The organism is Xenorhabdus lircayensis (assembly GCF_016306625.1).
Lineage (GTDB): Bacteria > Pseudomonadota > Gammaproteobacteria > Enterobacterales > Enterobacteriaceae > Xenorhabdus > Xenorhabdus lircayensis.
Genome location: NZ_JACOII010000042.1, coordinates 1 through 57,671 on the forward strand (window position 1 = coordinate 1; position 57,671 = coordinate 57,671).

Here is a 57,671-nt window from a genome sequence, read left to right on the forward strand (position 1 = left end):
TCCGCACCGCCACCGTATTTAGGGGCGTAGTTCAATTGGTAGAGCACCGGTCTCCAAAACCGGGTGTTGGGAGTTCGAGTCTCTCCGCCCCTGCCAGTTAACAACTAAGTAATAATTCATATAGCTTTCAGATTAATAGCCCAGCTAAATTTAGCTGGGTTTTTTCTTGCTTATCATTTTTTCATATAATTTTAATCTCATTGCAGGCGTTATTCTTCTGCACATCATTATTCTCCCCTTTTTACCATAAAAGCTGTTTTCAGGTAGTTACAGGCGCTTTCTTGACAGGAATTTTTATTAACTGCTGAATAAGGGGTTGTTGGTCGCTGTTTTGCAGCCATATAGCATACAATGGTCGTTCTATTAACTCATTATCAGGTAAGGTTACGAGTTTTGGATCTTCTTCTTGCCAGTGCACAGGAAGGAAGGTGGAAGCATTTACACTATCCAATAATTCTCTGGCGATATGTGCCGATGTGGTTGTAATAATAGGTGGATGATCATTCTTTAAAATTTGTTGTTCCTGCTGATGGAAGTCAGCCCCCCACTCCAATTTAATGTAATTTTCAACGCCTTTTTCGAGATTATGCCGGGTTGTTGATAAAATAAGCTGGATATTACCTATTAACTGACTTTGGAATTCATCCATTTTTGGTGGTTCTGTGGTAATTAAGAGGTCCAATTCACGAGAATGCAATTGCTTGACTAGCGACTGGCGTGTAGAAATCAGAGATTCGATCCTCGTTTTCTGATGGAGCTGGTAAAACGTATTCAGCCAGGAAGTTAGATAACCTTCCCACAGGGATGCTGTAGCACCGATAGAGAGTTTTGTATGCTGGGCAACATAGTTGATTTCTTTCTTCGCTAATTGCCAAGTATTCATTAGTGATTCTGCATAGGGTACAAGGCGTTCTCCGGCCGCAGTTAGGCGGATATTATTGCGATGCCGTGTGAATAAATTGGTACCCAACTGATTTTCTAGTTGGCGGATTCGAAAGCTAACAGCGGATTGTGTTAGATAAAGCGATTCAGCTGCCCGACCAAAGTGACGAGTCTTACTGACTTCCAAAAAGGTTTTCAGTAATTCGGTGTCCACATGCATCTCCAATAGTTTTTGTCGTTAAGATTTAAATATTTTGTTTTACAGAATGTCAAGCCTCCCTAATACTCCGCGCCATAATTAGTATGACATTAGAGTTAGGAGTGTGTCAGATGGCTGAAAGCTTCATCACGACTAATCGTTTTTTTGATAATAAAAATTATCCACGAGGATTTTCCCGTCATGGTGATTTCACCATCAAAGAAGCCCAATTACTAGAACGTCATGGTCATGCGTTCAATGAATTGGATCTTGGTAAACGTGAACCTCAAACAGAAGAAGAAAAACTGTTTGTTGCAGTTTGCCGTGGTGAACGTGCACCTGCAACGACAGAAGAAAAGGTATGGACTAAGTATTTGGCAAAAATCAGCCGTCCAAAACGTTTTCATACTCTTTCCGGCGGAAAACCGCAGATAGATTCTACAGAGGACTATACCGATACTGATGATTAATACCATCATTGATATTAATGATCTATCAAGAGGGGCGAAATCGCTCCTCTTCTAATTTATCTAGATTGTTTCTGTAGTTGAATAAGTAACCTATCTATACATCGATAGCTGAGCGCTTCCATAATATCTGGTTTTTCTATTCTTTTTTGTTCTTTTAAGTCTGCAATTGTACGGGAAACCTTGAGTATTCTGTGCCAGGCTCGTATGGATAACCCCAATTTCAATAAAGTATTTTCCAGAAAAACTGCATCTTCCATTCTAAGTTTGCAAATATTTTCAGTTTGTTTGCTATTGAGATGAGCATTAATATGCCCATATCGCTCTATTTGTATTTTTCTGGCGGTTTGTACCCGTTTTTTGATCTCATGGCTACTTTCGCCATGTTTTGTTGACGATTGGCTTAAAATACCAGGCGGAAGCAGGGGAACTTCAATAGAGAGATCAAAACGATCTAAAAAAGGGCCTGAGAGTTTGGAAAGGTAGCGCAATATTTGTTGTGGGCTACTTCGGTTATGTAACCCCTGATGATAGCCTGTTGGGCTTGGGTTCATGGCTGCAATCAGTTGAACTTGAGCGGGGAAACAGACTTTTGCCTTTGCGCGGGATATCACTATTTCGCCGGACTCCAATGGTTCACGCAGAGCATCAAGGACACTTCGATTGAATTCAGGTAATTCATCCAGAAATAATACGCCATTATGTGCAAGGGAAATTTCCCCTGGCTTAGGTATTGAACCCCCACCAACGAGAGCCGCCATTGATGAACTGTGATGAGGGGCTCTAAATGGGCGTGTATGCCATTTTTGAGGATTAACAGGAGAACCGATTAGACTATTGATTGCAGCGACGTCCAGAGCCTCCTGATGCGTTAATGGCGGCAATAGAGTACGTAAACGGCTGGCAAGCATGGTTTTGCCTGTTCCTGGCGGGCCGAGTAGCAGAAGATTATGGCCGCCAGCTGCTGTGATCTCCAATGCTCGCTTGGCTTGCTCCTGTCCAATAATGTCCTGTATATCCAAAACACACGGTTCGGTCTGTAGTTCAATGGGAGGAGGAGAGGGTAAAATGGCTTTTTCTCCCTGCAAGAAATGGCATACTTGAAGTAAGTGATTTGCCATCAATGTTTCATTCTGGGATAAGATTGTCAGTTCAGCTTGATTCTCTGAGGAGAGAATAAGTTGCCTTCCTGCCCTTTTTGCACTCAATGCAGCGGGAATAGCTCCCATGATCCGTCGTATTTCACCAGAAAGCGCTAATTCCCCTAAAAATTCATAATTATGTAGCTTATCTGTCGTGATTTGCTCTGATGCTGCCAAGATTGCGATAGCAATAGGTAAATCATATCTTCCCCCTTCTTTGGGAAGATCTGCTGGGGCTAAATTGACGGTAATCCTTTTGGGAGGATAAGTAAAACCACTGTTGATCAGAGCACTCCTGACACGATCTCTGGCTTCTTTAACCGTTGTTTCAGGCAAGCCAACGAGAGTTAGACCGGGTAAGCCATTACTGATATGTGCTTCTATTATGACAATGGGGGAATCAATACCAATTGTTGCCCGTGTATGAATAACGGCGAGTGTCATGGTGCTCTCCTTAGCAATAAAGCTGCTATCATGAATCGATAAAAAATAATAAAAAGTCGCCTTTTGTTATTTTGAGAAAAAGCTCGTAAATATATTGATCATTGTGACTATCCCGAAAACCATTTTGTTATTTAGATTCCAATAATAACTTTATGTTATTTATGAATATTTTTTCAGTTTTAGATTATTCTGATAAAGAGAATGAATATTATACGGATAGCATTGCTTTTCAATTATCCAATTGTCTATATATAAATTTTATTAACTAATTTTGTGATTGCATTTTGTTAATGGTAACCACCATTAACAAACAATATTGGTTTTGCTCGTGTTTTTTGTTGCTCTATTGGTAGATAGATGATTAATTCGTTTTTTTATTATTTTATTTATTAATTATTTTATTAAACAGATAGATAGTGATTTTTTTGAGTGCAAAAGGAATAAATTCCAGTGAATTTATCTGCTTGCATTTCTATCTAAGTGAAAAATATAAATAAAATAATTTTGTTATGGAAAAATAAAAATAATTGTTGTCAACAACCATATAAAGTGATAACTCTTAAATATACGTCAAGCATACGAGTGAAAACGAACAGAATTATGAACACATTTGTCCTAGTGATTAGCCTAATTATTGTGAGTGTGGTGGTGATTATCCCACCGTGCGGGGTTGCACTTAGACGAAGGAAGGCTTAGAAGAAAACAGCCAGATTTCAAAAGACCCCCGCACCGAAAGGCGCGGGGGTTTTTTTTGGCACATTTTTGGATACATAGAAACGAACATAACAAAGCATCACAACAACCAATTACAAGGTAAACACAACAGGGGAGAACGGCAATGAACGGGGCACAATCGGTTGTAGAAGCGTTACGAACGCGGGGAATTGAAAAAGTTTTCGGTTATCCCGGCGGAGCTATCATGCCAGTTTATGATGCGCTGTATGACGGGGGCGTCGAACACGTATTATGCCGTCATGAACAAGGTGCTGTTATGGCAGCAATCGGTTATGCAAGGGCGAGTGGCAAGCCGGGAGTTTGTATCGCGACATCAGGGCCAGGTGCGACAAATTTAATCACTGGATTGGCTGATGCACTGTTGGATTCTGTTCCTGTTGTGGCTATCACTGGCCAAGTAAGTTCTGAATTTATCGGGACGGATGCCTTTCAGGAAATCGATATTTTGGGAATGTCCCTTTCCTGTACAAAGCACAGTTTTCTTGTTGATTCGCTGGAAAAGCTACCCCAAATCATAGCTGATGCCTTTACCATTGCTATGAGTGGTCGTCCCGGCCCTGTTCTGGTTGATTTACCGAAAGATATTCAGTTAGCTCAAGGTGCTCTTGCACCGTACCTGATGCCTGTATCCCCTAAATTCTCCCTCCCTAAGCAAGAGCTAGAGCAGGCGTGTCAACTATTAGAATCGTCTCGGAAGCCAGTTCTGTACGTGGGTGGTGGAGTTGGCATGTCTGGTGCAGTTCCTGAATTACGCCGTTTTGTTGCAGAAACAGGAATGCCCGTTGTTTCCACATTGAAAGGTTTGGGGGCTGCGGATTGTGAGCATAAATGCTATTTGGGCATGTTGGGAATGCACGGTACTAAAGCTGCCAATCTTGCGGTTCAATCCTGTGATTTGTTAATTGCTGCTGGCGCTCGTTTCGATGATCGTGTGACAGGAAAGCTGAATACCTTTGCACCTAATGCCAAAGTCATCCATTTAGATATTGATCCCGTTGAATTCAATAAATTACATCAGACTCATGTTTCATTATTGGGCGATTTAAAAACATTGTTGCCTCATTTGCAGCAAACTTTATCGATCCAAGACTGGCAACAAGAAATCAAAGAATTAAAAAACGAACATGTATGGCGTTATGACTATCAGGGCGAAAGCATTTATGCTCCGCTGCTGTTGAAACAAATTTCTGACCGTGCGTCGCCCAGCACTGTGATCACGACCGATGTTGGGCAGCATCAGATGTGGACGGCGCAGCACATGACATTCAGCCAGCCGGAGAATTTCATCACATCAAGTGGCTTGGGTTCAATGGGCTTTGGTATTCCAGCGGCGATTGGTGCTCAGATGGCACGTCCGGAAGATATGGTTATTTGCATATCCGGTGACGGTTCTTTCATGATGAATGTTCAGGAGTTGGGCACAATCAAACGCAAACAGTTACCGGTCAAAATGATCTTATTGGATAACCAGCGGTTAGGCATGGTTCGGCAGTGGCAAGAACTGTTTTTTGAAAAACGTTATAGCGAAACGATCTTAACCGATAACCCTGATTTTCTTACGTTGGCCCAAGCCTTTGGCATTCCAGGGCAGCGAATCACGGATAAAACTCAAGTGAGTGAAGCACTGGATGCTTTGTTTAGCAGCGAGGGAGCGTATTTATTACACGTATCCATTGATGAATTAGAGAATGTCTGGCCATTGGTTCCACCAGGCGCAAGCAACGACACCATGTTGGAGGAGTCATTATGATGCAGCATCAACTTGCTATTCAGGCACGATTTTGCCCTGAGATTCTGGAACGAATTCTGAGAGTTACCCGTCACCGTGGATTTCAGGTAAGCGCATTGAATATGGATCATGCAACAGATAGTGATAATGTAAGTATTGAACTCACAGTGACCAGCCAGCGTTCTGTCAATTTACTTTTTTCTCAACTGATGAAATTAGTGGATGTTGCTGGTGTCGAGATCCAACACAAAGAAGCACAATTAATAAGCGCATAGTGCGCAATTGAAGGAAAACTGAGAATGACAAAGCAAGCCGATTATATTTGGTTCAATGGGAAAATGGTGCCTTGGGCAGATGCTAAAGTTCACGTTATGTCCCACGCCCTGCATTATGGCACTTCAGTATTTGAAGGGGTTCGTTGCTATGACTCTCACAAGGGACCCGTTGTTTTTCGCCATCGTGAACATATGCAGCGCTTGCATGACTCAGCCAAGATTTACCGTTTTCCAGTAAGCCAGAGCGTTGATGAATTGATGGAAGCTTGTCGTGAAACACTTCGCAAAAATAAATTACTCAGTGCTTACATTCGTCCATTGGTGTTTGTTGGTGATGTTGGAATGGGAGTAAACCCTCCCGATGGTTATAAAACAGACGTCATTATTGCTGCTTTCCCGTGGGGAGCCTATCTCGGTGAAGAAGCTTTGGAGCAGGGCATTGATGCGATGGTTTCTTCATGGAATCGTGTAGCGGCAAATACGATCCCAACTGGCGCAAAAGCAGGAGGCAATTACCTCTCTTCCTTGCTGGTGGGAAGTGAAGCACGACGTCATGGTTATCAGGAAGGTATTGCGCTGGATGTGCATGGCTATGTTTCAGAAGGCGCGGGAGAAAACCTATTTGAAGTAAAAGATGGGATTTTGTTCACGCCTCCATTTACTTCATCTGCTCTGCCGGGGATCACCCGTGATGCCATTATCAAATTGGCGCAAGACCTTGGTCTGGAAGTTCGTGAACAGACACTTTCTCGTGAATCGCTCTACTTGGCGGATGAAGTATTTATGACAGGAACTGCCGCAGAGATCACACCTGTTCGTAGCGTAGATGGCATTCAGGTTGGTATTGGCAAATGCGGTTCTATCACCAAAAAAATCCAAAGCGCGTTTTTTGGCTTATTTGATGGTACGACAGAAGATAAATGGGGCTGGCTGGATCCAGTTAACCCTTCATAAAAAATACAAGACCCAACAGGCGGTCGTTCCCCGCCTGTTTTAATTGCTGAAGTTAATTAGATAAGACAGACATGGGAGTAAAAACAATGCCTAAATACCGTTCTGCCACGACAACACACGGCCGTAATATGGCGGGAGCCCGTGCTTTATGGCGAGCCACAGGTATGACTGATGCAGATTTTGGAAAGCCTATCATTGCGGTTGTTAATTCATTCACTCAGTTCGTGCCGGGGCATGTACATCTGCGGGATTTAGGTAAGCTGGTGGCTGAACAGATTGAGGCATCAGGGGGAGTTGCGAAAGAATTCAATACTATCGCTGTTGATGATGGTATTGCGATGGGGCATGGTGGAATGCTCTATTCACTGCCTTCGCGTGAATTGATCGCTGATTCGGTGGAATATATGGTCAATGCCCACTGTGCTGATGCCATGGTGTGTATATCCAACTGCGACAAAATCACACCAGGGATGCTGATGGCATCGTTGCGTCTGAATATTCCGGTTATTTTTGTTTCTGGTGGCCCAATGGAGGCGGGTAAAACACGCTTATCCGATCAGATCATCAAGCTGGATCTGGTTGATGCCATGATTCAGGGTGCCAATCCGAACGTCAGTGATGAACAGAGTGATCAAATCGAACGTTCGGCTTGCCCGACATGCGGTTCTTGTTCTGGGATGTTTACGGCGAATTCGATGAATTGTCTGACCGAAGCGCTGGGGCTTTCTCAGCCGGGCAACGGTTCACTGCTCGCTACACATGCGGATCGTAAAACTTTGTTCATCAACGCGGGTAAGCGCATTGTTGAATTGACCAAACGTTACTATGAAAAAAATGATGACAGCGCTTTACCACGTAATATCGCAACCAAAGCCGCATTTGAAAATGCCATGATATTGGATATTGCGATGGGGGGGTCGACTAACACCGTTCTGCATTTGTTGGCAGCAGCGCAGGAAGGTGAAATTGATTTTACTATGGCAGACATTGATCGCTTGTCTCGTCAGGTTCCTCATTTATGCAAAGTTGCTCCAAGCACCCAAAAATACCATATGGAAGACGTACACCGTGCTGGTGGCGTGATTGGCATCCTCGGTGAACTGGATCGTGCAGGGCTTTTGCATCGCGATGTGAAAAATGTTTTGGATTTGGATTTGCCACAAACCTTGGCTCAGTACGACATTATGCTGACAGAGGATAAAAGCGTTAAGAGCATGTATGCGGCGGGGCCAGCAGGGGTCCGTACTACTCAGGCCTTTTCGCAGGACTGTCGTTGGCCATCGTTGGATACCGATCGTGAGGCCGGGTGCATTCGTGAGCGCGCTCATGCTTATAGTCAGGATGGTGGTCTGGCGGTTCTGTTTGGTAACATTGCAGCGAATGGCTGTATCGTGAAAACAGCAGGCGTTGATGAAGGAAGTTTGACTTTCCGTGGCCTTGCCAAAGTTTATGAGAGTCAGGACGATGCAGTAGACGCGATTTTGGGCGGAAAAGTGGTTGCTGGCGATGTGGTCGTCATTCGTTATGAAGGGCCGAAAGGCGGCCCCGGCATGCAAGAGATGCTCTATCCCACCACCTATTTGAAATCGATGGGGCTAGGCAAAAGTTGTGCGCTGATTACGGATGGTCGTTTTTCAGGAGGTACATCAGGGCTATCCATTGGCCACGTCTCCCCAGAAGCGGCGAACGGTGGTTTGATTGGACTGATCCATGATGGCGATATCATTGATATTGATATTCCAAACCGTAAAATTCAGCTGGATGTTGCTGAAACAGAACTTGCTGAACGTACACAGGCTGAATTATCTCGCGGAGATAAGGCATGGACACCTAAGTCCCGAGATCGTCAGGTTTCTTTTGCATTGCGAGCCTATGCTTTGCTGGCGACTAGCGCTGACAAAGGTGCTGTGCGCGATAAAACCAAACTGGGGAGCTGATTGTGGCAGTTTATCCCCTGAATACTGAACCCAACGGGGCGGAATATCTCAAAGCCGCATTGAGTGCACCGGTTTATGATGTTGCTCAAGTTACTCCGTTACAGGAAATGAAAAAAATCTCTGCTCGTTTAAATAATACGATTTTGGTTAAACGGGAAGATCGCCAGTTGGTGCACAGTTTCAAATTGCGTGGCGCATACGCGATGATTGCTGGTTTGACGGAAGATCAAAAAACTAAAGGTGTGATTACGGCTTCTGCGGGTAATCATGCCCAAGGTGTTGCATTGTCAGCCAGTAAAGTTGGCGTAAAAGCCACCATCGTGATGCCGATAGCGACAGCGGATATTAAGGTCGATGCAGTACGCAGCTTTGGTGGAGAAGTCCTGTTACACGGTGCGAATTTCGATGAAGCGAAGGCAAAAGCGATCGAGATGGCAAAAGAGCACGGCTACACTTTCATCCCCCCCTTTGACCATCCTGTCGTGATTTCTGGTCAGGCAACACTGGCGATGGAACTGCTACAGCAGGATGTCCATCTTGATCGCATCTTTGTTCCGGTTGGTGGTGGCGGATTGATTGCGGGCGTCGCGGTTCTTATCAAACAACTTGTACCTGAAATGAAAATCATTGGCGTGGAAGCCGAAGATTCCGCTTGTCTGAAAGCAGCATTAGAAGCTGGACATCCGGTTGATTTACCAAGAGTAGGGTTGTTTGCGGAAGGTGTGGCAGTGAAACGCATTGGCGATGAAACATTCCGTTTATGCCAGCAATATGTCGATGATGTCATTACGGTGGATAGTGATGCCATTTGTGCCGCCATGAAAGATATCTTCGACGATGTCAGGGCGATTGCGGAACCTTCCGGTGCGCTGGCATTGGCGGGCTTGAAGAAATATGTCCAACAACATCAGATTCAGGGAGAACGGCTGGCGCATATTCTTTCTGGCGCCAATGTGAATTTTCATGGCTTACGTTATGTTTCAGAACGCTGCGAACTGGGAGAACAGCGCGAAGCCTTGTTGGCGGTTACCATTCCTGAACAAAAAGGCAGTTTCCTGCATTTTTGCCAGATCTTGGGAACACGTGTAGTAACAGAATTCAGCTATCGCTATTCGGATGCCACCGATCCAAGTAAAGCCTGCATTTTTGTCGGAATCAGATTGAGTCGTGGAAATGCTGAACGCCGTGAAATTATTGAAGAATTGAAAGCATCGGGATATCAGGTCGCTGATTTTACTGATGATGAAATGGCGAAACTGCACGTCCGTTACATGATAGGTGGCAGACCATCTAAGCCATTGCAGGAACGGTTGTTTAGTTTTGCCTTTCCTGAATCTCCGGGGGCTTTGCTGAAATTTTTGCAGACACTGGGTACTCACTGGAATATCACTCTGTTTCACTACCGTAGCCACGGCACGGATTATGGTCGTGTGCTGGCTGCTTTTGAGCTTTTAGGGCCGGAAGTACGTTTTGAGCGCCATTTGGATGCGCTGGGCTATGAATATCATGATGAAACGGATAATTCCTCGTTTAAATTATTTTTGACTTAAAAGAAATAATAAAAGATAGCACCTTAATAGGGTGCTATTTTACTGGTCTTACTCTTTATTTTTATTATTTCTGGCCGTGATTGTAGGATGGGCCAGCCATATCAAAAACAGCATCATCAGGAAAAGAAATGCGAATAACCAATAAACTTCATTGGCAGCAATAATGAACCCCTGATGAGTGATCTCGCGAGTCAACTTACTGCTAATTTGTGTATGTGACAGGCCAAGTTGCTGCATATTTTCATAGGATTGTGTCGCAATGGGATTATAAGGTGTTATGGCTTGTGTTAGTTGGACATGGTGAACTGACTCACGGTTCGACCAGATAGTCGTTGTGATGGATGTTCCCACTGATGTTGCCAGAGTACGCAGGAAATTGAACAAACTCACCGCAGAAGCAACTTTATCAGGCTTAATATTGGATAAAATGATGGCATTCAGTGGCATAATCAAACAGGCGATGGCAAGGCCTTGTATAAACTGGGGCCAGGCTACGGCGGAAAAATCTATGGTTCGTTCGAAAGTATAAGCTCGCCAGAAGAAGCACAAGGCAAAAATAATAAAACTGGACATCACCAGATAGCGCATATCGACTTTTGAACCGAGACGACCAATAAGTGGTGCAAGAATTATCGGCATGATGCCTAACGGCGCCATGGCTAATCCTGCCCAAGTTGCGGTATAACCAAACACCCTCTGTAATAATTGAGGTTGCAGAACAAGCGTCCCGATGTGAAGTAAAAAAGCCAGACTGATGCATATGGTTCCAATCGTAAAATTACGGGATTTAAATAACGATAAATCTATGATGGGCTCGTTATCGGTCAATTCCCAGATAATCAAAAAAGTGAGACAAACCACCGCTATGATAGCTAATACAGTGATTTCTAATGAGTTAAACCAATCGAGCTCTTTTCCTCGGTCAAGCAACAACTGAAAACAGCCCACACCAGCGACTAATAAAACCAATCCCACAGCGTTAATTGAGCTAGCTTCTGTTTTAGTTTCCCGATCCTTGAGCAACATCCAAGTGATAGCGATAACAGCGAGACCGAACGGAATATTAATCAGGAATATCCATCCCCAGTGATAGCTATCACTGATCCAGCCACCGAGTATAGGGCCACAGACGGGGGCAACCACGATGGTCATTGACCACATCGCCAATGCCATATTGCGTTTTGGTTGGGGATAGTTAGCCTAAGCCTGCAGAGATAAATAAAAGTGTTGCAATGATTAGAGCCAGCTTACGTTTTGCTGTTTTCTCTGTAATCACTGACGATGTAGGCATTTTCTCTCCCACCATTTTTCCTATGGGCACAACTGAAAATAGGACTATTTATGTTTGTAGTAATTTGTCTAAATACCCTGATGTTGGTTTTAAATGACCTGAACAGAGATGTAGCTTAATGGTGAGGGATTTTTTTAATTGAATAAACTGGCTATCTTAGTGCCTTATAGGGGAGAGTATCAGGAAAGGCTGCGGTGGCGTTTTTTAATTCAGAGGGGCTGAATCCACATAACATCATACCGGTTCGGCTAAAGTGAGCACTATCAGAAAATCCGCTATGGAAAGCGAGTAGCGTCAGCGAATCTGGTGAATTTATTTTTTCAAGTGCGTGATGGAACCGTTTCCACAATAAATAACCACGGAAATTGGTTCTCATCTCCTGCCGAAACAAATGTAGAAATCGGCTTTCTGAGAGATGGATGTGATCGGATATTTCACTGGAGGAGATGATCTTAACGGGTAATTCTGTAATGAGTGTTGTCGCCTTTATAATGCGGAAATCCTGATAGCAATGACAGTCACCCGTATTATTTAACCAACGAATTAGGGCAAGAATGTCTGGTGGTATGTCTGACTGTAAACAGTAGATGAAATAATCTGCTATCAAACTAGCTGATTCTGATTCGAGGTAAACAATATCTGAATTTTTGATTTGATGTGATAGTAAATGATATAGGGGATGAGCGGGATCTATCAGGAAATTGAAACAGGGTTCACGTTCAGAATGCAATCGATGTTTAATATTGCCGGCGATAATAAAACCATATACTTGTTGCGATCCCTTCTCAGTATCAATTTTTATCTGTGAAGAATCATATGAGACACTCAATTGAATACAAGGATGGCGGTGCCACTCCGTTTTCATATTATGAGAAAGTACTAAATATTGTTTGTGATACTCATATAACCTGACAGCTTCAAGATATCTATCTATTTTGCGTCGCATATAGAGTGCCCTATTTTCGAATTACAGTTCCCAAGTTATAACAATTCCCAAAATGCCTTAACCAACGGCTCATTTAAACGCTTACTCAGCGTACAGACACCTAATTCAAACGGTTCGACCAGAGAAATACTCTCCAGTAGTGAGATGCGGTTGCGTACAGGTTCAGGGCTATTTTCGACGACAACCGCAGGGATCAGTGCAATCCCACAACCTAATGCCACCATGGAAACAATCGCTTCATGGCCGGAAACCGTTGCGTAAATCATGGGATGCAGGATCTTATGCCGACGTAACCAAAGCTCGATGCGCTTACGAGAAGGCCCGTGTTCGGGCAGAATAAAAGGAATGGTATTCCAGTCGGGGTGTTCCTGTATAGCGAGGGTTCTCACGGCACAGGGCAGGGAGGGTGCAATCAGTACCAGCGGCACTTCACCTATTTTGGTAAAACTGACATTATCAGGTAGTTTCTCCGGTTTGCCCGCAATACCTAAATCAGCAGCATCGGATTGAACTCTATCAACGGCGTCAGCGGCATCCCCCGTTGTCAGTTTGATTTCCACCAAAGGATGCTCTGTCCGAAATTTATCCAAGACTTGTGGAAGGTGGCTATACGCAGCAGTGACTGAACAGAACAGACGCAATTCTCCCGTCAGTGATGGGTTTTGGTGATTTAATGAATGCTGTAGCTGCTTATATTGCAGGAGCGTTTGCTGGGCAAATTGTTGTAGTTGTTCACCAGCAGTGGTTAGTTTTACTGTTCGGTTATCTCGCAGAAAGAGCGAATGTCCCAATAATTCTTCAAGGCGCTGGATTTGACGTGAAAGTGTGGATGGACTGACGTGCATGGCCTTGGCAGTTCGTCCAAAGTGACAACTTTCCGCAAGGTGTAAAAACAATTTTAAATCACGTAGATCCATCGTTTTTGAGCCTTTTGCCTAGAGACTTTTTTCTGTGAGAAGGTCTGTTGTATAAACTGCAATATAGTCTTGTCAATATATCAATTTAAGCAATGGCTTTCATGTCATATATTGTCTCTATGCAAACGACCTCACACCAATTATATCGGAGTCACCATGGCTAATTATTTTGATACGTTGAACTTGCGCCAGCAATTGGCACAGTTAGGCAAATGTCGTTTTATGACGCGGGAAGAATTTGCTGACGAGGCAGGGTATTTAAAAGGCAAGAAAGTGGTGATCATTGGCTGTGGTGCGCAAGGGCTAAACCAAGGTCTCAACATGCGTGATTCTGGTTTGGATATTGCCTATGCTTTGCGTAAAGAAGCGATTGATGAAAAACGCGCATCATGGCGTAAAGCAACCGAAAATGGCTTCAAGGTTGGCACTTATGAAGAATTAATTCCACAGGCCGATCTGGTTATCAACCTAACGCCAGACAAACAGCACTCTGCGGTAGTTCAGGCTGTTCAACCCTTGATGAAAGAAGGGGCGGCATTGGGCTATTCCCATGGTTTCAATATCGTCGAAGTGGGCGAGCAGGTACGCAAGGACATCACTGTTGTGATGGTTGCTCCTAAATGTCCGGGAACGGAAGTTCGCGAAGAATATAAGCGTGGATTCGGTGTTCCTACCCTGATTGCTGTGCATCCGGAAAACGATGCGAAAGGCGAGGGGATGGCGCTCGCGAAAGCGTGGGCAGCCGCAACGGGTGGTCATCGCGCTGGTGTTCTGGAATCGTCTTTCGTGGCAGAAGTTAAATCGGATTTGATGGGTGAACAGACCATTCTGTGTGGCATGTTACAGGCAGGCTCCTTGTTGTGTTATGACCAACTGGTTGCCGATGGCGCCGAACCGGGCTATGCCGGAAAATTAATTCAGTTTGGCTGGGAAACTATCACTGAAGCTCTGAAACAGGGTGGTATTACGTTGATGATGGACCGCCTTTCTAATCCAGCGAAATTACGTGCTTATGCTCTTTCTGAGCAGTTGAAAGCGATCTTGGCTCCGCTGTTTCAGAAACATATGGATGACATCATTTCCGGCGAGTTTTCTTCCACAATGATGGCAGATTGGGCGGATGACGATAAAAACTTACTGACTTGGCGTGAGGAAACCGGCAATACATTATTCGAAAATTATCCAGATTACACTGGCAACATTGGTGAACAGGAATATTTTGACCATGGTGTCCTGATGATTGCAATGGTGAAGGCTGGGGTGGAACTGGCATTTGAAACGATGGTAGATTCCGGCATTATTGAAGAGTCTGCTTATTACGAATCACTGCATGAGTTGCCGCTGATTGCGAACACCATTGCCCGTAAGCGCCTGTATGAAATGAACGTGGTGATTTCTGATACCGCGGAATATGGTAATTACCTGTTCTCTCACGTTGCGGTTCCCCTGTTGAAAGAAAAATTTATGGCAACTCTGCAAGCGGGGGATTTAGGGAAATCAGTTGCAGATCGTGGCATCGACAACGCACAACTACGTGATGTTAATGAAGCGATCCGTAACCATCCGATAGAAGTTATCGGCCATACTTTGCGTAGTTATATGACTGATATGAAACGTATTGCAGTCGGCGGATAAGATGATATTTATTCTGCCCGATAAAACAACTTCGGGCAGGATATGTTAATCTCTACAGGTTAAATCTCAGTTTCAGTTCATCAATGGCTTGACGTTGGAATGCTTCGAATCTCTCTTTCGGTTGTTGTGATTGAACCATGGCCAGAACAGGATCGTTGACTTCAGTGCGAATGCCACTTAATTCCTCCATAACGGCCAAACCACAGAAAGGCACATAGGCTTCGGAATATCCGCCTTCGTGAACCATCACCAGTTTGCCATGGCATAGCTCATCTGCTGCTTGTTGCACTTTACGGGTCATTTCGCGGAAACTGTCACTGTGCAATTGCATTCGGGCTAGTGGATCGTAGGCGTTGGCGTCATAGCCGCAGGCAACGATAATCAGCTCAGGTTGGTAATGTCGTAATGCAGGGAGCACAATTTGATCCATGGCATAGAGATAACTATTATGCCCGGCTCCGGCCATCAATGGGATATTGATATTGAAACCTTCACCCTTGCCAACACCGATATCTTCTTCGCCGCTGTAACCTCCGGGATAACAGCCATCCTGATGCAGTGAAATAGTCAAAACATCATCACGCTCCCAGAAGATATGCTGTGTGCCATTACCGTGGTGAACATCCCAGTCAATGACTGCAACTCGACCAACACCAAGTTGTTCTTTGGCGTTCTCAATGGCAAGGGCGATATTGGCAAGGAAGCAAAAGCCCATCGCTTGATCGGGTAGGCAATGGTGTCCGGGAGGACGGGAAAGGCTGTAGGCATTATCCAGTTCGCCTTGTAACACGGCTTCTACCGCAGCATAGGTGAGTCCGGCGGATAATTTGGCGATTTCATAACTGCCTTGCCCCATTGGTGCTTCAGGCCCTAATATTCCCCCACCATTATCACTCATGGACTTAAAACGCTGTAAGTAATCTTCGGGGTGAACGAGCATTAACGTTGCATCATTGAGCGGTTCAGCGCTGCGCAGTTGCAATGAATGACTTAAACCAGAAACATCCATTAAACTTTTCATTCTGCGTTTGGTTTCTGGTGACTCTGCATGCCCTGCACTATTGGGTTGCTGCACCCATCCACCAACGGGAAATACGATGACATGGGACAACCCAGAATTGTGCCAGAAACAGAGTTCATCAAAGAAAAATCCTGTCTTACGTTGCATTTACATCCCCCTTTTATTGATTTTATGTCAATGGTCAATAAGCGTAATGGTTGTTATAACACCAATGAAGTTAAAAAAATGCTATGTATTTCAATTAATAGAAAATCACTATTTATATATTTAGATAAAATAACTTAAACCCTTAGTGAAAAAGATATCTACTTAATTTATTACATTGCTTAATAACCAATTTTACTTCATTTAAAAAGGCTGGTGGTGATATTGGTTACGGATATCCAGCAAGGTAATGAATAATATATGACTTGGCTATCTATCTCTCCGGCGTGTTTAGATATAAGATGAAAGATGGTAAATAACAATGGGATGAGTGTAACTATGACTACGACCATTGGTTGATGTTTATTTGTGTGAAGGGTAGCAAAAAAGATAGGCATTTATTTATGGGTTAAGAGTATTTTTAGGAATTCCATTTCCCCTATTTTTTTATTAATCCGTTAAAAAATAAAAGGCAATTGTAATACGTATTGAAACCAAAAAAATAGTTTATATAGACACTCATCTTTATCTTGTCCTGTAATAATCCATTAACGTAAACAAAACCGTCTCTCAACCTTGCTTTCTGCTACAATTCTGCTCTCTGACCTTTCATCCTGATATAACCTTCGAAATAGTATGCGATTAAATCCAAGCCAACAACAAGCGGTTGAATTTGTCACAGGGCCTTGCCTGGTTCTGGCGGGTGCAGGCTCCGGCAAGACCCGAGTAATCACCAATAAAATTGCCCACCTGATCCGCTCTTGTGGTTATCAGGCTCGCCATATTGCGGCAGTCACCTTCACCAATAAGGCGGCACGTGAGATGAAAGAACGTGTGGCGCAGACCTTAGGCCGTAAGGAAACGAGAGGGTTGATGATCTCGACTTTCCATACCTTAGGATTGGAGATCGTCAAGCGTGAATACAAGGCGTTAGGCATGAAGAGCAATTTCTCACTGTTTGATGATCAAGATCAGATGGCCTTGTTGAAAGATCTTACAGAGGATTTACTGGAAGAAGATAAGGATCTGCTGCAAAAACTGGTCTCTAGCATTTCTAACTGGAAGAATGACTTAAAGTCACCAGAGCAGGTGGTTAGGGCGGCACATTCGGCGCAGGAGCACCAGTTTGCAGAGTGTTATCGACGCTATGATTTGCATCTGAACAGTTGTAACGTTCTTGATTTTGATGATCTGATTACCAAACCAACCCTGCTGTTAATGCGTGATAAAGAAGTCAGGGAGCGCTGGCAAAATAAAATTCGTTACTTGCTGGTGGATGAATATCAGGATACTAACACCAGCCAGTATCAACTGGTAAAACTGTTGGTTGGTAACCGAGCACGTTTTACGGTGGTTGGCGATGATGATCAGTCCATCTATTCATGGCGTGGTGCTCGTCCACAAAACTTGATCCTGCTGAAAGCCGATTTTCCTCAGTTGAATGTGATCAAGCTGGAACAAAATTACCGTTCATCAGGGCGGATATTGAAAGCGGCGAATATTCTGATTGCCAACAACCTCCATGTATTTGAGAAAAAACTTTTTTCGGAGTTGGATTATGGCGATCCACTCAGGGTGATCGAAGCCAACAACGAAGATCACGAGTCTGAGCGTGTTGTGGGAGAATTGATCGCTCATCACTTTATCAATAAAACCGAATATAAAGATTACGCCATTCTGTATCGTGGTAATCACCAGTCCCGTATCTTCGAAAAAATGTTGATGCAAAACCGTATTCCTTACCGAATTTCGGGGGGGGTATCGTTCTTTTCTCGGCCTGAGATCAAGGACTTGCTCTCTTACCTGCGTGTCTTGACCAACCCTGAGGATGACAGTGCGTTTTTGCGTATCGTCAACACACCACGGCGAGAAATCGGGGCGGTGACGATCCAGAAATTGGGAGAGTGGGCCAATCAGCGTAATAAGAGTCTATATCAAGCCAGTTTTGACCTTGGTTTGGAACAGTATTTGGCTGGGCGTGGTCTGGCTGCATTGCAGCGCTTTACCCATTGGATGGATGAAATATTTCGTCAGGCGGAACGTGAACCACTACTGGCGGTGAGAGACTTACTGCGTGGTATGGATTACGAAAGCTGGCTGTATGAAACCTCACCTAGCCCCAAAGCAGCTGAAATGAGAATGAAAAACGTCAATCAACTCTTCACTTGGATGAGCGAAATGCTTGAGGGAGATGACTTGAATGAACCGATGACCCTTTCTCAAGTGGTGGCACGTTTTACTCTGCGAGATATGTTGGAGCGGGGTGAGGAAGATGAAGAGTTGGATCAAGTTCAACTTATGACGTTACATGCGTCTAAAGGTTTGGAATTTCCTTATGTTTTTCTGGTTGGTATGGAAGAAGGTTTGTTGCCGCATCAGAGCAGCATCGATGAAGACAATATTGAGGAAGAGCGCCGCCTGGCTTATGTCGGCATTACGCGTGCGCGGAGAAAACTCTTTTTCACGTTTAGCAAAGAGCGTCGTCAATATGGTGAACTTATCCGCCCCGAACCAAGCCGATTCTTGCTTGAGTTGCCACGGGATGATTTGGACTGGCCACAGGGTAAGAGGGTGATCAGTGCAGAAGAACGAATGAAACAGGGGCAGTCACGCCTTGCTGACATTAAATCGCGTTTGGGGCTTGGGCAGAAAAACACCGATAAGTAAGCCGATGAGAACCCTGTATTCGTGATGGATACAGGGTATGGGTACAAAGTAAAGGGTCAGCCTAGACGAGAATTATTTTGCTCTTCAAGGAACAACGACCATTGGATATAACTCTGCCACTTCATTTCCTGCTGCAATGCTTCAGCCCTGAGTGGGTGCTGTATCTGCCATTGGTAAGGCAAGGTAATAATGAGAGTTTCATTTTCCACCTGTAACCGTAAAGCAGGCAACGTTTCATCCCGTCGGCGGCTGGCGAAAATAATCGCGAGACGTAATAAGCGACATAACCGTTGGGCTTGCAACGATGGTAAGGCATTTTGCTGACTGAGTGATGCTAACTCCACAGGGCCGCTTTGATTTTTCAACAGGGTAGCCAGCAGACGTTTTTGGGCGGGGGTATAACCGGGCAGTTCCAAATGGTTGATCAGATAAGCGGAGTGCGCTGGACCCTGACGAAAATCAATGAACAGGCCTATTTCGTGGAGTAAACATGCACTGGTCAATAATTCTCGGCAACGGTCATCCAACGCCCATGGCTTGGCAATTTGCTGGCAAAAATATTTGGCCAATTGCCTGACACGCTGTGCCTGCTCAATATCCAGTTGAAAGCGATGCTGAATATTAAGTAGGGTTCTTGCGCGAATATCTTGTTCAACCGGTAAATTCAGCATCCCGTAAACCAGACCTTCACGTAATGCCCCCCCTGCCAGTGTCATGCTTTCGATGTTCAATGCTTGAAAAATGGCTATTAAGATTGCCAATCCACTTGGAAAAACCAGTGCCCGTTCCAGTGTCAGCCCATCGATTTCTAGCTCTTCCAGCTTACCGCGCTCAATCGCTTGATGCTTAAGTTGTTGAAGCTTAGACAGTGTGATCCGCTCATCCATGCCTTGAGCGATCATGATTTCCTGCAAAGCCTGTACCGTGCCGGAAGCGCCTACGCAAATTTGCCAGCCCTGCTCAAGCAGTGTAGGGGTGACCGAACTGAGAATATCATGGGCGGCAGATTCTGCTTTGGCAAAGTTTTCTTCTGTCAGACTGCGATCATTGAAATAGCGCTCCAGCCAAGTGACACAGCCCATTTCAAGGCTGAATAGCTGATTGGCTTTGGCTCCGGTGCCTGTTACTAGCTCTGTACTGGCACCACCAATATCCACGACAAGCCTCTTTTCAGGCCCACCAGTGGTGTGAGCAACACCTTGATAAATCAGCCGAGCCTCTTCTTCACCACTGATGATATTTACTGGGTTGCTCAATATTTCTGAGGCCTTCCCGATAAATTCAGCCGAATTTGCTGCAAGCCGCAAAGTTGCTGTAGCAACAACATGGATCTGCGTGGCAGGAATATCCTGCAAGTATTCGGAAAAGAGTCGGAGGCATTGCCATCCCCGTTCCATTGCCTGTTGTGATAAATGGTTATTTTTATCCAACCCAGTGGCCAGCCTGACCTTGCGTTTGAGGCGGGTGACTACTTGAATACTGCCGGATACTTCACGGACAACCAGCATATGGAAACTGTTTGAGCCTAAATCGATAGCGGCATAGAGCGAAGAAGAACTCAGCATAATGTTTATTCCAGCATGTATTATTTCAGCATCGAGTCACTTTAGCCTGGGTGTTTACGGTTGCGCGTTGTATTGCCACGGCGCGGCATATTGGTGCGCCGTGGATGTCCCCCCGAACGGGCGCGGTTACGACGTTTAGGTACTGGCAAATCTTTCAATAACGCATCACTGTTATATTTGCTGACAGGTACCTGATGCTGGATATATTCTTCAATAGCAGGCAAGTTCAGCGCATACTCTTCGCATGCCAAGCTGATAGAATGACCACTTTCTCCGGCACGGCCAGTTCGGCCAATCCGGTGGACATAATCTTCACAGTCATCCGGTAGATCATAGTTAAATACATGCGTCACAGATGGAATATGCAGCCCACGAGCGGCAACATCAGTGGCGACCAGTATATCCAGATTTCCCTGAGTGAACTCTTCCAGAATACGCAGACGTTTTTTCTGTGCAACATCACCGGTCAGTAGACCGACACGATGCCCATCAGCAGCCAAATGAGCCCAAATATCTTCACAGCGGTGTTTGGTATTGGCAAATATGATGCAGCGATCAGGCCATTCTTCTTCCAGCAAGGTCTGTAGCAGACGCATTTTTTCTTCATTGGAAGGATAAAACAGTTCTTCCTGAATACGGTGTCCTGTTTTTTGCAGGGGCTCCACTTCCACATACTCAGGATTATTCATCTGTTCGAAGGCCAGTTCACGCACCCGGTAAGACAGAGTGGCGGAAAACAGCAAATTCATTCTTTCTGTAGCCGCAGGGATCCGACGGAACAGCCAGCGGATGTCTTTGATAAAACCCAAGTCGTACATGCGGTCTGCTTCATCGAGCACGACAACTTGAATGGCACTGAGATTGACATGTCCCTGTTTTGTGTAATCGATCAAACGGCCTGTTGTACCAATCACGATATCGACGCCAGATTCCAGCACCTTAAGTTGCTTATCATAGCCATCGCCACCGTAGGCAAGACCCATTTTCAACCCAGTGGCTTCTGCCAGTTCTTCTGCGTCAGAGTAAATCTGGACAGCTAATTCGCGAGTGGGAGCCATGAGCAGCGCTCTTGGCTGATTGGTTTTACGCTCCTTCGCAGCGGGATTGGTCAATAAGTAATTGAAAGTAGACGTGAGAAATGCCAGCGTCTTGCCTGTTCCGGTTTGTGCTTGTCCCGCAACATCTCGGCCTTCGACAGTGAAAGGCAATGTTAGCGCCTGTATCGGCGTGCAGTTGGAGAACCCCTTTTTATCAAGGGCTTCTAGGACTTTGGGGTGCAATGCGAAGTCGGAAAACTTCTTTTCTGTCAAATGTGTTTTGCTCATAGTGTGGTAGAATATCAGCTAACTATTGCTTTAAGAAAGTGTATCCGCTGAAATAAAGACAGCTTATGCTAGTTAATGTACACTGACACTGTAAAAGATTTTACTTTTGGAGCAAAAAAATGAGTGAGAATATTACCCATCTTACTGATGCTGGTTTTGAAAACGATGTATTGAAAGCAGAAGGCCCAGTCCTCGTTGATTTTTGGGCTGAATGGTGCGGTCCTTGCAAAATGATTGCCCCTATTCTGGATGAAATTGCCGAAGAATATGCAGGAAAGCTGACTGTCGTTAAGCTAAACGTTGATGATAATACTGAAACAGCACCAAAATTCGGTATTCGTGGTATTCCAACACTGATTTTGTTTAAAGACGGTGAGAAGGTCGCGACAAAAGTGGGCGCTTTGTCAAAAACTCAGCTGAAAGAGTTTTTGGAACAACACCTCTAATTTAGAGTCAGGTCACAGTAATTACGGGCGTTTAGCGTGTAGAGTGATTTATCCCATTGACCGCTAGACGTCCGCTACGAAGCATGGTAAGTTAGCGACTACGTGCTTGTATGAAGCATTGGATAAGTGAATTCTTTATTCGATATAAAGGTTTATTGATGTAAAGAGTTGACATTAAGCATGTTGCATACTAAACAATCTGTAGTGTCTGATAAATCTGTTATTTCTGGATCACCTGAAGTATCTGATAGCATATCGCATTTGGTAAAGTTTCTGAGCCTATATACGAGGCATTCAGTATATAGCTTAGTACGCTGATAGCGTCCCGATGCTGAACATCTTTAAGCAAGGTGTTTTTATGCTAGACATTTTTATGTTGAGCCTTTTCTAGGTATAGCGTCCATTAAGACAGCGTACATGCTGAAATAGTGTCCACTGCTATAGCCTTATAATAGTGTTCACATTATAAATAGTTATAACATATTGATTGTTATGACATCTAGATAACATATAGATAGTTATAAACAGTGCTCACACCGAGATAATGCTTACGCTGAGATAGTTCCTATATTGAAATTAACCACTTTTCTTTATTATCTCAGTCGTGTTTTGACAGTTTGTCAGCTTTATTTTGAAATCAATCTGAGTACTTCAAGCCATTGCCTTGTAATATAATTTAATATGTTAGAAGGATTTATTCGTTTCTGGTACAAATAAACAGGCATCGATAACGCTGCCATACCATTCACGTTCATAGTTCGAGATATACCCCGAGTTAAAGAACCCACCATTATGAATCTTACCGAATTAAAGAATACGCCGGTATCTGAGTTGATTACTCTCGGCGAAAATATGGGGCTGGAAAATCTGGCTCGTATGCGTAAGCAAGACATCATTTTCTCTATTCTCAAACAGCATGCGAAAAGCGGAGAGGATATTTTCGGAGATGGTGTGCTGGAGATATTACAGGATGGATTTGGTTTCCTCCGCTCCGCAGACAGTTCCTACCTTGCAGGTCCCGATGATATCTACGTTTCTCCTAGTCAAATCCGCCGCTTTAACCTCCGTACCGGTGATACCATTTCAGGGAAAATCCGCCCACCAAAAGAAGGTGAACGCTATTTTGCCCTGCTGAAAGTTAATGAAGTTAACTTTGACAAACCTGAAAACGCCCGCAGTAAAATCCTGTTTGAAAACCTGACTCCACTTCATGCCAACAGCCGTTTGCGCATGGAACGTGGTAATGGTTCTACTGAGGATTTGACTGCTCGTGTTCTGGATCTGGCAGCTCCGATTGGTCGTGGTCAGCGTGGTCTGATTGTTGCTCCGCCAAAAGCGGGTAAAACCATGCTGCTGCAAAATATTGCAGCTAACATCGCTCACAACCACCCAGACTGTGTTCTGATGGTACTGCTGATCGACGAGCGTCCAGAAGAAGTGACCGAAATGCAGCGTCTGGTAAAAGGTGAAGTGATTGCTTCAACCTTTGATGAACCCGCTTCTCGTCACGTCCAAGTGGCTGAAATGGTCATCGAAAAAGCGAAGCGTCTGGTTGAACACAAGAAAGACGTTATTATCCTGCTGGATTCCATTACTCGTCTGGCTCGTGCATATAACACCGTAGTACCTGCTTCCGGTAAAGTATTGACTGGTGGTGTGGATGCGAATGCATTGCATCGTCCAAAACGTTTCTTTGGTGCTGCACGTAACGTTGAAGAAGGCGGTAGCCTGACCATCATCGCGACTGCGCTGGTTGATACCGGTTCCAAGATGGATGAGGTCATTTACGAAGAATTTAAAGGTACAGGTAATATGGAATTGCACCTGTCCCGTAAGATTGCTGAAAAACGTGTTTTCCCTGCTATTGATTACAACCGTTCTGGGACACGTAAAGAAGAGCTGCTCACTACACAGGATGAGCTACAGAAGATGTGGATCCTACGTAAAATTATTCATCCGATGGGTGAAATTGATGCGATGGAGTTCCTTATCAACAAACTGGCTATGACAAAAACAAACGAAGAATTCTTCGACTTTATGAAACGTTCATAGTTCTGCAAATAAATTGGATAGTTTCACAATAAAAAAGTAGTCATTTCGCCAAAGCGCCACGTTGTTGTGGCGTTTTTTTTATCGGTGACTTACCCTATTCGCCTGAAATGGTACATATTTTGCATGTTTTTCGAATGATTAGATGCGTGTTTTCTAGACGGACACTTTATAATTGTTCAATAAATAATTATTGATCACGCTCTACAGTTTGCATGATCCATTTGATTAATTTTTATAAGTCAGGATGCCTTGTTTTGTTAACAGGGAACTTATGGATTCGGTGTTGAATGGACATCCATAAGTCAATAAATAATAGATGCCCCATCATTATTTTTACAGAGAGTTGTTATTGTGAATATTCCCAGCATGAGTATCGAAATTTTTTACGTATTTATATTCTCATTCGCGTTTTTGTTTGTGGCTCGCAAAGTAGCAAAAAAGATCGGTTTAGTTGATAAGCCTAACTATCGTAAACGCCACCATGGTTTAGTCCCTTTGGTTGGTGGAATATCTGTTTTTTTTGGTGTTTGTTTTGCATTCGTTATTACAAAAGAGTTTATACCTCATAAATGGTTATATTTGGCTTGTGCAGGCATATTAGTTTTTATCGGTGCATTGGACGACCGTTTTGATATCAGCGTGAAGATTCGGGCAGCCATTCAGGCATTGGTAGGTATCAGCATGATGTATTTCGCTGGTCTTAAGCTTGAAAGCTTGGGGAATGCCTTCGGGTCATGGGAAATGGCACTGGGGCCATTCAGCTATGTTGTGACCTTATTCGCTGTTTGGGCCGCTATTAACGCCTTCAATATGGTGGATGGCATTGATGGCCTGTTGGGTGGGCTATCTTGTGTCTCTTTCGGTGCATTGGGGATTTTACTGTACGAAAATGGCAATACAGCACTGGCATTTTGGTGTTTTACGTTTATTGCAGGGATCTTGCCTTATATCTTCCTCAATCTTGGATTACTCGGAAAACGTTTCAAAGTATTTATGGGCGATGCGGGAAGCACCCTGATTGGCTTTACTATTATCTGGTTACTAACAGAAGCGACTCAAGGGGAAAATAGCTCTATTAGTCCTGTGACAGCATTGTGGATCATTGCGATTCCACTGATGGACATGGTTGCTATCATGTACCGTCGATTGCGCAAGGGGATGAGTCCGTTTTCTCCAGATCGTCAGCACATTCATCATTTGATCATGCGTGCGGGGTTCACTTCCCGTCAGGCATTTATCTTGATTACTTTGGCGGCAGTTTTATTAGCATCAGTTGGAATTATTGGAGAACGGTTAAGTTTTGTGCCTGAGTGGGCGATGTTGGCATTATTTTTGCTTGCATTTATGTTGTATGGTTATTGCATCAAGCGAGCATGGCGGGTAGCCCGTTTTGTTAAACGGTGTAAACGTCGTGTGCGTCGGGAAGCAAGTCATCATTAAAACATTGACTTATCAAAGAGGTTTTGTGCAGTGATAAACTCAGAAACGAAATCTAAACAGGATCAACCTGCTATAGAGCATGAGCTGGATATTCGTGCACTGTGTCATGCTCTGTGGCGTGGAAAGATATGGATTATCGCACTGGCAATGATTTTCGCTGCCGTCGCTCTGGGGGCATCTTATCTGATGCAGCAAAAGTGGAGCGCAACCGCTATTGTGGATTTACCGACGACCAATAATCTGGGTAGTTATTATTCGCAACAACAATTTTTGCGTAATTTGGATACCCACATCAATGCCTCGCCAGAGGCACAATTGCCGACTATTCCAGACGGTGCATATAAAGAATTCATGATACAGGTCTCGGCGTATGATACCCGTCGTGAATTTTGGCTACATTCTGATTATTACAAACAACGCAGGGAAGGGAATACCAAATCGGATGCTGTGTTGCTGGAAGAATTGATCAACAATACCCAGATCACACGGAGTGATGATAAAAAAGCCCCCAATGACAGTATCAAATTGACGGCAGAAACAGCAACTGATGCTAATCAACTGCTGCGCAAATATATAGCGTTTGCTAATCAACGGGCGAATACTCACCTGAACAATGAAATTAAAGGTGCATGGGCAACGCGTACCCAATCAATGAAAGCGTTGGTTAAACGTCAGGAGATGGTGGCCAAAGCGATGTACAATCGCGATTTGAATGTCTTGCAGCAGTCATTGAAAGTTGCTGAGAAACAAGGTATTCACCGCAATCAGACAAACATTCCTATCGAAGAATTGCCTGAATCCAAAATGTTTATGCTGGGTACGCCATTGCTGCAAGCCCAAATTGAAACTTTGGAAGCGACAGGACCGAATTACAGCATCGATTATGATCAAAATATGGCGATGCTGGCTACATTGAACGTTGGTCCAACTTTGCAAGACACTTTCCAGACTTACCGCTACCTCAGGACACCTGAAGAACCTGTTAACCGAGACAGCCCTCGTCGTGCTTTCATGATGATCATGTGGGGGGCCATTGGCATGTTGGTTGGTGCAGGGGTTGCTTTGGTAAGGCGTCCACGCTCCGCCAGTTCATATGAATAACTTCATGTAAATAATTCATCGTTTTTTCAGGGTAATAGCAAGCTAATAACTGTTTCCGGTAGCCTGTATTCTGCATGCGTATAGATAGATCGGAAACAGAGATGGAAATGGTGATTAACACCCTTTCGTGGAAGTATCGGCAATGATTGAAAAAATAAGAGAGCCACTGTGAAAGTGTTGACTGTGTTTGGTACTCGGCCGGAAGCCATTAAAATGGCGCCATTGGTACACGCATTGGCTAAGGATACTGCCTTTGACACAAAAGTGTGTGTCACTGCCCAGCATAGAGAGATGCTGGATCAGGTGCTGCACTTGTTTGGGATAACACCAGATTTTGATCTCAATATCATGCAAAAAGGGCAGGATCTCACGGATATTACATGCCGGATCTTGCAAGGTATGAAACCTGTATTGGAAGAATTCAAGCCGGATGTGGTGTTAGTGCATGGTGATACCACGACGACGATGGCAACCAGCCTGGCTGCATTTTATCAACATATTCCGGTAGGCCATATTGAAGCCGGGTTGAGAACGGGAGATCTTTATTCTCCGTGGCCGGAAGAAGCCAACCGTAAAATCGCGGGGCACTTGGCAATGTACCATTTTGCCCCGACGGAAAATTCACGAGATAACCTCTTAAAAGAATCCATTGCTGGAAACCGCATTTTTGTTACGGGCAATACGGTTATTGATGCTCTGCTGTCGGTACGTGACCGCATCATGAATGACGAAGCCATGTATGGCCAGCTTGCTGAACTTTATCCTTTCATTGACTCGAATAAAAAAATGATTTTGGTGACCGGCCACCGTCGTGAGAGCTTTGGCGAGGGATTTGAGCGCATTTGCGAAGCATTGGCGCAAATTGCCAAAACACATCCTGACGTTCAGGTGGTTTATCCTGTTCATTTGAACCCAAATGTCAGTGAACCCGTTAAGCGTATTCTGCATGATATTGATAATGTTATCCTTATCAAACCACAGGATTACCTGCCATTCGTCTATTTGATGAATCATGCCTACATGATCTTGACCGATTCAGGAGGCATTCAGGAAGAAGCCCCTTCTCTGGGAAAACCAGTTCTGGTCATGCGCAATACTACCGAACGACCTGAAGCTGTTGATGCAGGTACGGTGCGACTGGTGGGAACAGAAACACAGATTATCGTTGCAGAAGTGACACGTCTGTTGACGGATGACATCGCCTATCAACAAATGAGCCATGCCCATAACCCTTACGGTGATGGTCAGGCTTGCCAGAGAATTCTTGAAGCATTGAAGAGAAATCAGGTGACTCTATGAGTTTTGAAACAATTTCTGTTATTGGCCTTGGCTATATCGGCTTGCCTACCGCAGCAGCATTCGCCTCCCGCAAAAAGACGGTCATTGGTGTAGATGTCAATCAACATGCGGTAGAGACGATTAACCGTGGCGCGATTCATATCGTCGAACCTGATTTAGATAAAGTGGTGAAAGTTGCGGTTGAAGGCGGCTATTTGAAAGCGGTGACGACTCCACAACCTGCGGATGCTTTTTTGATTGCCGTACCGACTCCCTTCAAAGGAGATCATGAACCAGACATGGTTTATGTGCGTTCTGCCGCGGAGTCAATAGCGCCAGTCTTGAAAAAAGGTGATTTGATCATTTTGGAATCCACCTCGCCCGTTGGCGCGACAGAACAGATGGCAGAGTGGTTGGCTGTGGCACGCCCTGACCTCTCATTCCCACAACAGACAGGTGAAAATTCAGACATTGATATCGCCTATTGCCCTGAACGTGTTTTACCGGGTCAAGTCATGGTGGAATTGATCAAAAATGATCGCGTCGTGGGTGGCATGACAGCCAAATCATCCCGCAGGGCAAGTGAGCTGTACAACATTTTCCTTGAAGGTGAATGTGTTATCACTAATGCTAAAACGGCGGAAATGTGCAAACTCACTGAAAACAGTTTCCGTGATGTCAATATCGCCTTCGCTAACGAACTTTCCCTGATCTGTGCCGAACAGAATATCAATGTATGGGAATTGATCAGTCTGGCAAATCGCCATCCACGTGTAAATATCCTGCAACCCGGCCCAGGTGTGGGGGGGCACTGTATTGCAGTCGATCCGTGGTTTATCGTATCCCAGAATCCTGAACAATCCCGTCTGATTCATACTGCGCGTTTGGTGAATGATGGCAAGCCACTGTGGGTGGTTGATCAAGTGAAGGCCGCAGTGGCGGATTGTTTGGCAGAGAGTGGTAAACGGGCGAATGAGGTTAAAATTGCCTGTTTTGGACTGGCTTTCAAACCAAACATTGATGATTTGCGCGAAAGTCCAGCTGTTCATATTACAAAAATGGTTGCACAGTGGCATGCAGGGCAAACCTTCGCTGTTGAGCCAAACGTGCATGAACTGCCCAATTCACTGAAAAGTTTGGTGGAATTGATGGATGTGAAACAGGCATTGGAAGAGGCTGACGTTGTATTGTTGCTGGTGGATCACAGCCAGTTTAAAGCCATTAATGGTGATGCAATAAAACAAAAATGGGTTGTTGATACAAAAGGAGTTTGGCGTTGAAACGAATTCTTATCACAGGTGGCGCAGGCTTCATCGGTTCTGCGGTTGTTCGCCACATTATCAACCAGACTGAAGACAGCGTTGTCATCGTGGATAGCCTGACTTACGCCGGTAATCTTGAATCACTGTCTCTGGTTGCCAATCACCCCCGCTATGCGTTTGAGCAGGTCGATATCTGCCAGCGTGACGCCTTGGATCTTGTATTCCAACAATATCAACCGGATGCGGTCATGCATCTGGCGGCAGAAAGCCACGTTGATCGTTCCATTGATGGGCCTGCGGCTTTTATCGAAACCAATATCATGGGTACTTATACTTTGTTGGAATCGGCCCGTGCATTTTGGCAGCAGCTGGATCAGGAAAAGCAGGCGACATTCCGTTTCCATCATATCTCAACAGATGAAGTCTATGGTGACTTGCACGGCGAAGACGGTTTCTTCACTGAAACCACTCCTTACGCACCGAGCAGCCCTTACTCGGCCTCGAAGGCTTCCAGTGATCATCTGGTCAGGGCATGGCGCCGTACCTATGGATTACCGACTGTGATCACCAATTGTTCCAATAACTATGGGCCTTATCATTTCCCGGAAAAACTGATCCCATTGATGATCCTCAATGCGCTGGCAGGCAAGCCACTGCCGGTCTATGGCAAGGGAGAGCAAATCCGTGACTGGTTGTATGTGGAAGACCATGCACGAGCGTTGCATTTGGTCGTTACCAAGGCAGAATCCGGTGAAACCTATAACATCGGTGGGCATAACGAGCGCAAAAATATCGATGTTGTGGAAACGATTTGTGAGTTGCTGGAAGAGTTCCGACCTGAAAAACCTGTGGGTGTTGAGAATTACCGTGATCTGATTACTTATGTGACAGATCGCCCAGGGCATGATTTGCGTTACGCGATTGATGCGGCGAAAATCGAGCGTGAATTGAATTGGACACCACAGGAAACATTCGAATCCGGTATTCGCAAGACCGTGCAATGGTATCTGGAAAACGAGAATTGGTGGCGCAGGGTTCAAGATGGATCTTATGCAGGGGAACGTCTTGGACTGGGAAATGAATAAGCCCGTCAGGGGGAGCACATGAAAGGAATTATACTGGCAGGGGGTTCTGGCACCCGTTTGTATCCAATAACGCGTGGCGTATCAAAACAGTTATTGCCCATTTATGACAAGCCGATGATCTACTATCCTCTGTCAGTTTTAATGCTGTCGGGAATACGCGATATCCTGATTATCTCTACACCGGAAGATTTACCCGCTTTTAAACGGCTACTGGGTAATGGCGAACAATTTGGCATCCATCTGAGCTACGCAGAACAGCCTTCTCCAGACGGCTTGGCACAGGCATTTTTGCTTGGCGAAGAGTTTATTGGCAATGATGCCTGCTGTCTGGTGCTTGGCGATAATATCTTTTTTGGTCAGGCGTTTAGTCCGAAATTGCAAAGTGTGGTTGCCCGCGAAACAGGCGCTACCGTATTTGGTTATCAAGTGATGGATCCAGAACGGTTTGGCGTCGTGGAATTTGATGAACAATATCGAGTGCTTTCCATTGAAGAAAAACCCGTTCAGCCTAAATCCAACTGGGCGGTGACTGGGCTCTATTTTTACGACAACAAAGTGGTGGATTTTGCCAAACAAGTGAAACCTTCTGCCCGCGGCGAACTGGAAATCACCAGCATTAACCAGATGTATCTGGAGTGTGGCGAATTGAACGTCGAATTATTAGGGCGTGGGTTTGCGTGGTTGGATACGGGCACTCATGACAGCCTGATTGAAGCCAGCACCTTTGTTCAGACCGTCGAAAAACGGCAAGGTTTCAAAATTGCCTGTCTGGAAGAGATAGCATGGCGCAATGGCTGGCTGAGTGTTGAGCAGGTAAAAACGGCTGCTGTAGACTTGGCAAAAACGGGTTACGGCAAATATTTAATGGATTTGCTCAATGTCTATTCACGCCAACCTTGAACCACTGGTTTGGGATAGCCAGTTTTTTGGTTTGTCCACTGCTCGCCTGCATTTATTACAGGAAGCCTCTCCAGAAGCGGCAGCGCTGACGTCTGACCTACTGGACGAGTTCGCATTGGTACAAGCAAAGGTTCCTGCCCAGCAAACGGCCATCATTGATGGTCTGTCCGCCCTGGGATTTTCTCTGGTGGAAGGCGAGGCGGATTTACTGTTATCGATTGGGGCTGGAGATATCACTGGTACTCATACGGGACAAGATGCGGAACCAAAACTGATTTCTGCAAAAGCACAAGATATACCCGCATTGAAGGCGGTTGCGGCTCGTGTATTTACGTCCAGTCGCTTCCGTGCGCCGTGGTATCAGCCGGATGACAGTGGTCGATTCTATGCGACTTGGGTCGAAAAAGCGGTTTTGGGCACGTTTGACCACGAATGCCTGCTTATCAATGATGAACACGGTCAAATGATGGGTTTTGTTACCCTAAGAGATATCGGTAGCCATGAAGCACGCATTGGATTATTGGCTGCCGTACCGGGTAATCCCCATCAAGGAATTGGAAAAAAATTAATGTCGGCGGCGCAGCAGTGGTGTCTGCATCACCAGATATATCGGCTGAGAGTGGCAACACAAATCAGCAACATCTCTGCCTTGCGTCTTTATACACGTCGTGGTGCCATCATTGAAAGCACCGCATATTGGTTATACAGAGGATGAAATGATTCCATTTAACAAACCACCGGTAGTCGGCACTGAACTAGAATATATGAAACAGGCGATGGCCAGTGGTAAATTGTGTGGCGATGGCGAATTCACCAAACGTTGTGAAACATGGATGGAACAGCGTTTTAACTGTCCGAAGGTGTTGTTGACACCATCCTGTACGGCTTCACTGGAAATGGCAGCCATTTTGCTGGATATCCAGCCGGGTGATGAAGTTATCATGCCGAGCTATACCTTTGTCTCGACTTCCAATGCCTTTGTCCTGCGTGGGGCAACCATTGTGTTCGTGGATATTCGTCCTGATACCATGAACATTGATGAAACCCAAATTGAAGCTGCCATTACAGAGAAAACCCGCGCCATCGCGCCGGTACATTATGCGGGCGTGGCCTGTGAAATGGATACCATCATGGCACTGGCGGAAAAGTATAACCTGTATGTAGTGGAAGATGCGGCACAAGGCGTTATGTCTACCTATAAAGGTCGCGCACTGGGCACGATTGGGCATATTGGTTGTTTCAGCTTTCATGAAACCAAAAACTACTCAGCCGGTGGTGAAGGTGGAGCGACATTAATCAATGATAAGTCCATGATCGCCCGTGCTGAAATCATTCGTGAAAAAGGCACCAACCGCAGCCAATTTTTCCGTGGGCAAGTGGATAAATACACTTGGCGTGATATCGGCTCTAGCTATTTGATGTCTGACCTGCAAGCAGCTTACCTGTGGGGGCAACTGGAAATTGCTGAGGAAATCAACCAGCGCCGTCTGGCCCTGTGGAATAACTACAATCAAGCACTGAAACCGTTGGCAGATGTTGGACTCCTGACCTTGCCAACGGTTCCAGAAGGCTTGGAACATAACGCCCACATGTTCTATATCAAGCTAAAAGATGTGGAAGAACGCAGCTCATTCAATAGTTACATGAAAGAAAACGGTATTCTGAGCGTATTCCATTACGTGGCGTTGCATACTAGTCCCGCGGGTGAGAAATGTGGCCGTTTCCACGGTGAAGATCGTTTTACGACCCGTGAAAGCGACCGTTTAGTTCGTTTGCCAATGTTCTACAACATCACTGACGAAGAGCAGCAAGTCGTCATCAACCGTATCAAGGAATTTTTCGCCTGATATGTCACTTGCCAAAGCTTCTGTCTGGACGGCGGGTTCCACACTGATCAAAATCGGTGTGGGACTGCTGGTGATTAAACTGCTGGCGGTGTCTTTTGGCCCAACGGGTGTTGGGCAAGCAGGCAACTTTCGTCAACTTATTACTGTATTGGGCGTACTGTCTGGTGCGGGCATTTTTAACGGCGTCACCAAATACGTGGCGGAAAATTATCAGCAACCGGAAAGACTCAGGGCCGTGTTGGGCACATCGTCTTCGATTATTCTGGGTTCTTCGACTCTGCTGGCGGTCATTTTCCTCTTGTTCAGTGATGTCATCAGTATTGGCTTGTTTGGTCACAACCATTACAAAACTGTTGTGCAGGCGCTCGCATTTATTCAAATGGGAATCGCTTATGCCAACTATTTTCTGGCTATATTGAAAGGATTCAGGGATGCTCAAGGAAATGCACTGGCGATTATTCTGGGTAGCTTAGTAGGCGTAATTGCCTATGGCCTCTGTTACTGGTTGGGGGGCTATGAAGGGGCATTAGCAGGGTTGGCTTTGGTGCCCGCTTTGGTGGTCTTCCCGGCGGGGGTGATCATTTTGCATCGCAAGGTCATTACATTTTCGGCCTTGAAACCATTTTCTGTTTTGAAACCTACGTGGGATCGCGCGATTGCCAGCCATTTGGGAAAATTCACCCTTATGGCCCTGCTGACCTCTATTACGTTGCCAGTCGCTTATGTCATGATGCGAAACCTGCTGGCAGAGCGTTATAGCTGGGAAGAGGTTGGAATTTGGCTGGGAGTAAGCAGCATTTCGGATGCCTATTTACAATTTATCACTGCTTCTTTCACTGTCTATCTGTTGCCAACACTCTCCCGTTTGGAGAGTAAGCAAGAAATTACCAGCGAAATTGTGAAAGCGCTGAAATTTGTCTTACCTGCCGTAGCTGCCGCCAGTTTCTCAGTCTGGCTGTTGCGTGATTTCGTCATTTGGTTGCTATTTTCAGACAAATTTATCGCCATGCGGGGTTTATTCGCATGGCAGTTAGTGGGCGACGTGTTGAAAGTTGGCGCTTATGTTTTTGGTTATCTGGTGATAGCGAAAGCTGCACTGCGTTTTTATGTATTGACTGAAGTCAGTCAGTTCCTTCTGCTGACCGGTTTCTCCCATTGGTTGATACCGGAAAATGGGGCATTGGGGGCGGCTCAGTCATATATGGCAACTTACATTGTTTATTTCATTCTTTGTTGTAGCGTATTTATTATTTACCGCAGGCGAGCATGACAACCCTAATTCACGTTCTGGGATCGGATATCCCGCATCACAATCAAACGTTACTGCGTTTCTTTAATGACGTCTTGGCGCAGGAGATCAATTTTCCGGCCAAACCGTGTTTTATGGTGGTGTCCAAAAACCACACATGGCTATCGAATTATCCTGACTTGACGATCTTGGTTTATGACAGCAAGGCTGACCTATCACGGGCCGTGATCGAAAAAGCGCAGGCAAATAGAACAACCCGTTTCTTTTTCCACGGGCAGTTTAATGCTGCTTTGTGGTTGGCTTTATTCGTGGGCAAAATCAAGCAACATCAATTTTGGTGGCATGCGTGGGGGGCTGATTTATATGAAGAATCCCGCCAACTGAAATTCCGTTTGTTCTATCTGCTTCGTCGCTTGGCACAAAAGCGGGTGGGGCATATTTTTGCCACGCACGGCGATCTCCAATATTTTGGCCAGTCCAAGCCTTATGTGCCATCATCATTGCTCTATTTCCCAACCCGTATGGATCCTACACTGACGGTAATGGAGAAAACATGTTCACCGGAAGGGATCACCATCTTGCTGGGAAATTCAGGCGATCAATCTAACCGCCATATTGAAGCATTGCATAAGATCCACTGCCAGTTTGGTGATGAGGCGCGGGTGATTATGCCAATGGGTTATCCCGGTAATAACCAAGCCTATATCCAGCGTGCAGAGCAAACCGCATTATCCCTGTTTCCAGCGCAAAACGTCAGTATCTTGAAAGATAAACTGGCGTTCGACGAATATTTGTCATTGGTGCGCCAATGCGATTTGGGCTATTTCATTTTCAATCGCCAGCAGGGTATTGGAACACTCTGTTTGTTGATTCAATTTGGTATTCCGTTTGTTCTGAGCCGCCAAAATCCATTTTGGCATGATTTGCTGGAACAGCATGTTCCTGTTCTGTTTGATGGCGATGAACTGAATAAACACTGGGTGCAGGAAGCACAGCGCCAGATGCTGTCCCTTGATAAAAAGGCGATTGTCTTTTTTGAGCCCAATTTCATTGAGGGGTGGAAAGCCGCCCTATCGGCTGCATCTGGAGAGTATCAATGACCTTGGCACAATTCGGTGGGCTATTTGTCGTTTATGTGATCTCATTGGTTTTTATCCTGACCTTGACGTATCAAGAATTTCGGCGTGTCCGCTTTAATTTTAATGTCTTTTTCTCATTGCTGTATTTGCTGACGTTCTACTTTGGCTTCCCGTTGACCAGCATGTTGGTGTTCCAGTTTTATGTGCAGGTAGTGCCAGTGGATTCGCTGTTGCATGCGATGTTGGCATCTGGCTGTTTTTACGCCATTTACTATGTGGCTTATAAAACGCGGCTTAATTATAAAACACGAATTAGCTATAAAACACGCAGCAATCATATAGAACCTGAAACATCATTGGTTGCTTCATCGTGCAATCCCCTGTTCACCATGAATCGGGTGGAAACCAATCTGACGTGGCTGTTGCTCGCTGGCATTGCTATCGTTACGTTGGGTTCATTCTTTATGCAGAATGGTTTCTTACTGTTTAAATTACAGTCCTATAGTCAGATATTTTCCAGCCAGGTTTCCGGCGTGGCGCTCAAGCGATTCTTTTATTTTTTTATCCCTGCCATGTTGGTGGTATTTTTCCTGAAACCGACTAAAGCCCGCTGGTTGTGGTTCTTGGTGGCGACAGTAGCATTTGGTATTTTAACTTATGTGATCGTTGGAGGAACACGAGCTAACATTATCATTGCGTTTGCGCTGTTTCTGTTTATTGGTATTGTCCGTGGTTGGATCACGTTGTGGATGCTGTTTGCAGCGGGCATTATGGGAATTGTCGGTATGTTCTGGCTGGCGTTGAAGCGCTACAGCTTGGATGTAAGCGGTGCAGAAGCGTTTTATACGTTTCTGTATCTCACGAGGGATACGTTCTCGCCGTGGGAAAACTTAGCTCTGTTGCTGGATAACTACAGTAAAATAGATTTTCAGGGGCTAGCACCGATTATCCGTGATTTTTATGTCTTTATTCCTAGTTGGCTATGGCCGGAGAGACCTGGTCTGGTCTGGAATACAGCTAACTACTTTACGTGGGATGTGCTGAATAATCACTCTGGCCTTGCGATCTCACCAACATTGATTGGGTCGCTTGTGGTCATGGGCGGCGTATTTTTTATCCCTCTGGGCGCGATTGCTGTTGGTTTTATCATCAAATGGTTTGATTGGATCTATGAAGCGGGAAAACAGGAAACTAATCGCTATAAGGCAGCGATTTTGCAGGCTTTCTGTTTTGGTGCAATTTTTAACATGATTGTCCTTGCCCGTGAAGGTGTGGATTCCTTTGTTTCTCGAGTCGTATTCTTTTGTATTGTCTTTGGCCTATGTCTGGTTGTGGCGAAATTACTGTATTGGCTGTTTGAAAGCGCAGGGCTGATTCGAGAGTTTGTCGTCAGTAATTTGGCTGCATCGCAAAAAACATCTGTTATTTTGGACGTAAGGAAGAAAAATGGCGTTGAATAACATTCCCAAATACCGCATTCGTGGCCTTAATATCTGGGGGTTTCGTGGTATGTCGCATTTTCTTGATCATCTTTTTCAAGATGGGCAGGTAAAAACAGGTACGCTGGTCGCGATTAACGCAGAAAAGGTCCTCACGGCAGAAAAAGACAATGCATTGAATATGTTGCTGGATGAGGCGGAATATTTATATGCAGATGGTATTAGCATCGTGCGTGCCATTCGCCGTAAATACTCTGATGCAGATGTATCACGTATTGCGGGGGCGGATTTGTGGGAATCTGTGATGGAACGAGCGGGTCGTGAAGGTACGACAGTCTTTCTGGTAGGCGGAAAACCCGACGTTTTGGCACAGACAGAGAACAAATTGCGTACCCAGTGGAACGTCAACATCGTGGGCAGTCAGGACGGTTATTTTACACCGGAAACGCGTGATGCGGTGTTTGAGCACATTCATACCTGCGGTGCAGCGATTGTTACGGTGGCAATGGGATCGCCTAAACAGGAAATCTTCATGCGTGATTGTCGCAAGATACACCCAGATGCGCTGTATATGGGCGTCGGGGGAACTTATGACGTCTTTACCGGACATATCAAACGTGCCCCGAAAATCTGGCAAAATCTAGGTTTGGAGTGGTTGTACCGCCTGCTATCTCAGCCAAGCCGAATCCGTAGGCAGATCAAGCTATTAAGGTTCCTTGGTTATTATTACGGTGGCAAGCTCTAGCCTGACAATTTTTTTGTTATCTATCCCAATAAATTTCAAGTTGTGGTCATCTAAGCTGCAACTTGAAAGCTGAAGGTCATAAACCTGCTGCATTGGTTATGCGTTATTCATATGCAGTGCGGTAATCTGGATCAGCCATCCATTCACGATGTAACTGACGTTGTGTAGTCAATTTCATTGGTCGACTCATTTGGCAAAAACGTGAAATAACCGTCTTGTTGAATGATCAAAAAATAGTCATTATTGATGTTGTTCTCTTCAACTGCGACGCCAAACAACACAGGCGTTGACTCAATTTTATAATTTTTTATTTCACTGACTGGCAAAACGTGTTTTGATCCCAGCCTTTTTTTACAACGATTGATTATTAATTCCTGTATTTTTTCTGTTTGCAAATATAGACATCATAAAAGTGGATAGGGAGTTTTATGAATGATTCAAAACAGAGCCTGCAAAGGGGACTTGAGGCACGTCATATTGAGCTGATTGCGCTAGGTGGCACAATCGGCGTAGGGTTGTTCATGGGTTCAGCAAGTACCTTGAAATGGGCCGGTCCTTCTGTTTTGCTGGCTTACATTATTGCTGGGATTTTTGTTTTTTTCATCATGAGATCGATGGGGGAAATGCTATTTCTTGAACCCGTTACGGGCTCATTCGCTGCTTTTGGACATAAATACCTCAGCCCTTATTGGGGGTGCCTGACAGCATGGGGCTACTGGTTCATGTGGGTTTCCGTAGGGATTTCAGAGATCACCGCCATCGGCGTTTATTCCGAGTTCTGGTTCCCTGAATTGCCCCAGTGGATTTCTGCGCTGGTGGCGGTCGGGTTGGTTGCCTTAGCGAATTTGGCGGCTGTGCGGCTGTACGGTGAGTTGGAATTTTGGTTTGCCATGATCAAAGTCACTACGATTATTGTGATGATCCTGATTGGCATCGGTTTGATTTTTTTCGGTTTGGGTAATGATTGGCAACCCATTGGTTTGGATAACCTGACCTCACATGGTGGTTTTTTCTCTGGTGGTTGGAAAGGCTTTTTATTTGCCCTCTGTATTGTTGTTGCATCCTATCAGGGAGTCGAATTGGTTGGCATCACCGCTGGTGAAGCGAAAAACCCACAGGTTACCCTTAAGAAAGCGATCAACAATATTCTGTGGCGCATCCTGATTTTCTATGTCGGTGCCATTTTCATTGTCGTTACGCTGTTCCCGTGGACAGAAGTTGGCTCGTATGGCAGTCCATTTGTGATGACCTTTGCTAAGGTTGGTATTGCTTCTGCGGCCGCAGTGATTAACTTTGTCGTGCTGACTGCTGCACTTTCTGGCTGTAACAGTGGAATGTACAGCGGTGGCAGAATGCTGTATGCCTTGGCGCAAAACCGTCAGTTGCCTGCTTCACTGTTGAAATTATCGAAAAACGGTGTGCCGGTGAGATGTATAGCGATCACCATTGGCTGTTTGATTGCCGGCTCTAGCCTGAATTATCTGATCCCAAATCCACAGTCAGTATTCGTTTACGTTTATAGTGCCAGCGTATTGCCTGGTATGGTGCCGTGGTTTGTGATTCTGGTGAGTCAGTTGCGTTTTCGTAAGCATAATGAGGAAGCCTTAAAACAGCATCGGTTTAAATCGATCCTGTTCCCTTATGTCAATTATCTGACATTGATTTTCCTGTGTTTTGTATTAGTCGGGATGGCGATTAACCCAGATACGCGCTTCTCTCTGATGGTAGGGGGAACATTTTTGCTGATCGTGTCATCAATTTATTGGCTGATGAAATTTATTTGTAGGAAAAATCAAAACAATTTGTCGGATTAATTCGTAATCAATAAAGCGAGTTGCGATGAGGTTGCGGTGGAAATGTGCTGTCTTTATCAGCTAAGTGAGTGAAGCGTAATCAAACGCATCATTTCTTTTAAAAAAGCACTGGACAGTACGACATTAAATCCGTACTATCCTCCACCGCAACGGCGTTAAGCGCCCGTAGCTCAGCTGGATAGAGCGCTGCCCTCCGGAGGCAGAGGTCTCAGGTTCGAATCCTGTCGGGCGCGCCATTTAAAGCGTGCAAGAGCAGTGACAATGAGTTATCGTGGTCAACGTTTTAAGTAGCAAAAGCAGTATATAAAAAGACAGCTGTTATGGTGGCTATAGCTCAGTTGGTAGAGCCCTGGATTGTGATTCCAGTCGTCGCGAGTTCGAGTCTCGTTAGCCACCCCATCTTTTTTTATGAAACGCGAGGGTGGCGGAATTGGTAGACGCGCTAGCTTCAGGTGTTAGTGTTCTTACGGACGTGGGGGTTCAAGTCCCCCCCTTCGCACCATAAAAAAAGAGATTTAAAAGATATGTTTCGGCGAGTAGCGCAGCTTGGTAGCGCAACTGGTTTGGGACCAGTGGGTCGGAGGTTCGAATCCTCTCTCGCCGACCAAATTCTGAAAAAGCCCCGCTATTGCGGGGCTTTTTCTTTCTATTTTCCTGCCACTAAAAAACGTTTTGTTTTCCCTTTTACTTCTCTTTGATTTCTTTGTGATTCTCTTGCGTGAAATTGAATATCATGACTTTTATTAGTTTATTAACCACATGTTTTAAAAGCTATTTTTAGATTAGAATTGTATTTCAACGACAAACCATACTATTGAATGTCTCAAATTGGAGACATGTAACTCTTTGATTTTCATTGTCTATATGTAAACTGCTTGAAGTGCGTCTCAAATGAGAGACGGTATTTTTGATGATTTTTAGTGAAAGCCCGAATACCTATTATGGAAAGTCCGTAATACCTTGGATAAGGATAAATTATCCTGATGGGAAAAGTTGGCACGCAAAATGCATTATTAAAAATCGTAGATACTCATCCCACTCCTTATGACAGCATATGACTTCATAAACCTCGGGATGATGTAGAGCTGATTGTCGGTGCCTATGGTCCACGTTATAGATGAGTAAGTATCACTGTCTTTTCATCACAAACCGGACACAACGTTGAGTGAGGCACTATCCGTCTGTAGACCTGATTGTATTTATGCACCTGTCTTTTTTGATAGGTGTTTTTTTTATCTTGAAGTTTGCATGATGTCCCCAGATTAACGATCCAATAGTCTCTGAATCGTCAATCTGGGTCTAATAAGAAATGTCTTACTCTTCTGTATTACTCTCACGTTTCAGAGTCAGCATAAAACCTTGGCTGCGGGTCTGGGCGGCTTCTTCGCGTTTCTGCAATCTATCGAGTGCATCGGCAAGCCATGCGTAATCATGGGCATCTGGCCGCTGCGCAAGAGCTGCCTTAAATGCCATTTCGGCACTGGCCCATTCACCATGACGCAAGGCAACCTGCCCCAGGGTACTGTTGAGCAATGGTGTTGCACCATGTTGTTTTAACAGATGAGTGAGAGTTTTTTGTACGGCTTCGGAATCACTTGTTTTAATATGTGGAATTAATAGCAGGAGACGTTCGTCATATTGCTGTTTTAATCCATTCAGAATGATTTGCTGGGCAGTTTCGTGCTCATTGCATTCAATCAAATGCTCGGCCAGAGCGATTTGTAGCACGATATCGTGGCGAACCTTACGGCTTTGGTCTTTCCACCATACTTTCAGGCCCGTGCTGCCTTTTCCTGCCATAACTTGATTCATTAACCCGATATAGGCTTGCTGTCGCAATTTAAGGATCTCTTCTTCACCATGCAGATCGCTCTTCATCATTGAAGGCAAGATATCAATCAGGGATTGATAAGCACCTGAAAGAGAGTAAGCCTGTTCAGCCAGCCGTAATACCTCAGGATGGCGAGGAGCATGATTTAACAGTTTATCCACACCATTGCGTGCCGCGTGAACTTCGCCTTGCGCCAGCTGGATACGTACACGGGTAATGTCAACGGGGAGCTGATCCTTATCTGCAACTTCTGCGGCACGTTCAATATACTGGTTGGTACGGAAATAATCACCGCGCTGCTGGGCGGCTTCTGCTGCCAGCAAATAGTTCACGACAGGGTACTCAGCATGATCAACATTGCGGGTCATTAAACGCTCAACTTGCTTGAAATCCCCTTCGGCGAGTTTGAGCAGCGCCTGTTTGGTTTGTGAGCGAGCCCGGCTGCGTTTGTATCCACCAAAGATCCAGCTATGAGTGAATGTGCTGGTACGTTTTAACCGGCGATAACACCAACCGATAAAAATCAGCAAGAATTGTAACAGGAGGAACATGATCACCAGGGCAGTAATGCTGGTGATGATATTGTCACTGTCCGTCTGGATCAAAACGTATCCTTGATGCCCGGATAGCACGGGGCCAAGTACCACGCCCACAATGAGGATAATGAACAGCAGTAATACTTTTAGCATACTCAGCTCTCCTCAACGGATGTTTTTGCCTGACCGGATGTTTCTGCTGGGGTTGGCTGTGATTGCGTTTCTGGCTGGATTTCTGGCTTAGTTTCTTGTTGAGACTTAAATTGAGATTCGGTTTGGGATTGTACAGAATGCGGTAAATTGTAGATACGCTTACGCACCAAATCTGTCAGTATTGACTGGCTGCTCAGTTGTTCAGGAACATCGATAGAAAGCGGTCGCTTTTCCAGTGAGTCAACATCCGCTAAAAAGGCTTCTGTATCTGGGCTGGAGGTATCAAAATAAGTCCTTACCCAACTTCCAACGGGTTCCAATGCTTTTTGGTAAATTTCATTCTGACGGCGGGGAACCGCCTGTGCGGCAATCAGCAACTTGGAACGGATGTTTTCGCGCAGGTAAATGTCTTGATTAGGAGCCAACAGTGGTTCTTTGTTGCTATCACGTGGGGAGATAGTAATGAAATTATCCATAAAGCTGTGCCAGCTACTGCTCAGGTTTCTACGCCAGTCAGAGAGTGAAGCTGTGATTTCACGATTGTTCTTCTCCATTGGCGCGGCTTGTTCTACTTTGTCTACCAAACGTAAGTTATCGACTTGGTTTGATAGCTGATTCAGGGTCAGAATAATACCTTCTAAATCAATCTGTTTGATTTTTGTCAGAGAATCGATATCTGTCATGATAGCTGTGCGGGCATAGACCAGGCTGGGATCATCCATCTCAGCTAGGTTATGGTCGGCATCTTTCAGCAAGGCGATGGCTGTGGTGATATCCTGCTCACTCCATATTTTGCGGCCAGCCATCTTAACGAGGGAGCTTGCCTGTGCCAGTCGCCAGTTTTCAATATCCGTATTTGACAGTGCTGAAACACGGGTTTGAAGCTCTTCCATGCGGTCACCGAGCTGCTGGTTTTGTGAGCTGGCTTGTTGCAAGGAAGTCTTTAACTCTTGGAGTTTGGTGTCAAAATCTTGTTGATCAGCAGACTGCTGTTGTGCCAGAGAAGTAATTTGTTGCTGAAGAGCGAGATTTTCGGCGTTTAATGCCACATTCTGCTGTTTACTGTGATAATAAATGTAAAGACCACCAACGCCTATTGCCAGAGAAATGGCGATTGAGAGAGTATTGCCCACCCAACCATAGCGTTTGGGTTTATGGGGAGCCGTTTCAGGCTGCTGAGGGTGTTTTGTCTCAACCGCATCGGTGGATTGCTTTTGTTCCGTCATAATGGACATCCCATATTGGTTTATTCCAGCGCCTGCATTAAGGCGTCATTATCTGCACTCTTGGCTACTTTTATCACTTGCCAGCCTAATGTCTGGGCGATCTTGGCAAGGCGCTCGCTGACCACTATCAGGCAGCAACCCAATAACCACGCTTTTCCATCGTTATCAGTCACTAAGTTATATAACAGTTGCAGCATTTCGCCACTTGTTACAACGATGGTTTTTATACCACATTGCTGCCAGTGACGACTGAAATCAGCTGCATGGTATTTGACTGGCTGTCGTGAATAACATTCACAGTAATCCACTTCTCCTCCCCGCATCCTTAGCGTTGAAGCAATAACTTCACGTCCACCATTGCCCCGGAGCAATAAAATCTTTTTATTGCCCATCTGCTGTAGAGCGGGGAGTTGCAGTAGATCCTCACTGGTTTCACCTTGCTCAGACCAGAAGATCTCCAGCCCAGTTTGTTGATGAAACATGAGGGAAGTTGATTTGCCAATACCATAATAAGATAGCTTATCAGGCCATGACAGACCCTTTTTAATAAGCAGTTCATTGGCATAATGAACGGCGTTTTTTGATAACAGGAAAACCAGATCCCCCGCAGACAGCCATTGCAGCTTTTGTGACAACAATGGCAAACCTGCCCCCGGGTTTATTTCGATGAGTGGTGCGCTGAAGGCTGTTTTTCCAACAGCATTCAGTCGCCTGACCAATTCCTCTCCTGCGGGGGCAGGGCGGGTGATCAAAATGTTCATTCAGGTGGGTTCCTCTGGTATACGTTAGCCAGAATCTGGCGCGCGCCTTTTTCCAATAATTCCTCCGCCAATTCCACACCAGCTTGACGAGCCTCTTCTGGTGATACCACTCTTTCACCACGCACGATAACCTTGCCATCAGGAGCGCCGACTAACGCACGCAGCCAGATATTATCTTCTTGCCAGATGGCATAACTACCAATTGGCACCTGACAGCCTCCCTCAAGGCGGGTATTCATGGCGCGTTCAGCAAGAACGCAGATTTCTGTTCTGGCGTGGTTCAAGGGAGCCAGTAGCTCATGAGTTTGCTGATCATCGAGTCGACATTCAATGCCTACCGCACCTTGACCGACGGCTGGTAGCAGTAATTCCGGTGCCAATGGCATACGAATGCGCTCTTCAAGCCCAAGCCTTTTCAGCCCCGCAGTTGCAAGGATAATGGCATCATAATCTCCGTTATCGAGCTTGCTCAGACGAGTACCGACATTACCGCGCAAATCACGGATTACAAGATCAGGACGTAGCTGACGAATTTGGCACTGACGGCGTAAACTCGACGTACCGACAACACTGCCAGTGGGCAGGTCATCGAGTGAGGCGTATTCTACTGAAACAAAAGCATCCCGTGGATCATCCCGTTCGCAGATTGTGACCAACCCTAAACCGTCAGGAAATTCAACAGGGACATCTTTCATGGAGTGGACGGCGATATCAGCTCGTTTTTCAAGCAGGGCCAGCTCCAGTTCTTTCACAAACAGCCCCTTGCCTCCCACCTTTGCCAATGGTGTATCGAGGATAATATCGCCGCGGGTGACCATTGGAACCAGCTCTACTTTCAGTTCTGGATGAAAGTGTTTCAGTTGTTTTTGAACATATTGTGCTTGCCACATAGCTAATGGGCTTTGGCGAGTAGCGATGCGAATGGTTTTCATTGTCATGGATAATTATGTTGGATATAGCAGCCTTTTAGCCACTAGTTAGCCATTAAATAGTGAGAAAATAGTATCAGTTTTAACATCTCAACGATTTTTTTTCCAGTTACGAAAATACTGGGAAAAACAAAATAGTATATGAATATACAGGTTATTAGATAAAAATAATTTTAAATATTAAAATAATATTTTATTTAAATAGAGAAAATAAACAAAAAGATTGATTTAAAAGCAAATTGAAATTTAGGGTTTAGTTGGATGGTAAAAAGCAATGGGCGATATTTAGCAATAAAAAATATTATTAGATGAAATATTTATGGAAGCCTGATGTTTTACAATATGTTACATCCCCTATATGAAAAATAATCAACTATAATATTTATTCTAAAAAACATATTATCGTATCTATTTCGTGATTAACTTAATATTTTACAACGAGTTAATTGTAGTTCAGCTATTGCGGAGGAGGCGGAAAGATGGTAGTGCGTACTTTACGCTTCGACTGCAAGGTGTTAAATTGATCACGTTTCCGACAATAAGTTTGTAAAAATAATTTTAAATAATATTGTAACACCATGCGTTATCGGAAACAGGGGACTACTTTGGGCACTGGAACTGATATCAGGCGAAACTCTTGTATCTCTATATTGAAACGCTGAAGCAGCGACTGGATGCAATTAACCAACTTAGACTAGAACGCGCCACTAGCTCAATGAGTGACGCTTTTAAGCAGGTTTATAGTTTAATTCCAGTATTATTACATCATCATCATCCAATGATGCCGGGCTATATCAAAAGCAATATTCCTCATGGTGTTTGTTTTTTTACGCCTGATGAATCACAGCAGTTTTGGATTAATGATCTAGAAGGCCAGCGTGCTGGTGTCTTGTCACATGTCTCTAATGGTGAATTGCCGATTACGGGAATTTACTCAATGGGCAGTACCTCCTCTATAGGGCAAAGTAGCTCTTCTGATGTGGATGTTTGGGTATGTCATCAATCCTGGTTAGATAATGATGAGAAAGCGTTACTGGAGCAAAAATGCACCTTGATAGAACAGTGGGCGGATTCACTGGGTATCGAGGTTACTTTTTTTCTGATTGATGAAAACCGTTTTCGGCACAATGCCTGTGGCAGTTTGAACGGTGAAGACTGTGGCTCTACCCTGCATATCCTCCTACTTGATGAATTTTATCGTACCGCGGTCTGTATGGCTGGCAAACGCTTGCTGTGGACGATGGTTCCTGTGGAAGAGGAGGCGCATTATGACGAATATGTCCTTTCCCTTTATGCTCAGGGAGTTCTGACGCCAAATGAATGGCTGGATCTGGGCGGTTTGGGCGAGTTGTCAGCAGAAGAATATTTTGGGGCGAGTCTTTGGCAGCTCTACAAGAGCGTGGATTCTCCTTATAAGGCGGTATTGAAAAGCCTACTGTTGGAAGCCTATTCATGGGAATACCCCAATGGAAAACTTCTGGCGATGGAAATGAAACAACATTTCCATGATGGCGCGATTGTTTCCTTCGGTCTTGATGCCTATAGCATGATGCTGGAGCGTGTAACTCGTTATCTTACTGCCACAAACGATCTTACGCGCTTGGATTTGGCGCGTCGTTGTTTTTACCTGAAGGTGTGCGAAAAATTACTGGAAAGCAGCGATGACAAAGGCTGTACAGGATGGCGTCGTCAGGTCATGTCCCAGCTGGTGCATGAATGGGGTTGGGATGACAGCAAATTAGCCATGCTGGATAATCGTAACGCGTGGAAAATTGAGCAGGTGCGTGATGCCCACAATGAATTGCTCGATACCATGATGCAGAGTTATCGCAACCTGATCCGTTTTGCTCGCCGTAACAATTTAAGTGTGAGTGCCAGCCCGCAGGATATTGGCGTATTGACCCGCAAATTATATGCGGCTTTTGAAGCATTGCCCGGTAAAGTGACTTTGGTCAACCCTCAGATATCGCCGGATTTGTCAGAACAGGATCTTACCTTCATTTATGTTCCTCCGGGGCGTGTCAACCGTAGTGGCTGGTATCTTTACAATCATGCCCCAACGATCAAATCAATTATTGGTCATCAACCGCTGGAATATAACCGCTATCTGAATAAATTAGTTTCTTGGACATACTTCAATGGCCTACTGGCCAAAGAAACCCGGATCCATATTCATCACGGGGAATCTCAGTGCGATAAGCATAAACTGTGTGATTTGGTGGATGATATTGCCACGCATTTTCCGACCCGTTTACCTGCCCCTACACCAAAAGCGTTATACAGCCCTTGTGAAATTCGTCACTTGGCGCTTATTGTCAACTTGGAAAAAGATCCAACTGCTGCATTTTCCAATCAAGTTGTTCGTTTTGACTTAAGGAATATGAATGTTTTCAGCTTTGGAGAATTGCAGCAATGTCTGGTGGGCAGTATCGATTTGCTTTACCGTAATTCATGGAATGAAGTGAGAACCCTGCATTTCAGTGGTGAACAATCGGTACTGGAAGCATTGAAAACCATATTGGGTAAAATGCATCAGGATGCTGCACCACCGTCTGACGTCGAAGTATTCTGTTATAGCAAGCATTTGTGTGGGTTGATTCGTACCCGTATCCAGCAATTGGTTTCAGAATGTATAGAATTGCGTCTCTCCAGTAATCGACAAGATCCCAATCGCTTTAAGGCGTTACGCATTTCAGGTCAAACGTGGGGATTATTCTTCGAACGGTTAAACGTTTCGGTACAAAAATTGGAAAATGCAGTGGAATTCTATGGTGCGATTTCCAATACCAAACTGCATGGTTTGCCAGTCAAGATTGATACCAAGGAAAAACACTTACCGCCAGTGATAGACGGGTTTGCCTGTGAAGGAATTATCCAGTTCTTTTTCGAAAATATTGAGAAGAACCAAGGATTCAATATCTATATCCTTGATGAATCAAATCGAGTAGAAATTTATTCTCATTGCGAAGGAAGTAAAGAAGAGTTAGTACGAGACATCAGTCGCTTTTATTCTTCATCGCACGATCGTTTTACTTATGGTTCTAGTTTTGTCAATTTCAACTTACCGCAGTTCTATCAAATCGTTAAGAAAGGTGAGCGCACCCATGTAGCCCCCTTTGTGGATGGTACGTTTCCATTGGATGATATGGAAACCAATGACACCAGGCACCGTATTGATGAACGCCTTGAGGAAGCATGTGGGTCACATGATCCCTGCCACACTCTGTATCACTATTGATATCAAGTGCACATGATTTTTTCATAGGATTACTTTAAAGCGCCTATTTTATTAGGCGCTTGTGAAAAGGTACTCACGAAAATTGGAATGGCTCACCGCACTGTTCTGTAATGGCTTGCGACAGTATGGAGATAAAATCGTTACCACTGCGATCACAAACCCATTGGCTATCCCGATAATCAAAATGGTAACCCCCATTTTTGGTTGCCAGCCAGATCTGATGGAAAGGTTCTTGACGGTTAATAATGATCTTGCTGCCGTTTTCAAAACTTAGCGTCATCACGCCGCCGTTTGTTTCGCAATCAATATCCGCATCTCCATCGTAATGATCCAGTTGCTCTTCAAGATGAAGCATCAATTGATCGGCCAATTGATGAAATTCGCTATCGTTCATGTTTATTTCCTATTTGCTTTTCAGGGCCTAGCTGCGATTATAGAGAGTATTGGCGCATGAATCACAGGCATTAATATAATGAAAAAACAATTCCGTTGGACACTGACTATCATAACATTACTCTCTCTGTCTGGTTGTGGCTTGAAAGGCCCCCTATATTTTCCACCTGCGGAGACATCTGTGGCACAGGCTCCTGTGAATAAGGCGGATAAAGTACAGCCAGCGGATGCTCAACAGCCTGTAGATGCTAAACAATAATGAGTCGGTAATGTGATTTTTCTTGGGGTCGTACGTATATGCAGTTCTCCAAAATGCACGGTCTTGGCAATGATTTTATGGTCGTTGATGCAGTGACCCAGAATGTTTATTTTTCTCCAGAGTTAATTTGCCGTCTGGCTGATCGGAATACTGGGATAGGTTTTGATCAACTGCTGATTGTTGAAGCTCCCTACGATCCTGACCTAGACTTCCACTATCGCATTTTTAATGCTGATGGCAGCGAAGTTTCCCAGTGCGGCAATGGGGCACGCTGTTTTGCCCGTTTTGTTCGTCTCAAGGGACTGAGCAATAAACGCGATATCAAGGTCAGTACACAATCAGGCCGGATGGTATTGAGCATCACAAATGATGATCAAGTCTGTGTCAACATGGGAGAACCAGACTTTGAACCGCAGCGCGTTCCCTTTCGTGCCAATAAGGCTGAGAAAACCTATATTATCCGTACCATCGAACGTACGGTGCTTTGTGGTGTAGTTTCGATGGGGAACCCTCACTGTGTCATACAGGTTGAGAATGTAGACACAGCCGAAGTGGAAGTGTTGGGGCCAGTGCTGGAAAATCACGAACGTTTTCCTGAACGGGCAAATATTGGTTTCATGCAGGTTATGAATCGGAGCCATATTCGGCTGCGTGTCTTCGAGCGTGGTGCTGGAGAGACACAAGCATGCGGCAGTGGTGCATGTGCAGCGGTGGCTATAGGTATTCAGCAAAATCTGCTGGATAATCAGGTACAGGTTGATCTTCCGGGCGGTTCCCTGCACATTCGCTGGGATGGGTCGGGTAAGCCACTCTTTATGGCCGGGCCGGCTACCCACGTTTATGACGGTACGATTCATTTGTGATTGATTCTGTGTTTATTGAGTCATTTTTGAAATATAGGGCATTGGAAAATGGGTGAAAAAAACGATCCATTGCATATCGAAAACAGGCTGGATGATCAAACGGTAGTGGATTATTTACTGAATAATCCTGATTTTTTTATCCGCAATGCCAATATGGTCGATAAGATAAGGGTTCCCCATCCGGTGCGGGAGAGCGTCTCTTTGATGGAATGGCATATGAACCGCCAGAGGAAACGTATCCGTTATTTGGAAGATGATTTGATCCATTTGGTGGAGCAGGCGAAACAGAATGAAGTGTTGTTTAGCAGCCTGTTGCAATTACTGTCAGATCTCTCTGGTGCCAAGAGCTTGCAGGATTTTCTTTCCCGCCTGAGTTCATGGTCAAAAACACTTGGATTAAGTAACAGTTATATTCGGTTGTTCAGTGATAAATGGCGTCTTGGCGCACCATTGAATTCGCCGGAACTGGCTATCTTCCGCCATTCCTTTGAACTCGTCCGCATTAAGCGATTTGGTGATAGAGACCATTACCTTGGCACATTGCACGGCCCAGAAATTTTACTGCTGATGCCACAGGCCCGTCATGTTGGTTCGGTGGCGATTTCCCTTTTAGGATCACAAGGGGATTTGGGCATGGTGATTTTCAATAGCCATAATAAACAGCACTACCATGAAGGCATGGGAACTGACATTCTCGACCATCTAGCGAAACTGCTGCCGGGATTGTTATCCCGCTGGGTTGAACGCGCATGACTCAGCCGATCGATCTACTGTTGGAACCCGTAGAAGCCTTTCTGTACTATCTGCGGGTTGAGCGACGTTTAAGTCCCCTCACGATCACTAACTATCGACGCCAGTTGGCGGTTTTGGCAGAAATGTCACTGGAGATGGGAGTACGTGAATGGCAGGAACTAGATCCGGCTAAAGTCAGAATGTTTGCTTCCCGCAGTCGCCGGGCAGGGTTGCAGTCTGCCAGCCTTGCCCTACGTCTTTCTTCTTTGCGTAGCTTCCTTGACTGGATGGTGACGCAGGAAAAACTGGATGCCAATCCGGCTAAAACTGTCAGTGCTCCCCGTAAAAAACGCCACTTACCTAAAAACATGGATGTGGATGAAGTTAACCAACTGCTCAATATCAATTTAAATGATCCTCTGTCAGTGCGTGACAGAACCATGCTGGAAGTGATGTATGGCGCGGGTTTGCGTTTGTCTGAGCTGGTTGGCCTTGATTGCTGCCATTTGGATCTGGAAAGTGGTGAAGTCTGGGTACACGGTAAAGGCAGCAAAGAGCGTAAAGTGCCGTTCGGTCGTGTGGCTCAGGAATGGCTTCAGCGTTGGCTGGAAATGCGGGAGTTGTTTGAGCTGGAAGATAATGCAGTTTTCATTTCTACCCAGAGCGGGAAACGGATTTCTGCCCGTAACGTGCAAAAACGATTTGAACAGTGGGGCATTAGGCAAGGCGTAAACAGCCATATCAATCCCCATAAATTGCGTCACTCTTTTGCCACGCATATTCTGGAGTCCAGTGGTGATCTGCGTGCTGTACAGGAATTGCTTGGTCATGCGAACCTGTCAACGACCCAGATCTATACCCATTTGGATTTCCAGCACTTGACCAAAGTCTATGATGTGGCCCACCCCAGAGCCAAACGAGGGAAATCATAATGCGTTTTTATCGGCCTCTCGCGCCGTTTGCTGCGATGACATTCGACCTGGATGATACACTTTACGATAATCATCCAGTGATCGATAAAACCGAAAAAGAAGTGTTGTGTTTTATCAGGCAGTACGATAACAAGTTCAGCCAGTTTAAGTATGAAGATCTGCATTTATATCGTCAGACCATCCTTGAACGGAAGCCTGATATTTACCATGACGTCACGTCATGGCGTCGGCAATCCGCAGAACTGATGTTCAGCCATCACGGTTTCAATAGTGAGGAAACGGTGCGTGGTACGGATGAGATTATGTCTTGCTTTATGTACTGGCGTAACCAAATCTCCGTTCCAGAATCGACCCATAAAACCCTATCTGTGCTGGCGGAAAAAATGCCGTTGGTGGCGATCACGAACGGGAACGCCGAACCTGCGGCATGCGGGCTTGCTTCTTATTTCGAATTTGTGCTGAAAGCCGGTGTGGATGGCCGCGCCAAACCTTATCCGGATATGTATCATCTGGCGGCTGAACGGCTGAATCTGCCCATAAGTCAGATCCTGCACGTGGGAGATAATTTGCAGACGGATGTCGAAGGTGCGCTTTGTTGCGGGATGCAGGCCTGCTGGCTCAATATCGAAAATAAAGATCTGATGCAGGAGTCTGAAGGGCGTTTGGTTCCACATGTTGAGATTTCTGATTTGGCTTCTTTGATAGCACTGATATAATTTCAGATTGTAATCTGTATAAAAAAACAGTGACACTTACACAACTGATGGTAATTATGGACGTTTCTTATCTGCTCGAAAGCCTGAATGATAAACAACGCGACGCGGTCGCGGCATCCCGCAGTAATATGCTGGTGCTGGCTGGTGCCGGCAGTGGTAAAACGCGCGTACTGGTTCACCGCATCGCTTGGTTACTGTCAGTTGAAAATGCCTCATCGTTTTCCATCATGGCGGTAACGTTTACCAATAAAGCCGCCGCTGAGATGCGTCACCGAATTGAAAACCTGATTGGCACCAGTCAGGGCGGAATGTGGATCGGCACGTTCCATAGCCTCGCTCACCGTTTGCTCCGAGCTCACCACCTTGATGCGAACTTGCCGCAGGATTTTCAGATCCTCGATAGCGAAGATCAGCACCGCCTAATCAAACGCATCATCAAAGCGATGAATCTGGATGACAAACAGTGGCCAGCCCGTCAGGGTATGTGGTACATCAATGGCAAAAAAGATGAAGGTTTGCGCCCGCAACACATCGAAAGCTATGGTAATCCGGTAGAAGCGACCTGGCTAAAAATCTACCAAGCCTATCAGGAAGCGTGTGATCGCGCAGGGTTGGTGGATTTTGCGGAATTGCTACTACGCGCTCATGAACTCTGGTTGAACAAGCCACAGATCCTGCAACATTATCGCGAACGTTTTACCAATATTCTGGTAGATGAATTTCAGGACACTAACAGCATTCAATACGCTTGGATTCGTTGGCTGGCTGGTGATAGCGGCAAGGTGATGATTGTTGGGGATGATGACCAGTCCATTTACGGCTGGCGTGGCGCACAGGTGGAAAATATCCAACGTTTCCTCAAAGATTTTCCGGGAGCGGAAACGATCCGTTTGGAGCAGAATTACCGCTCCACCAGCAATATCCTCAAAGCTGCCAACGCCTTAATCGCTCATAACAGTGATCGCTTGGGCAAAAATTTGTGGACAGAAGGGAGCGAAGGCGAGCCGATTTCACTGTACTGCGCCTTCAATGAGCTGGATGAATCGCGCTATGTTGTCGGCCGTATCAAGCATTGGCTGGATAACGGCGGTGCTCTGAAAGAGTGTGCAATCCTGTATCGCAGCAATGCCCAGTCCCGTGTACTGGAAGAAGCCTTGTTACAGGTCTCCATGCCTTACCGCATTTATGGCGGCCAGCGTTTCTTCGAACGTCAGGAAATCAAAGATGCCTTATCCTACCTGCGTTTGGTGGCAAACCGTCATGATGATGCTGCTTTTGAGCGCGTGGTGAATACACCGACACGCGGCATTGGCGACAGAACGCTTGATGTCGTGCGCCAAGTGGCACGTGATCAGCAAAAAACTTTATGGGAAAGCAGCCAGTTACTGATTCAGGAAAAAGTGCTGGCAGGGCGGGCAGCATCGGCATTGCAGCGTTTCATTGAATTGATTGAGGCACTGGAAACGGAAACTCAGGAGATGCCGATGCATGTGCAGACCGATCGCATTATCCGCGATTCTGGCCTATGGGCGATGTATCAGCAGGAAAAAGGCGAAAAAGCACAGGCACGTATCGAAAACCTTGAAGAATTGGTCACGGCGACCCGTCAATTCAGCTATCAGGATGAAGACGAAAACCTGATGCCATTGCAAGCCTTCCTTTCTCATGCGGCGCTTGAATCAGGGGAAGGTCAGGCGGATGCCTATCAGGATGCCGTACAATTGATGACATTGCACTCGGCGAAAGGTTTGGAATTCCCGCAAGTCTTTATCGTGGGCGTGGAAGAGGGCATGTTCCCGAGTCAAATGTCCATTGAAGAAGGTGGACGATTGGAAGAAGAGCGTCGCTTGGCCTATGTAGGTGTCACAAGGGCGATGAAAAAACTGACGCTGACTTATGCTGAAAGTCGTCGCTTATATGGTAAGGAAGTGCATCACCGCCCATCTCGTTTTATTGGAGAATTGCCGACAGAGTGCGTGGCGGAAGTTCGCCTGCGAGCTACGGTATCCCGTCCGGTCAGTCATAAACGGCTGGGCACACCCATTAGCGCCAGCGACAGTGGTTATGCTCTTGGGCAGCGTGTACGCCATCCCAAATTTGGGGAGGGGACGATTATCAATATAGAAGGCAGTGGGGAACATTGCCGCTTGCAAATCGCGTTTCAGGGTGAAGGCATCAAGTGGCTGGTGGCTGCTTATGCCAGACTCGAAACGGGCCAATAATCCGGTTGAATGTTGACAGGCTTTTTCTTCTAAGCGTAACATTCGCGCCTTACGATAAACGTAGGGAGTATAAGGAGACTTATGGTACATGCTGAACGCATTTAAATTAGAGAATAATCGCCTGCTCCGTCTTGAACTTGAAGAAGGTGATCAGTTATCTGACTCCATGTGGGTAGATTTAGTTGGATTGGGGGATGACGATCGTCTCCGTGTCCAGAATGAGCTGGGACAAGTCTTGGCGACCCGCACTGAATTGGATGACATCGAGGCATCGGCGCGTTTTTTTGAAGATGAAGATGGTATGCACGTCCACTCATTCTTCTACTTTGAAGATGCCGAAGACCATGCTGGCAATTCGACAGTCGCATTTACCATTCGTGACGGTCGTCTCTACACATTGCGAGAGCGTGAACTCCCTGCATTTCGATTGTATCGAATGCGTGCCCGTAATCAGACGCTGATTGACGGGAATGCCTATGAACTACTGATGGACTTGTTCGAAACAAAAATCGAACAGTTGGCTGACGTCATTGAAAACATTTACAGCGTGCTGGAATCTTTGAGTCGAGTCATTATGGAAGGCAAACAGGGAGATGAATTTGATTCCGCCTTGTCTAACCTTGCGGAGCAGGAAGACATTGGCTGGAAAGTCCGTTTGTGTCTGATGGATAGCCAGCGCGCCCTGAACTTCCTCGTGCGCCGTGCCCGACTGCCGGCAAATCAGCTTGAACAGGCACGTGAAATTCTGCGGGATATCGAATCCCTGCTGCCGCACAACGAATCCCTGTTCCAGAAAGTTAACTTTTTGATGCAGGCGGCGATGGGCTTTATCAATATCGAACAGAGCCGCATTATCAAAATCTTCTCCGTTGTTTCCGTGGTATTTCTGCCGCCAACGCTGGTGGCATCCAGTTATGGTATGAACTTCAAATTCATGCCGGAACTCAACTGGACATTCGGCTATCCTGCCGCCATCGGTCTGATGATTGCCGCCGGGCTGGCACCTTATCTCTATTTCAAGCGGAAAAACTGGCTGTAGTTGTTAGCTAGTTGGTTTAATAGCTTGCAGAATCAATTAGTTTGGAAGACTTTTAGAGAAGAGAAATCCCCGCCCATTAGTGGGCGGAGGGATAACTTGGCTACTTGCGCAAGCGGCGCTGAGTATAAAGGGCATCCAGCGTAAACAGGATCAATGCACCCCAGATAAAGCCAAATGTGATCAAATGATCTGGGCCAATTTGCTCACCATAAACCAACGTTGCCAGCAGGAACATCAGTGTTGGGCCAAGATACTGGAAAAAGCCCAGCGTAGACAAACGCAGATGTGCGGCAGCCGCGGTAAAGAGCAGCAGCGGCACAGTGGTAATAATACCGGCAGCGATTAACAACATATTAAGGGATAACGTATTATCCAGCATATTGCTGGTTGGGCTATGGGTGAAGAACAGCAGATACGTCAAGGCGACCGGAAATACCCAGATAGTCTCAATCAACATACCGGTTTGCGCATCCACTCCCAACTTCTTGCGGATCAGCCCATAGAGTGCGAATGTTGTTGCCAAGTACAAGCCAATCACAGGTATAGAACCAAATTGCCATAGCTGGATCAGTACACCCGTGAATGCCAGCCCTACTGCAACCCACTGCATACGGCGGAAGCGTTCGCTAAGGAACATCATGCCAAACAGCACACTCACCAGTGGGCTAATAAAATACCCAAGACTCGCTTCCAGTAGATGGTTATTATTGACCGCCCAAATATAAGTCAGCCAGTTACTGGCAATGGTGAAAGCGGTGATACCTAGCAGCAGCAGCGTTTTCGGCTGGCGAATGACCACCGAAACTTGACGCCAGTGACGAGTTACCGTCAACATCAATACCATAAAGAGCACTGACCAGATAACACGGTGCGACACGATTTCATCGGGAGGCACTTGTTGTATGGTTTTGAAGTAGATGGGTGCGAATCCCCAAATAAGATAAGCCCCCAAGGCATACAAGATACCTTTGGCAGTCTGTTGGTTATTCATAATATCCTTGAATTTTTAGAGAGTTAAGAAGAGATGTGAGAGTGTTAGCCCATATACAATGTGGCATCGGGGTGAATGATTTACAAGGTATTAATGACGTAATGAATAAATAAAATTTTGCTTCTCATATAAATCGATTTTTATTCTGTATTGTTATTAATATTTGAAGTAATTATCTATTAACGTGTGTTTTTACTTGTCATTAATACCAAAAAAGTTGTTTTTAGCGATAGGCTAAAAAATAATCTGATAAGGCTGGGCGAGTGATGCGTATACGTTTGATTGAGCACAATTTTGAAACCATGCACAAAAATTGCTGGTAATGAATTGAAAGAGGCTAATCCAGAAAAGAAGACACAATATTGGGCAATGTCTTTAGGTGTCCAATATATATTTTTGGCATAACCTATTCTTTGAATTGGATTTAATAAACTCCCCACCCCACCTGATTTTAATATTTTGGCAACCACTGTTGAGCAATTTTTATATATTACGTTGTAAGTGGGAGCAAAGCGTAAGTTTCCATACATTTTCCCATTATACATTTCATTATTTTTATTTTCTCTTATTGCTGATATTACAAAAACAACAGAAAAACCTTCCCCTTTAAATGATTTTTCATAATGAAGTAAAGTCTTACCAAGGTTATTCTATTTTATAGAGATCTCATCTAACACAGTATTAGTTATGCTGTAATTTTTATTAACTTCCGCATATAGTTGACTAAATAAAATTTTTATTAATTACACTTTCTTTTGGGTTATCACTTTTTTGATTACCATCAGGAATTGCGGATTCAAATTGCAAAAAGGGAATGTGTTTTGCTGGCACATTCCTTAATTTTGAGTCTGTATTTCGGGGATTAGTGTTTAGAACTAATAAAAAACATCAACCAACCAAATAAGTCCCCATCGCGCTGGCGATATGCACTTGTTTTTCATTATGCAGTTCAATCCTGGCGACAGAGACTTTATTGCCACTGCGAACAATACTGCAACTGGCGGTAAACACTTCGCCACGTCCGGGACGCAGGTAATCCACGCGCAAATCAATAGTGCCCAGTGTTGGCAGACGCTTTTGCATCTCTGCAATTGTGAGTGTTTCCAGTGTGATCAGGGAATTGCCCGCACAAACCAGCCCGCCGGCAACATCCAGTATGGAAGCGATTGCTCCACCATGCAGAATTTTCTGAGCTATATTACCGACCAACTTTTCTTGATTACGAAATTGTAGTTCTGCGTAGTCTTGTTCGAAGCGGAGTAACTCGAGTCCCAGAAATCGGTTGAAT

47 protein-coding genes, 5 tRNA genes and 1 pseudogene (1 of these 53 running past the window's edge) are annotated in these 57,671 nt (G+C 45.2%); 37 read left to right on the top strand and 16 right to left on the bottom strand.

The genetic code is table 11. The features are described from left to right. Nucleotides 1–20: 20 nt before the first annotated feature. Nucleotides 21–96, top strand: a tRNA-Trp gene (locus tag H8A87_RS12475). Nucleotides 97–259: 163 nt separating this feature from the next. Here the strand turns inward: H8A87_RS12475 and hdfR are convergent. Continuing rightward, on the bottom strand, nucleotides 260–1,096 hold the full coding sequence (gene hdfR, locus H8A87_RS12480; protein WP_198690287.1) for an HTH-type transcriptional regulator HdfR: 837 nt from the start codon (nucleotides 1,094–1,096) through the stop codon (nucleotides 260–262). A 116-nt stretch (nucleotides 1,097–1,212) separates the two neighbouring features. Here hdfR and H8A87_RS12485 point away from each other — a divergent pair, with 116 nt between their 5' ends. Then, nucleotides 1,213–1,551: a DUF413 domain-containing protein gene (locus H8A87_RS12485; RefSeq protein ID WP_198690288.1), complete on the top strand. Its 339-nt coding sequence runs from the start codon at nucleotides 1,213–1,215 to the stop codon at nucleotides 1,549–1,551. 56 nt (nucleotides 1,552–1,607) lie between these two features. Here the strand turns inward: H8A87_RS12485 and H8A87_RS12490 are convergent, their stop codons facing one another. Then, on the bottom strand, nucleotides 1,608–3,134 hold the full coding sequence (locus H8A87_RS12490; RefSeq protein WP_198690289.1) for a YifB family Mg chelatase-like AAA ATPase: 1,527 nt from the start codon (nucleotides 3,132–3,134) through the stop codon (nucleotides 1,608–1,610). A gap of 600 nt (nucleotides 3,135–3,734) precedes the next feature. Here H8A87_RS12490 and H8A87_RS12495 point away from each other — a divergent pair. The 6 genes from H8A87_RS12495 (at nucleotide 3,735) to ilvA (ending at nucleotide 10,314) form a co-directional block, all read left to right on the top strand. After that, the gene (locus H8A87_RS12495) at nucleotides 3,735–3,830 is read left to right on the top strand and encodes an IlvGEDA operon leader peptide (RefSeq protein ID WP_198690290.1); all 96 of its coding nucleotides are present in this window, start codon (nucleotides 3,735–3,737) and stop codon (nucleotides 3,828–3,830) included. 142 nt (nucleotides 3,831–3,972) lie between these two features. Further along, the gene (gene ilvG, locus H8A87_RS12500) at nucleotides 3,973–5,619 is read left to right on the top strand and encodes an acetolactate synthase 2 catalytic subunit (protein WP_198690291.1); all 1,647 of its coding nucleotides are present in this window, start codon (nucleotides 3,973–3,975) and stop codon (nucleotides 5,617–5,619) included. After that, nucleotides 5,616–5,873, top strand: coding sequence for an acetolactate synthase 2 small subunit (ilvM, locus tag H8A87_RS12505; protein WP_198690292.1), 258 nt, complete (start codon nucleotides 5,616–5,618; stop codon nucleotides 5,871–5,873). Before ilvG ends, ilvM begins: the two co-directional genes overlap by 4 nt. Before the next feature lie 24 nt (nucleotides 5,874–5,897). Then, nucleotides 5,898–6,827: a branched-chain amino acid transaminase gene (locus tag H8A87_RS12510; RefSeq protein ID WP_198690293.1), complete on the top strand. Its 930-nt coding sequence runs from the start codon at nucleotides 5,898–5,900 to the stop codon at nucleotides 6,825–6,827. 86 nt (nucleotides 6,828–6,913) lie between these two features. Further along, on the top strand, nucleotides 6,914–8,764 hold the full coding sequence (ilvD, locus tag H8A87_RS12515) for a dihydroxy-acid dehydratase (protein WP_198690294.1): 1,851 nt from the start codon (nucleotides 6,914–6,916) through the stop codon (nucleotides 8,762–8,764). A gap of 2 nt (nucleotides 8,765–8,766) precedes the next feature. Then, complete coding sequence (gene ilvA, locus H8A87_RS12520; RefSeq protein ID WP_408646915.1) at nucleotides 8,767–10,314, top strand: threonine ammonia-lyase, biosynthetic; 1,548 nt, start codon at nucleotides 8,767–8,769, stop codon at nucleotides 10,312–10,314. A gap of 48 nt (nucleotides 10,315–10,362) precedes the next feature. On the opposite strand, the pseudogene H8A87_RS12525 reads toward ilvA, so the two are convergent. From H8A87_RS12525 to ilvY, 3 genes and pseudogenes are all read right to left on the bottom strand, one after another. After that, nucleotides 10,363–11,511 (bottom strand): annotated as a pseudogene (locus tag H8A87_RS12525) (DHA2 family efflux MFS transporter permease subunit); the annotation flags it as partial. A gap of 245 nt (nucleotides 11,512–11,756) precedes the next feature. Then, entirely contained in the window at nucleotides 11,757–12,551 is a 795-nt protein-coding gene (locus H8A87_RS12530) for an AraC family transcriptional regulator (protein WP_198690296.1), read from the bottom strand. A gap of 35 nt (nucleotides 12,552–12,586) precedes the next feature. Further along, the gene (gene ilvY / locus H8A87_RS12535; protein WP_198690297.1) at nucleotides 12,587–13,468 is read right to left on the bottom strand and encodes an HTH-type transcriptional activator IlvY; all 882 of its coding nucleotides are present in this window, start codon (nucleotides 13,466–13,468) and stop codon (nucleotides 12,587–12,589) included. Between the two features lie 156 nt (nucleotides 13,469–13,624). Here ilvY and ilvC point away from each other — a divergent pair, with 156 nt between their 5' ends. Beyond that, on the top strand, nucleotides 13,625–15,103 hold the full coding sequence (gene ilvC / locus H8A87_RS12540) for a ketol-acid reductoisomerase (protein WP_198690298.1): 1,479 nt from the start codon (nucleotides 13,625–13,627) through the stop codon (nucleotides 15,101–15,103). 52 nt (nucleotides 15,104–15,155) lie between these two features. On the opposite strand, the gene H8A87_RS12545 is transcribed toward ilvC, so the two are convergent. Then, entirely contained in the window at nucleotides 15,156–16,271 is a 1,116-nt protein-coding gene (locus H8A87_RS12545; protein WP_198690299.1) for a class II histone deacetylase, read from the bottom strand. 633 nt (nucleotides 16,272–16,904) lie between these two features. Here H8A87_RS12545 and rep point away from each other — a divergent pair. Next, on the top strand, nucleotides 16,905–18,935 hold the full coding sequence (gene rep / locus H8A87_RS12550; protein WP_198690300.1) for a DNA helicase Rep: 2,031 nt from the start codon (nucleotides 16,905–16,907) through the stop codon (nucleotides 18,933–18,935). A 56-nt stretch (nucleotides 18,936–18,991) separates the two neighbouring features. On the opposite strand, the gene gppA is transcribed toward rep, so the two are convergent. Further along, a complete protein-coding gene (gene gppA, locus H8A87_RS12555) occupies nucleotides 18,992–20,500 on the bottom strand; it encodes a guanosine-5'-triphosphate,3'-diphosphate diphosphatase (RefSeq protein ID WP_198690301.1) in 1,509 nt (502 codons plus the stop codon). 41 nt (nucleotides 20,501–20,541) lie between these two features. Beyond that, nucleotides 20,542–21,825, bottom strand: coding sequence for an ATP-dependent RNA helicase RhlB (rhlB, locus tag H8A87_RS12560; protein ID WP_198690302.1), 1,284 nt, complete (start codon nucleotides 21,823–21,825; stop codon nucleotides 20,542–20,544). 119 nt (nucleotides 21,826–21,944) lie between these two features. Here rhlB and trxA point away from each other — a divergent pair, with 119 nt between their 5' ends. The 19 genes from trxA (at nucleotide 21,945) to H8A87_RS12655 (ending at nucleotide 40,169) form a co-directional block, all read left to right on the top strand. Beyond that, the gene (trxA, locus tag H8A87_RS12565) at nucleotides 21,945–22,271 is read left to right on the top strand and encodes a thioredoxin TrxA (protein WP_198690303.1); all 327 of its coding nucleotides are present in this window, start codon (nucleotides 21,945–21,947) and stop codon (nucleotides 22,269–22,271) included. 792 nt (nucleotides 22,272–23,063) lie between these two features. Then, on the top strand, nucleotides 23,064–24,323 hold the full coding sequence (rho, locus tag H8A87_RS12570) for a transcription termination factor Rho (protein ID WP_198690304.1): 1,260 nt from the start codon (nucleotides 23,064–23,066) through the stop codon (nucleotides 24,321–24,323). Nucleotides 24,324–24,674: 351 nt separating this feature from the next. Beyond that, nucleotides 24,675–25,763, top strand: a complete 1,089-nt coding sequence (wecA, locus tag H8A87_RS12575) for a UDP-N-acetylglucosamine--undecaprenyl-phosphate N-acetylglucosaminephosphotransferase (RefSeq protein WP_198690305.1) — start codon at nucleotides 24,675–24,677, stop codon at nucleotides 25,761–25,763. Nucleotides 25,764–25,793: 30 nt separating this feature from the next. Then, the gene (gene wzzE / locus H8A87_RS12580) at nucleotides 25,794–26,864 is read left to right on the top strand and encodes an ECA polysaccharide chain length modulation protein (protein ID WP_198690306.1); all 1,071 of its coding nucleotides are present in this window, start codon (nucleotides 25,794–25,796) and stop codon (nucleotides 26,862–26,864) included. A gap of 168 nt (nucleotides 26,865–27,032) precedes the next feature. Then, nucleotides 27,033–28,163 (top strand): non-hydrolyzing UDP-N-acetylglucosamine 2-epimerase, encoded by a 1,131-nt coding sequence (gene wecB / locus H8A87_RS12585; RefSeq protein ID WP_198690307.1) that lies wholly within the window; start codon nucleotides 27,033–27,035, stop codon nucleotides 28,161–28,163. Continuing rightward, a complete protein-coding gene (gene wecC, locus H8A87_RS12590) occupies nucleotides 28,160–29,422 on the top strand; it encodes a UDP-N-acetyl-D-mannosamine dehydrogenase (RefSeq protein WP_198690308.1) in 1,263 nt (420 codons plus the stop codon). The genes wecB and wecC overlap by 4 nt, the downstream gene beginning before the upstream one ends. Then, complete coding sequence (gene rffG / locus H8A87_RS12595; RefSeq protein ID WP_198690309.1) at nucleotides 29,419–30,489, top strand: dTDP-glucose 4,6-dehydratase; 1,071 nt, start codon at nucleotides 29,419–29,421, stop codon at nucleotides 30,487–30,489. Before wecC ends, rffG begins: the two co-directional genes overlap by 4 nt. Nucleotides 30,490–30,507: 18 nt before the next feature. Beyond that, the gene (gene rfbA / locus H8A87_RS12600; RefSeq protein ID WP_198690310.1) at nucleotides 30,508–31,389 is read left to right on the top strand and encodes a glucose-1-phosphate thymidylyltransferase RfbA; all 882 of its coding nucleotides are present in this window, start codon (nucleotides 30,508–30,510) and stop codon (nucleotides 31,387–31,389) included. Next, on the top strand, nucleotides 31,367–32,104 hold the full coding sequence (gene rffC, locus H8A87_RS12605) for a dTDP-4-amino-4,6-dideoxy-D-galactose acyltransferase (protein WP_198690311.1): 738 nt from the start codon (nucleotides 31,367–31,369) through the stop codon (nucleotides 32,102–32,104). Before rfbA ends, rffC begins: the two co-directional genes overlap by 23 nt. A 1-nt stretch (nucleotide 32,105) precedes the next feature. Continuing rightward, complete coding sequence (rffA, locus tag H8A87_RS12610) at nucleotides 32,106–33,236, top strand: dTDP-4-amino-4,6-dideoxygalactose transaminase (protein WP_198690340.1); 1,131 nt, start codon at nucleotides 32,106–32,108, stop codon at nucleotides 33,234–33,236. Nucleotide 33,237: 1 nt separating this feature from the next. Beyond that, nucleotides 33,238–34,506 carry a lipid III flippase WzxE gene (wzxE, locus tag H8A87_RS12615; RefSeq protein WP_198690312.1) on the top strand — a complete coding sequence of 423 codons (1,269 nt, stop codon included), beginning with the start codon at nucleotides 33,238–33,240 and terminating at the stop codon, nucleotides 34,504–34,506. Further along, the gene (locus tag H8A87_RS12620) at nucleotides 34,503–35,585 is read left to right on the top strand and encodes a TDP-N-acetylfucosamine:lipid II N-acetylfucosaminyltransferase (protein WP_198690313.1); all 1,083 of its coding nucleotides are present in this window, start codon (nucleotides 34,503–34,505) and stop codon (nucleotides 35,583–35,585) included. Before wzxE ends, H8A87_RS12620 begins: the two co-directional genes overlap by 4 nt. Next, entirely contained in the window at nucleotides 35,582–37,024 is a 1,443-nt protein-coding gene (gene wzyE / locus H8A87_RS12625) for an ECA oligosaccharide polymerase (RefSeq protein WP_198690314.1), read from the top strand. The genes H8A87_RS12620 and wzyE overlap by 4 nt, the downstream gene beginning before the upstream one ends. Beyond that, a complete protein-coding gene (wecG, locus tag H8A87_RS12630) occupies nucleotides 37,011–37,748 on the top strand; it encodes a lipopolysaccharide N-acetylmannosaminouronosyltransferase (protein ID WP_198690315.1) in 738 nt (245 codons plus the stop codon). The genes wzyE and wecG overlap by 14 nt, the downstream gene beginning before the upstream one ends. Before the next feature lie 428 nt (nucleotides 37,749–38,176). Next, nucleotides 38,177–39,562 (top strand): bifunctional threonine/serine APC transporter ThrP, encoded by a 1,386-nt coding sequence (gene thrP / locus H8A87_RS12635; protein WP_198690316.1) that lies wholly within the window; start codon nucleotides 38,177–38,179, stop codon nucleotides 39,560–39,562. A gap of 159 nt (nucleotides 39,563–39,721) precedes the next feature. Beyond that, a tRNA-Arg gene (locus H8A87_RS12640) sits at nucleotides 39,722–39,798 on the top strand. An 87-nt stretch (nucleotides 39,799–39,885) separates the two neighbouring features. Continuing rightward, nucleotides 39,886–39,961: transfer RNA gene (locus tag H8A87_RS12645), tRNA-His, on the top strand. 16 nt (nucleotides 39,962–39,977) lie between these two features. Beyond that, a tRNA-Leu gene (locus H8A87_RS12650) sits at nucleotides 39,978–40,064 on the top strand. Between the two features lie 28 nt (nucleotides 40,065–40,092). Continuing rightward, nucleotides 40,093–40,169: transfer RNA gene (locus tag H8A87_RS12655), tRNA-Pro, on the top strand. A 707-nt stretch (nucleotides 40,170–40,876) separates the two neighbouring features. Here H8A87_RS12655 and hemY read toward each other — a convergent pair. From hemY to hemC, 4 genes are read right to left on the bottom strand one after another with little or no spacing between them, the layout of a single operon-like run. Beyond that, nucleotides 40,877–42,082, bottom strand: a complete 1,206-nt coding sequence (hemY, locus tag H8A87_RS12660; RefSeq protein WP_198690317.1) for a protoheme IX biogenesis protein HemY — start codon at nucleotides 42,080–42,082, stop codon at nucleotides 40,877–40,879. A gap of 2 nt (nucleotides 42,083–42,084) precedes the next feature. Beyond that, on the bottom strand, nucleotides 42,085–43,308 hold the full coding sequence (gene hemX, locus H8A87_RS12665) for a uroporphyrinogen-III C-methyltransferase (protein WP_198690318.1): 1,224 nt from the start codon (nucleotides 43,306–43,308) through the stop codon (nucleotides 42,085–42,087). A 20-nt stretch (nucleotides 43,309–43,328) separates the two neighbouring features. Beyond that, a complete protein-coding gene (hemD, locus tag H8A87_RS12670; RefSeq protein WP_198690319.1) occupies nucleotides 43,329–44,069 on the bottom strand; it encodes a uroporphyrinogen-III synthase in 741 nt (246 codons plus the stop codon). Continuing rightward, nucleotides 44,066–45,007: a hydroxymethylbilane synthase gene (gene hemC / locus H8A87_RS12675; RefSeq protein WP_198690320.1), complete on the bottom strand. Its 942-nt coding sequence runs from the start codon at nucleotides 45,005–45,007 to the stop codon at nucleotides 44,066–44,068. Before hemC ends, hemD begins: the two co-directional genes overlap by 4 nt. Nucleotides 45,008–45,635: 628 nt before the next feature. Here hemC and H8A87_RS12680 point away from each other — a divergent pair. Continuing rightward, nucleotides 45,636–48,236, top strand: coding sequence for a class I adenylate cyclase (locus H8A87_RS12680; RefSeq protein WP_232370221.1), 2,601 nt, complete (start codon nucleotides 45,636–45,638; stop codon nucleotides 48,234–48,236). Between the two features lie 73 nt (nucleotides 48,237–48,309). Here H8A87_RS12680 and cyaY read toward each other — a convergent pair whose 3' ends face one another. Then, nucleotides 48,310–48,630: an iron donor protein CyaY gene (gene cyaY, locus H8A87_RS12685; RefSeq protein WP_198690321.1), complete on the bottom strand. Its 321-nt coding sequence runs from the start codon at nucleotides 48,628–48,630 to the stop codon at nucleotides 48,310–48,312. Between the two features lie 78 nt (nucleotides 48,631–48,708). Here cyaY and lptM point away from each other — a divergent pair, with 78 nt between their 5' ends. From lptM to corA, 7 genes are all read left to right on the top strand, one after another. Next, nucleotides 48,709–48,888: an LPS translocon maturation chaperone LptM gene (lptM, locus tag H8A87_RS12690; RefSeq protein WP_198690322.1), complete on the top strand. Its 180-nt coding sequence runs from the start codon at nucleotides 48,709–48,711 to the stop codon at nucleotides 48,886–48,888. A 38-nt stretch (nucleotides 48,889–48,926) separates the two neighbouring features. Next, entirely contained in the window at nucleotides 48,927–49,751 is an 825-nt protein-coding gene (gene dapF, locus H8A87_RS12695) for a diaminopimelate epimerase (protein ID WP_198690323.1), read from the top strand. 48 nt (nucleotides 49,752–49,799) lie between these two features. Beyond that, nucleotides 49,800–50,504, top strand: a complete 705-nt coding sequence (locus tag H8A87_RS12700; RefSeq protein WP_198690324.1) for a DUF484 domain-containing protein — start codon at nucleotides 49,800–49,802, stop codon at nucleotides 50,502–50,504. Continuing rightward, the gene (xerC, locus tag H8A87_RS12705) at nucleotides 50,501–51,415 is read left to right on the top strand and encodes a tyrosine recombinase XerC (RefSeq protein WP_198690325.1); all 915 of its coding nucleotides are present in this window, start codon (nucleotides 50,501–50,503) and stop codon (nucleotides 51,413–51,415) included. The genes H8A87_RS12700 and xerC overlap by 4 nt, the downstream gene beginning before the upstream one ends. Continuing rightward, a complete protein-coding gene (gene yigB / locus H8A87_RS12710) occupies nucleotides 51,415–52,131 on the top strand; it encodes a 5-amino-6-(5-phospho-D-ribitylamino)uracil phosphatase YigB (RefSeq protein WP_198690326.1) in 717 nt (238 codons plus the stop codon). Before xerC ends, yigB begins: the two co-directional genes overlap by 1 nt. A 56-nt stretch (nucleotides 52,132–52,187) precedes the next feature. Beyond that, nucleotides 52,188–54,353 (top strand): DNA helicase II, encoded by a 2,166-nt coding sequence (gene uvrD, locus H8A87_RS12715; RefSeq protein WP_198690327.1) that lies wholly within the window; start codon nucleotides 52,188–52,190, stop codon nucleotides 54,351–54,353. An 88-nt stretch (nucleotides 54,354–54,441) separates the two neighbouring features. Beyond that, nucleotides 54,442–55,392, top strand: a complete 951-nt coding sequence (gene corA / locus H8A87_RS12720) for a magnesium/cobalt transporter CorA (RefSeq protein ID WP_198690328.1) — start codon at nucleotides 54,442–54,444, stop codon at nucleotides 55,390–55,392. Nucleotides 55,393–55,492: 100 nt separating this feature from the next. On the opposite strand, the gene rarD is transcribed toward corA, so the two are convergent. From rarD to H8A87_RS12735, 3 genes are all read right to left on the bottom strand, one after another. Beyond that, on the bottom strand, nucleotides 55,493–56,383 hold the full coding sequence (gene rarD / locus H8A87_RS12725) for an EamA family transporter RarD (RefSeq protein WP_198690329.1): 891 nt from the start codon (nucleotides 56,381–56,383) through the stop codon (nucleotides 55,493–55,495). A gap of 179 nt (nucleotides 56,384–56,562) precedes the next feature. Then, nucleotides 56,563–56,928 carry a hypothetical protein gene (locus tag H8A87_RS12730; protein ID WP_198690330.1) on the bottom strand — a complete coding sequence of 122 codons (366 nt, stop codon included), beginning with the start codon at nucleotides 56,926–56,928 and terminating at the stop codon, nucleotides 56,563–56,565. Nucleotides 56,929–57,271: 343 nt separating this feature from the next. Next, nucleotides 57,272–57,671, bottom strand: the 3' portion of a protein-coding gene (locus H8A87_RS12735; protein ID WP_198690342.1) for a thioesterase family protein. Its footprint extends 68 nt past the window's final position; the window shows 400 of its 468 coding nt (coding positions 69–468); its start codon lies off the right edge, out of view — the gene reads right to left on this strand; its stop codon occupies nucleotides 57,272–57,274.

Coding starts and splice junctions, on each gene's coding strand:
- H8A87_RS12485 (WP_198690288.1), top strand. CDS start 1,213: ATGGCTGAAAGCTTCATCACGACTAATCGTTTTTTTGATAATAAAAAT.
- H8A87_RS12490 (WP_198690289.1), bottom strand. CDS start 3,134: ATGACACTCGCCGTTATTCATACACGGGCAACAATTGGTATTGATTCC.
- H8A87_RS12495 (WP_198690290.1), top strand. CDS start 3,735: ATGAACACATTTGTCCTAGTGATTAGCCTAATTATTGTGAGTGTGGTG.
- ilvG (WP_198690291.1), top strand. CDS start 3,973: ATGAACGGGGCACAATCGGTTGTAGAAGCGTTACGAACGCGGGGAATT.
- ilvM (WP_198690292.1), top strand. CDS start 5,616: ATGATGCAGCATCAACTTGCTATTCAGGCACGATTTTGCCCTGAGATT.
- H8A87_RS12510 (WP_198690293.1), top strand. CDS start 5,898: ATGACAAAGCAAGCCGATTATATTTGGTTCAATGGGAAAATGGTGCCT.
- ilvD (WP_198690294.1), top strand. CDS start 6,914: ATGCCTAAATACCGTTCTGCCACGACAACACACGGCCGTAATATGGCG.
- H8A87_RS12530 (WP_198690296.1), bottom strand. CDS start 12,551: ATGCGACGCAAAATAGATAGATATCTTGAAGCTGTCAGGTTATATGAG.
- ilvY (WP_198690297.1), bottom strand. CDS start 13,468: ATGGATCTACGTGATTTAAAATTGTTTTTACACCTTGCGGAAAGTTGT.
- ilvC (WP_198690298.1), top strand. CDS start 13,625: ATGGCTAATTATTTTGATACGTTGAACTTGCGCCAGCAATTGGCACAG.
- H8A87_RS12545 (WP_198690299.1), bottom strand. CDS start 16,271: ATGCAACGTAAGACAGGATTTTTCTTTGATGAACTCTGTTTCTGGCAC.
- rep (WP_198690300.1), top strand. CDS start 16,905: ATGCGATTAAATCCAAGCCAACAACAAGCGGTTGAATTTGTCACAGGG.
- gppA (WP_198690301.1), bottom strand. CDS start 20,500: ATGCTGAGTTCTTCTTCGCTCTATGCCGCTATCGATTTAGGCTCAAAC.
- rhlB (WP_198690302.1), bottom strand. CDS start 21,825: ATGAGCAAAACACATTTGACAGAAAAGAAGTTTTCCGACTTCGCATTG.
- trxA (WP_198690303.1), top strand. CDS start 21,945: ATGAGTGAGAATATTACCCATCTTACTGATGCTGGTTTTGAAAACGAT.
- rho (WP_198690304.1), top strand. CDS start 23,064: ATGAATCTTACCGAATTAAAGAATACGCCGGTATCTGAGTTGATTACT.
- wecC (WP_198690308.1), top strand. CDS start 28,160: ATGAGTTTTGAAACAATTTCTGTTATTGGCCTTGGCTATATCGGCTTG.
- rfbA (WP_198690310.1), top strand. CDS start 30,508: ATGAAAGGAATTATACTGGCAGGGGGTTCTGGCACCCGTTTGTATCCA.
- rffC (WP_198690311.1), top strand. CDS start 31,367: ATGTCTATTCACGCCAACCTTGAACCACTGGTTTGGGATAGCCAGTTT.
- rffA (WP_198690340.1), top strand. CDS start 32,106: ATGATTCCATTTAACAAACCACCGGTAGTCGGCACTGAACTAGAATAT.
- wzxE (WP_198690312.1), top strand. CDS start 33,238: ATGTCACTTGCCAAAGCTTCTGTCTGGACGGCGGGTTCCACACTGATC.
- H8A87_RS12620 (WP_198690313.1), top strand. CDS start 34,503: ATGACAACCCTAATTCACGTTCTGGGATCGGATATCCCGCATCACAAT.
- wzyE (WP_198690314.1), top strand. CDS start 35,582: ATGACCTTGGCACAATTCGGTGGGCTATTTGTCGTTTATGTGATCTCA.
- wecG (WP_198690315.1), top strand. CDS start 37,011: ATGGCGTTGAATAACATTCCCAAATACCGCATTCGTGGCCTTAATATC.
- thrP (WP_198690316.1), top strand. CDS start 38,177: ATGAATGATTCAAAACAGAGCCTGCAAAGGGGACTTGAGGCACGTCAT.
- hemY (WP_198690317.1), bottom strand. CDS start 42,082: ATGCTAAAAGTATTACTGCTGTTCATTATCCTCATTGTGGGCGTGGTA.
- hemX (WP_198690318.1), bottom strand. CDS start 43,308: ATGACGGAACAAAAGCAATCCACCGATGCGGTTGAGACAAAACACCCT.
- hemD (WP_198690319.1), bottom strand. CDS start 44,069: ATGAACATTTTGATCACCCGCCCTGCCCCCGCAGGAGAGGAATTGGTC.
- hemC (WP_198690320.1), bottom strand. CDS start 45,007: ATGACAATGAAAACCATTCGCATCGCTACTCGCCAAAGCCCATTAGCT.
- cyaY (WP_198690321.1), bottom strand. CDS start 48,630: ATGAACGATAGCGAATTTCATCAATTGGCCGATCAATTGATGCTTCAT.
- lptM (WP_198690322.1), top strand. CDS start 48,709: ATGAAAAAACAATTCCGTTGGACACTGACTATCATAACATTACTCTCT.
- dapF (WP_198690323.1), top strand. CDS start 48,927: ATGCAGTTCTCCAAAATGCACGGTCTTGGCAATGATTTTATGGTCGTT.
- H8A87_RS12700 (WP_198690324.1), top strand. CDS start 49,800: ATGGGTGAAAAAAACGATCCATTGCATATCGAAAACAGGCTGGATGAT.
- xerC (WP_198690325.1), top strand. CDS start 50,501: ATGACTCAGCCGATCGATCTACTGTTGGAACCCGTAGAAGCCTTTCTG.
- yigB (WP_198690326.1), top strand. CDS start 51,415: ATGCGTTTTTATCGGCCTCTCGCGCCGTTTGCTGCGATGACATTCGAC.
- uvrD (WP_198690327.1), top strand. CDS start 52,188: ATGGACGTTTCTTATCTGCTCGAAAGCCTGAATGATAAACAACGCGAC.
- corA (WP_198690328.1), top strand. CDS start 54,442: ATGCTGAACGCATTTAAATTAGAGAATAATCGCCTGCTCCGTCTTGAA.
- rarD (WP_198690329.1), bottom strand. CDS start 56,383: ATGAATAACCAACAGACTGCCAAAGGTATCTTGTATGCCTTGGGGGCT.
- H8A87_RS12730 (WP_198690330.1), bottom strand. CDS start 56,928: ATGTATAATGGGAAAATGTATGGAAACTTACGCTTTGCTCCCACTTAC.